At 68.0% G+C, this 54,522-nt stretch carries 61 protein-coding genes and 2 tRNA genes (2 of these 63 only partly in view); 32 read left to right on the top strand and 31 right to left on the bottom strand.

The genetic code is table 11. The features are described 5' to 3' along the window. Positions 1-162, bottom strand: the 5' end (the start) of a protein-coding gene (locus tag EDF40_RS16420) for an ABC transporter ATP-binding protein (protein ID WP_123293301.1). 939 nt of this gene lie to the left of the window's left edge; 162 of the gene's 1,101 nt are visible here — the first part of the coding sequence; it begins with the start codon at positions 160-162; its stop codon lies off the left edge, out of view. Positions 163-426: 264 nt separating this feature from the next. Here EDF40_RS16420 and EDF40_RS16415 point away from each other — a divergent pair, with 264 nt between their 5' ends. Beyond that, positions 427-1,377, top strand: coding sequence for a thioredoxin domain-containing protein (locus tag EDF40_RS16415; protein WP_123340897.1), 951 nt, complete (start codon positions 427-429; stop codon positions 1,375-1,377). A 3-nt stretch (positions 1,378-1,380) separates the two neighbouring features. Here the strand turns inward: EDF40_RS16415 and EDF40_RS16410 are convergent, their stop codons facing one another. Then, on the bottom strand, positions 1,381-2,274 hold the full coding sequence (locus EDF40_RS16410) for a neutral zinc metallopeptidase (protein ID WP_123340896.1): 894 nt from the start codon (positions 2,272-2,274) through the stop codon (positions 1,381-1,383). Between the two features lie 112 nt (positions 2,275-2,386). Between EDF40_RS16410 and EDF40_RS16405 the strand changes: the two genes are divergently transcribed. Then, a complete protein-coding gene (locus tag EDF40_RS16405) occupies positions 2,387-3,529 on the top strand; it encodes a glycerol dehydrogenase (RefSeq protein ID WP_123340895.1) in 1,143 nt (380 codons plus the stop codon). Between the two features lie 24 nt (positions 3,530-3,553). Here EDF40_RS16405 and EDF40_RS16400 read toward each other — a convergent pair whose 3' ends face one another. After that, complete coding sequence (locus tag EDF40_RS16400; RefSeq protein ID WP_123341002.1) at positions 3,554-4,252, bottom strand: NAD(P)H-hydrate epimerase; 699 nt, start codon at positions 4,250-4,252, stop codon at positions 3,554-3,556. A 34-nt stretch (positions 4,253-4,286) separates the two neighbouring features. Between EDF40_RS16400 and EDF40_RS16395 the strand changes: the two genes are divergently transcribed. Next, complete coding sequence (locus EDF40_RS16395; RefSeq protein WP_111085229.1) at positions 4,287-5,066, top strand: alpha/beta fold hydrolase; 780 nt, start codon at positions 4,287-4,289, stop codon at positions 5,064-5,066. A gap of 81 nt (positions 5,067-5,147) precedes the next feature. After that, entirely contained in the window at positions 5,148-6,179 is a 1,032-nt protein-coding gene (locus tag EDF40_RS16390; RefSeq protein WP_123340894.1) for an aldo/keto reductase, read from the top strand. Between the two features lie 199 nt (positions 6,180-6,378). On the opposite strand, the gene EDF40_RS16385 is transcribed toward EDF40_RS16390, so the two are convergent. Then, positions 6,379-6,454: transfer RNA gene (locus EDF40_RS16385), tRNA-Thr, on the bottom strand. Between the two features lie 37 nt (positions 6,455-6,491). Next, the gene (gene msrB, locus EDF40_RS16380) at positions 6,492-6,899 is read right to left on the bottom strand and encodes a peptide-methionine (R)-S-oxide reductase MsrB (protein WP_123340893.1); all 408 of its coding nucleotides are present in this window, start codon (positions 6,897-6,899) and stop codon (positions 6,492-6,494) included. 65 nt (positions 6,900-6,964) lie between these two features. On the opposite strand from msrB, the gene EDF40_RS16375 reads away from it, so the two are divergent. From EDF40_RS16375 to groL, 6 genes are all read left to right on the top strand, one after another. Further along, positions 6,965-7,438, top strand: a complete 474-nt coding sequence (locus EDF40_RS16375; protein WP_185003151.1) for a GNAT family N-acetyltransferase — start codon at positions 6,965-6,967, stop codon at positions 7,436-7,438. Continuing rightward, positions 7,438-8,517: a DUF2332 family protein gene (locus EDF40_RS16370; RefSeq protein WP_123340891.1), complete on the top strand. Its 1,080-nt coding sequence runs from the start codon at positions 7,438-7,440 to the stop codon at positions 8,515-8,517. The genes EDF40_RS16375 and EDF40_RS16370 overlap by 1 nt, the downstream gene beginning before the upstream one ends. Positions 8,518-8,614: 97 nt before the next feature. Next, positions 8,615-8,956 (top strand): DUF3263 domain-containing protein, encoded by a 342-nt coding sequence (locus EDF40_RS16365; RefSeq protein ID WP_123341001.1) that lies wholly within the window; start codon positions 8,615-8,617, stop codon positions 8,954-8,956. Further along, the gene (locus EDF40_RS16360) at positions 8,953-9,555 is read left to right on the top strand and encodes a LytR C-terminal domain-containing protein (RefSeq protein ID WP_123340890.1); all 603 of its coding nucleotides are present in this window, start codon (positions 8,953-8,955) and stop codon (positions 9,553-9,555) included. Before EDF40_RS16365 ends, EDF40_RS16360 begins: the two co-directional genes overlap by 4 nt. 181 nt (positions 9,556-9,736) lie before the next feature. Further along, positions 9,737-9,940, top strand: a complete 204-nt coding sequence (locus EDF40_RS16355) for a cold-shock protein (protein WP_111085222.1) — start codon at positions 9,737-9,739, stop codon at positions 9,938-9,940. A gap of 261 nt (positions 9,941-10,201) precedes the next feature. Then, positions 10,202-11,824: a chaperonin GroEL gene (groL, locus tag EDF40_RS16350; RefSeq protein WP_111085221.1), complete on the top strand. Its 1,623-nt coding sequence runs from the start codon at positions 10,202-10,204 to the stop codon at positions 11,822-11,824. 549 nt (positions 11,825-12,373) lie between these two features. Here the strand turns inward: groL and EDF40_RS16345 are convergent. The 5 genes from EDF40_RS16345 to EDF40_RS16325 form a co-directional block, all read right to left on the bottom strand. Further along, a complete protein-coding gene (locus EDF40_RS16345; RefSeq protein ID WP_123340889.1) occupies positions 12,374-14,080 on the bottom strand; it encodes a cell wall metabolism sensor histidine kinase WalK in 1,707 nt (568 codons plus the stop codon). A 65-nt stretch (positions 14,081-14,145) separates the two neighbouring features. Beyond that, positions 14,146-14,841: a response regulator transcription factor gene (locus tag EDF40_RS16340; protein ID WP_017888045.1), complete on the bottom strand. Its 696-nt coding sequence runs from the start codon at positions 14,839-14,841 to the stop codon at positions 14,146-14,148. A 51-nt stretch (positions 14,842-14,892) separates the two neighbouring features. Beyond that, on the bottom strand, positions 14,893-16,590 hold the full coding sequence (locus tag EDF40_RS16335; RefSeq protein WP_123340888.1) for a DNA repair helicase XPB: 1,698 nt from the start codon (positions 16,588-16,590) through the stop codon (positions 14,893-14,895). 48 nt (positions 16,591-16,638) lie between these two features. Beyond that, the gene (locus EDF40_RS16330) at positions 16,639-18,402 is read right to left on the bottom strand and encodes a helicase-associated domain-containing protein (protein WP_123340887.1); all 1,764 of its coding nucleotides are present in this window, start codon (positions 18,400-18,402) and stop codon (positions 16,639-16,641) included. A 28-nt stretch (positions 18,403-18,430) separates the two neighbouring features. Next, positions 18,431-18,676 carry a hypothetical protein gene (locus EDF40_RS16325; RefSeq protein WP_123340886.1) on the bottom strand — a complete coding sequence of 82 codons (246 nt, stop codon included), beginning with the start codon at positions 18,674-18,676 and terminating at the stop codon, positions 18,431-18,433. 109 nt (positions 18,677-18,785) lie between these two features. Here EDF40_RS16325 and EDF40_RS16320 point away from each other — a divergent pair, with 109 nt between their 5' ends. Then, entirely contained in the window at positions 18,786-19,163 is a 378-nt protein-coding gene (locus EDF40_RS16320; protein WP_111085215.1) for a cold-shock protein, read from the top strand. 4 nt (positions 19,164-19,167) lie between these two features. After that, positions 19,168-19,875, top strand: coding sequence for a DUF3027 domain-containing protein (locus EDF40_RS16315; protein WP_123340885.1), 708 nt, complete (start codon positions 19,168-19,170; stop codon positions 19,873-19,875). A gap of 96 nt (positions 19,876-19,971) precedes the next feature. On the opposite strand, the gene serC is transcribed toward EDF40_RS16315, so the two are convergent. Continuing rightward, positions 19,972-21,087 (bottom strand): phosphoserine transaminase, encoded by a 1,116-nt coding sequence (gene serC, locus EDF40_RS16310; RefSeq protein ID WP_123340884.1) that lies wholly within the window; start codon positions 21,085-21,087, stop codon positions 19,972-19,974. A 174-nt stretch (positions 21,088-21,261) separates the two neighbouring features. On the opposite strand from serC, the gene EDF40_RS16305 reads away from it, so the two are divergent. The 3 genes from EDF40_RS16305 (at position 21,262) to EDF40_RS16295 (ending at position 24,035) form a co-directional block, all read left to right on the top strand. Continuing rightward, positions 21,262-21,957 carry a metal-dependent transcriptional regulator gene (locus EDF40_RS16305; protein WP_111085212.1) on the top strand — a complete coding sequence of 232 codons (696 nt, stop codon included), beginning with the start codon at positions 21,262-21,264 and terminating at the stop codon, positions 21,955-21,957. Between the two features lie 177 nt (positions 21,958-22,134). Beyond that, positions 22,135-23,175 (top strand): C40 family peptidase, encoded by a 1,041-nt coding sequence (locus EDF40_RS19630; protein WP_123340883.1) that lies wholly within the window; start codon positions 22,135-22,137, stop codon positions 23,173-23,175. A 365-nt stretch (positions 23,176-23,540) separates the two neighbouring features. Then, a complete protein-coding gene (locus tag EDF40_RS16295; RefSeq protein ID WP_111085210.1) occupies positions 23,541-24,035 on the top strand; it encodes an HNH endonuclease in 495 nt (164 codons plus the stop codon). 137 nt (positions 24,036-24,172) lie between these two features. On the opposite strand, the gene EDF40_RS16290 is transcribed toward EDF40_RS16295, so the two are convergent. Next, positions 24,173-25,006: a CPBP family intramembrane glutamic endopeptidase gene (locus EDF40_RS16290; RefSeq protein WP_123340882.1), complete on the bottom strand. Its 834-nt coding sequence runs from the start codon at positions 25,004-25,006 to the stop codon at positions 24,173-24,175. A gap of 123 nt (positions 25,007-25,129) precedes the next feature. On the opposite strand from EDF40_RS16290, the gene EDF40_RS16285 reads away from it, so the two are divergent. From EDF40_RS16285 to EDF40_RS16265, 5 genes are all read left to right on the top strand, one after another. Continuing rightward, entirely contained in the window at positions 25,130-25,483 is a 354-nt protein-coding gene (locus tag EDF40_RS16285; protein ID WP_123340881.1) for a helix-turn-helix transcriptional regulator, read from the top strand. Further along, positions 25,480-26,154, top strand: a complete 675-nt coding sequence (locus tag EDF40_RS16280; RefSeq protein ID WP_123340880.1) for a cation diffusion facilitator family transporter — start codon at positions 25,480-25,482, stop codon at positions 26,152-26,154. Before EDF40_RS16285 ends, EDF40_RS16280 begins: the two co-directional genes overlap by 4 nt. Before the next feature lie 61 nt (positions 26,155-26,215). Further along, on the top strand, positions 26,216-27,319 hold the full coding sequence (locus tag EDF40_RS16275; RefSeq protein WP_123340879.1) for an epoxide hydrolase family protein: 1,104 nt from the start codon (positions 26,216-26,218) through the stop codon (positions 27,317-27,319). Between the two features lie 13 nt (positions 27,320-27,332). Next, a tRNA-Arg gene (locus tag EDF40_RS16270) sits at positions 27,333-27,404 on the top strand. A gap of 613 nt (positions 27,405-28,017) precedes the next feature. Then, positions 28,018-28,332: a hypothetical protein gene (locus EDF40_RS16265; protein WP_092091768.1), complete on the top strand. Its 315-nt coding sequence runs from the start codon at positions 28,018-28,020 to the stop codon at positions 28,330-28,332. Positions 28,333-28,817: 485 nt separating this feature from the next. Here EDF40_RS16265 and EDF40_RS16260 read toward each other — a convergent pair whose 3' ends face one another. Genes EDF40_RS16260 through EDF40_RS16250 form a run of 3 tightly spaced genes read right to left on the bottom strand, consistent with a single transcriptional unit; the run spans position 28,818 to position 31,632 of the window. After that, the gene (locus EDF40_RS16260; protein WP_123293741.1) at positions 28,818-29,630 is read right to left on the bottom strand and encodes an AAA family ATPase; all 813 of its coding nucleotides are present in this window, start codon (positions 29,628-29,630) and stop codon (positions 28,818-28,820) included. Next, positions 29,630-31,024: a Mu transposase C-terminal domain-containing protein gene (locus tag EDF40_RS16255; protein WP_123293740.1), complete on the bottom strand. Its 1,395-nt coding sequence runs from the start codon at positions 31,022-31,024 to the stop codon at positions 29,630-29,632. The genes EDF40_RS16260 and EDF40_RS16255 overlap by 1 nt, the downstream gene beginning before the upstream one ends. Positions 31,025-31,029: 5 nt before the next feature. After that, positions 31,030-31,632: a recombinase family protein gene (locus EDF40_RS16250; protein ID WP_123293853.1), complete on the bottom strand. Its 603-nt coding sequence runs from the start codon at positions 31,630-31,632 to the stop codon at positions 31,030-31,032. A 544-nt stretch (positions 31,633-32,176) separates the two neighbouring features. Between EDF40_RS16250 and EDF40_RS16245 the strand changes: the two genes are divergently transcribed. After that, the gene (locus tag EDF40_RS16245; protein WP_260213520.1) at positions 32,177-32,905 is read left to right on the top strand and encodes a potassium channel family protein; all 729 of its coding nucleotides are present in this window, start codon (positions 32,177-32,179) and stop codon (positions 32,903-32,905) included. Positions 32,906-32,939: 34 nt separating this feature from the next. Here EDF40_RS16245 and EDF40_RS16240 read toward each other — a convergent pair whose 3' ends face one another. The 5 genes from EDF40_RS16240 to EDF40_RS16220 are packed head-to-tail and all read right to left on the bottom strand — an operon-like array spanning position 32,940 to position 38,092. Further along, positions 32,940-34,301, bottom strand: a complete 1,362-nt coding sequence (locus EDF40_RS16240) for a dihydrolipoamide acetyltransferase family protein (RefSeq protein WP_123293738.1) — start codon at positions 34,299-34,301, stop codon at positions 32,940-32,942. After that, a complete protein-coding gene (locus EDF40_RS16235) occupies positions 34,298-35,314 on the bottom strand; it encodes an alpha-ketoacid dehydrogenase subunit beta (RefSeq protein ID WP_123293737.1) in 1,017 nt (338 codons plus the stop codon). The genes EDF40_RS16240 and EDF40_RS16235 overlap by 4 nt, the downstream gene beginning before the upstream one ends. Continuing rightward, positions 35,311-36,402 (bottom strand): thiamine pyrophosphate-dependent enzyme, encoded by a 1,092-nt coding sequence (locus EDF40_RS16230; protein ID WP_200849223.1) that lies wholly within the window; start codon positions 36,400-36,402, stop codon positions 35,311-35,313. Before EDF40_RS16230 ends, EDF40_RS16235 begins: the two co-directional genes overlap by 4 nt. Continuing rightward, complete coding sequence (locus tag EDF40_RS16225) at positions 36,399-36,995, bottom strand: uracil-DNA glycosylase family protein (RefSeq protein WP_159573342.1); 597 nt, start codon at positions 36,993-36,995, stop codon at positions 36,399-36,401. Before EDF40_RS16225 ends, EDF40_RS16230 begins: the two co-directional genes overlap by 4 nt. A gap of 32 nt (positions 36,996-37,027) precedes the next feature. Then, the gene (locus tag EDF40_RS16220; RefSeq protein WP_235035965.1) at positions 37,028-38,092 is read right to left on the bottom strand and encodes a TDT family transporter; all 1,065 of its coding nucleotides are present in this window, start codon (positions 38,090-38,092) and stop codon (positions 37,028-37,030) included. Positions 38,093-38,244: 152 nt separating this feature from the next. Here EDF40_RS16220 and EDF40_RS16215 point away from each other — a divergent pair, with 152 nt between their 5' ends. After that, positions 38,245-39,165 (top strand): LysR family transcriptional regulator, encoded by a 921-nt coding sequence (locus EDF40_RS16215; RefSeq protein WP_235035966.1) that lies wholly within the window; start codon positions 38,245-38,247, stop codon positions 39,163-39,165. Positions 39,166-39,212: 47 nt separating this feature from the next. On the opposite strand, the gene EDF40_RS16210 is transcribed toward EDF40_RS16215, so the two are convergent. The 11 genes from EDF40_RS16210 to EDF40_RS16165 form a co-directional block, all read right to left on the bottom strand. Then, a complete protein-coding gene (locus EDF40_RS16210) occupies positions 39,213-39,695 on the bottom strand; it encodes a hypothetical protein (protein WP_123293733.1) in 483 nt (160 codons plus the stop codon). Between the two features lie 38 nt (positions 39,696-39,733). Further along, positions 39,734-39,982 (bottom strand): hypothetical protein, encoded by a 249-nt coding sequence (locus EDF40_RS16205; RefSeq protein ID WP_123293732.1) that lies wholly within the window; start codon positions 39,980-39,982, stop codon positions 39,734-39,736. Between the two features lie 71 nt (positions 39,983-40,053). Further along, positions 40,054-41,811: a cytochrome c oxidase subunit I gene (ctaD, locus tag EDF40_RS16200; RefSeq protein ID WP_123293731.1), complete on the bottom strand. Its 1,758-nt coding sequence runs from the start codon at positions 41,809-41,811 to the stop codon at positions 40,054-40,056. 618 nt (positions 41,812-42,429) lie between these two features. Further along, entirely contained in the window at positions 42,430-43,404 is a 975-nt protein-coding gene (locus EDF40_RS16195; protein WP_123293730.1) for an ABC transporter permease, read from the bottom strand. Then, complete coding sequence (locus EDF40_RS18960) at positions 43,346-43,624, bottom strand: hypothetical protein (protein ID WP_131845087.1); 279 nt, start codon at positions 43,622-43,624, stop codon at positions 43,346-43,348. Before EDF40_RS18960 ends, EDF40_RS16195 begins: the two co-directional genes overlap by 59 nt. A gap of 6 nt (positions 43,625-43,630) precedes the next feature. Next, positions 43,631-44,974, bottom strand: a complete 1,344-nt coding sequence (eno, locus tag EDF40_RS16190) for a phosphopyruvate hydratase (protein WP_123340877.1) — start codon at positions 44,972-44,974, stop codon at positions 43,631-43,633. Positions 44,975-45,110: 136 nt separating this feature from the next. Further along, a complete protein-coding gene (locus tag EDF40_RS16185; protein WP_123293728.1) occupies positions 45,111-45,596 on the bottom strand; it encodes an inorganic diphosphatase in 486 nt (161 codons plus the stop codon). Positions 45,597-45,628: 32 nt separating this feature from the next. Continuing rightward, positions 45,629-46,000, bottom strand: a complete 372-nt coding sequence (locus EDF40_RS16180; protein ID WP_123293727.1) for a CrcB family protein — start codon at positions 45,998-46,000, stop codon at positions 45,629-45,631. Then, complete coding sequence (locus EDF40_RS16175) at positions 45,997-46,500, bottom strand: CrcB family protein (protein ID WP_235035968.1); 504 nt, start codon at positions 46,498-46,500, stop codon at positions 45,997-45,999. Before EDF40_RS16175 ends, EDF40_RS16180 begins: the two co-directional genes overlap by 4 nt. Further along, positions 46,497-47,243, bottom strand: coding sequence for a 2,3-diphosphoglycerate-dependent phosphoglycerate mutase (locus EDF40_RS16170; protein ID WP_123293726.1), 747 nt, complete (start codon positions 47,241-47,243; stop codon positions 46,497-46,499). The genes EDF40_RS16175 and EDF40_RS16170 overlap by 4 nt, the downstream gene beginning before the upstream one ends. Beyond that, positions 47,240-47,746, bottom strand: a complete 507-nt coding sequence (locus EDF40_RS16165) for a universal stress protein (protein WP_123293725.1) — start codon at positions 47,744-47,746, stop codon at positions 47,240-47,242. The genes EDF40_RS16170 and EDF40_RS16165 overlap by 4 nt, the downstream gene beginning before the upstream one ends. Before the next feature lie 351 nt (positions 47,747-48,097). On the opposite strand from EDF40_RS16165, the gene EDF40_RS16160 reads away from it, so the two are divergent. From EDF40_RS16160 to EDF40_RS16120, 10 genes are all read left to right on the top strand, one after another. Then, positions 48,098-48,541, top strand: a complete 444-nt coding sequence (locus tag EDF40_RS16160; RefSeq protein ID WP_123340876.1) for a hypothetical protein — start codon at positions 48,098-48,100, stop codon at positions 48,539-48,541. Positions 48,542-48,649: 108 nt separating this feature from the next. Continuing rightward, entirely contained in the window at positions 48,650-49,249 is a 600-nt protein-coding gene (locus EDF40_RS16155) for a DUF305 domain-containing protein (protein WP_123293723.1), read from the top strand. Between the two features lie 52 nt (positions 49,250-49,301). Next, positions 49,302-50,498, top strand: a complete 1,197-nt coding sequence (locus EDF40_RS16150; RefSeq protein ID WP_200849224.1) for a permease — start codon at positions 49,302-49,304, stop codon at positions 50,496-50,498. Positions 50,499-51,133: 635 nt separating this feature from the next. After that, positions 51,134-51,538, top strand: a complete 405-nt coding sequence (locus EDF40_RS16145) for a hypothetical protein (RefSeq protein WP_123340875.1) — start codon at positions 51,134-51,136, stop codon at positions 51,536-51,538. 110 nt (positions 51,539-51,648) lie between these two features. Next, entirely contained in the window at positions 51,649-51,807 is a 159-nt protein-coding gene (locus EDF40_RS19320) for a hypothetical protein (protein WP_175349931.1), read from the top strand. Continuing rightward, positions 51,807-52,487: a PepSY domain-containing protein gene (locus EDF40_RS18955; RefSeq protein WP_148053889.1), complete on the top strand. Its 681-nt coding sequence runs from the start codon at positions 51,807-51,809 to the stop codon at positions 52,485-52,487. The genes EDF40_RS19320 and EDF40_RS18955 overlap by 1 nt, the downstream gene beginning before the upstream one ends. Before the next feature lie 121 nt (positions 52,488-52,608). After that, a complete protein-coding gene (locus tag EDF40_RS16135; RefSeq protein ID WP_123340873.1) occupies positions 52,609-52,800 on the top strand; it encodes a hypothetical protein in 192 nt (63 codons plus the stop codon). A 53-nt stretch (positions 52,801-52,853) separates the two neighbouring features. Further along, the gene (locus tag EDF40_RS16130; protein ID WP_246328687.1) at positions 52,854-53,438 is read left to right on the top strand and encodes a TlpA disulfide reductase family protein; all 585 of its coding nucleotides are present in this window, start codon (positions 52,854-52,856) and stop codon (positions 53,436-53,438) included. 167 nt (positions 53,439-53,605) lie between these two features. Next, the gene (locus EDF40_RS16125; RefSeq protein ID WP_123340871.1) at positions 53,606-54,220 is read left to right on the top strand and encodes a cadmium resistance transporter; all 615 of its coding nucleotides are present in this window, start codon (positions 53,606-53,608) and stop codon (positions 54,218-54,220) included. Between the two features lie 20 nt (positions 54,221-54,240). Then, on the top strand, positions 54,241-54,522 hold the 5' portion of the coding sequence (locus EDF40_RS16120) for a signal peptidase II (protein ID WP_148053888.1). 210 nt of this gene lie beyond the right edge of the window; only the first 282 of its 492 coding nucleotides appear in the window; the start codon lies at positions 54,241-54,243; its stop codon lies off the right edge, out of view.

Here is a 54,522-nt window from a genome sequence, read left to right as displayed (position 1 = left end):
GAGGCCGGCCAGCATGCGGAGCGAGGTGGACTTGCCACAACCCGAGGGGCCGACGAGGACGAGGAACTCGCCGTCGGCGACGTCCAGGTCGAGGGAGTCGACCGCGGGACGGTTGCCTCCGGGGTAGAGACGGGTTGCCTTGTCATAGGTGACGGACGCCATGAGCGTTCGGTCCTTTCTTCACCGGCAGGTACGTGCCGGACGATCCGAGTGAAGCGGTCAGCCCGCGAGGGCCCCGGATGGTCGTCGTCGACCATCGAGGTTCATACAACACGAGTTCTCGCGGGTGCGCCAGTGTTTTCCACCTGGCCGGTCGGTTCCCAGAGCGTGGTTGGGTGGTTCCCAGAGCGGCCCACTACAATCGCCGGGTCCGTCCGCCGAGCGGGGGTAGGTCGTGCGGACGCCGATCAGGAGGACGACGCACCGATGACCAACCGCCCCGAGGGTGACGCCCGCGCCGCGCGGAACGAGCGCCGCGAAGCCGCCCGACAGCGAGCGCAGCGCCACAGGACACAGCAGAAGCGCCGCCAGCGCGGAACCCGGCTCGGACTCCAGATCGGACTCGGTGTCGTCCTGCTCGCAGCGGCCGCCGTCGTCACGCTCGTCCTGGTCGACTCCGTGAAGCCAGCAGGCCCCGGACCCTCGACGATGTCGCAGGGCGGCATCACCCTCGGCGAGGGGCTCAAGCCCGTGACCGCGTCGAGCAGTGCATCGCCGAGCGCCTCGACCACGGCCGGCGCGGGCACGGTGCGCATCACGCTGTACGTCGACTACCTCTGCCCGACCTGCGGCGAGTTCGAGCAGGCCAACGGCGACTACATCGAGAGCCTCGTCGACTCCGGGGCCGCCACCGTCGACATCCACCCCGTCGCGATCCTGTCGAACCGCTCGCAGGGCACGAAGTACTCGCTCCGCGCGGCGAACGCTGCGGCCTGCGTCGCCGAGCACTCGCCGGACCAGTTCTCCGCGGTCAACAAGGCGCTCTTCGCCGAGCAGCCGGAAGAAGGAACACCCGGGCTCACCGACGCGCAGCTCACCACGGTCGTCACCGGGGTCTCCGGCCTGCAGGACCGCCGGGCCGTCACGAGCTGCATCGCCGACCAGGACTACAGCAAGTGGGTCGACGAGCAGACGACCGCGGTGTCCGGCGGGGACATCCCCGGGTCGACACTGAGCGACTTCCCGGGCACGCCACTGGTGCTCGTCAACGGGCAGCGGTACGAGCTCACGTCGCCGATCACGAACGACGACTTCCGCACCTTCGTGGTCACCGCGGCCGGTGCCACCGAGGCGACGCCCACCCCGACCCCCACGCCGAGCGCGACGCCGTCCCGCACGCGGAGCGCGACACCGACGCCCACGCCGACGAAGGGCTGATCGCTACAGCGACGAACCGGGGACGCTGAACGTGTCGCAGCTCGTCGCGCCCTGCTGGTAGCCGCGGACGAACCACTTCTGCCGCTGCTCGCTCGACCCGTGCGTGAAGGAGTCCGGGTCGACCCGGCCGCTCGAGCGCTCCTGGATGCTGTCGTCGCCCACGGCGCTCGCGGCGGACAGGGCATCGGCGATCTCGGACCGACTGATGGGCTCGAAGAAGGTCTCGCCGCTCTCGTCCTCGGTGTTCGCCGCGTCGCCGACCCAGGCGCCGGCGTAGCAGTCGGCCTGCAGCTCGACGCGGACACTGCCGGACGACGCCCCGGTGCCCGAACGGTCCGTGCTCGCGAAGGCACCCTGCAGCTGCTGGATGTGGTGGCCCCACTCGTGCGCGACGACGTACATCTGCGCGAGCGGCCCGCCCGACGACCCGTACTTCGACTGCAGGTCGTCGTAGAACGCGGTGTCGAGGTAGATCGCGCGGTCCGGCGGGCAGTAGAAGGGCCCGGTAGCAGCGGACGCCTGACCGCACGACGTGTCGGTCGAGCCGTCGAACAGGAAGAAGTCCGGCGCCGTGTACGAGATCCCGAGCTTCCGGGCCTCGGCCGTCCAGTAGCCGTCGAGCGACTCCGCGGCGCCCTCCATCCGGCACTCGACCTTGAGGTTGGCGTCTCGCCCGGTGCGGCACTCCGGCGCGGCGTCCACGGTCTCGCCCTGCTGCTGGATCTGCGTCGTGCCGCTGCCGCCGTCGACGAACCCGCTGAGGTCGAAGCCCGTGAACTGCGCGATCAGGAAGACGACGATCGCCGTGACGCCGACTGCACCGCCGCCGACCGCGGCCGTCCGACCCCGGCGCTTCACCCTGCCGCCCTTGAGCTGCGAATCGTCGTTGAACGTCATGCCCCCGAATGTACGGCCCACGGGACTCGCACGCCGCACGCATGCCCCGCGCGTACCGTCTGGGACGTCGGCGACCCCGACATGTGTCGTACAACCGGAAGGAACCGCAACCATGGCCACTCCCATCAGCACCGTGATGAGCCCCGCCCGCTACGTGCAGGGCAAGGACGCGATCACCCGCGTCGGCGAGTTCGTCGCCCCCATCGGCAAGCGCCCCCTGATCGTCGCCGACGACGTCGTGTGGGGCATCGTCGAGGCCGCGGTGACGACGAGCTTCCAGGCGGCCGACCTGCGGGTCGAGCGGGTCGGCTTCGGTCGCTTCGCCACTCCGAAGGCGGTCGACGACCTCGTCGAGCAGATCCGGTCGACCGACGCGGACGTCGTCGTCGGGCTCGGTGGCGGTTCAGCGATCGACGCGGCCAAGGCCTCCGGACACCTGGCCGGCATCCGCTGGGCGAGTGTCCCGACGGCGGCGAGCACCGACGCCCCGACCTCGGCGCTCGCGGTGATCTACTCCGAGGAAGGGGAGTTCATCGAGTACCGGTTCTTCCCGCACAACCCCGACCTCGTGCTCATCGACACGAAGCTCGTCGCGAACGCTCCCGTCCAGTTCCTGGTCGCGGGCATCGGCGACGCCCTGGCCACCTGGGTCGAGGCCCGTGCCGCCAAGCGTGCGAACGCCGACACCATGGCCGGCGGGCTGCAGACCGAGACCGGCGTCGCGCTCGCCGAGCTGTCCTGGAAGCTGCTGCACGAGAACGCCCTGCAGGCCATCGAGGCGGTGAAGGCCAAGGTCGTGACGCCCGCCCTCGAGAAGGTCGTCGAGGCGAACACCCTGCTGTCGGGCCTCGGGTTCGAGTCCGGCGGACTGGCGGCAGCGCACGCGATCCACAACGGACTGACCGCTGCTCCGCAGGCGCACGGCCTGGCGCACGGGCAGAAGGTCAACATCGGCACGATCGCGCAGCTCGTGCTCGAGGGCGCACCGGCCGAGGAGATCGAGGACTTCGTCGTCTTCACCACGAAGGTCGGCCTGCCGAACACCCTGACCGAGATCGGCCTGACCGTCGACGACACGACGGAACTCCGCGCCGTGGCCGAGGCCGCGACCGTCGAGGGCGAGACCATCCACAACATGCCGTTCCCGGTCACGCCGGAGCTCGTGGTGGACGCGCTCATCGCCGTCGAGGGCATCGCGCGGAGCATCCGCGCCGAGCACGGCCTGCCGGAGCCGGTTCTGTACCAGCACCACTGAGGGACCCTGCGCTGCGGATCGGGGTCAGGTGCGGACCAGCGGCTCCATCGTCGCCAGGTCCGCACCGATCCCGACGTCCACCAGCTCGATCCGTCCCGCGAGGGTGGCGGCCGGCCCCGTCAGCAACCCGGCCTTCACCCCGCCGAACGTGACCGTGACGTCGGCGTGCAGGACGTGGTCGTCCGCGATCCCGCCGGTGTCGACGTCGATGCCGCTCGGCACGTCGACGGCGACGACGAACGGTGCGCGCTGGTCGCGGGCGAGTTCACGGATGGCGTCGACGACCTCGCGGGCGGGGGAGCGGAGGGCCGCAGGCCCCCGCACCCCGATCCCGAGGATCGCGTCGAGCACCAGGTCGGCGTCGATTGCCGCGTCCGTCACCGCAGCCTCCGGTCCGGCAGGATCCTCAAGGAGGCGCACCCCGCCTTCCAGCGCCGCTGCCAAGCCCGCCTCGTGCACGCGTGAGCCGACGCGCAGGACCGCCACGTGCCTCCCGGCCGCCGCCAGCCGCGCACCCGCGAACAGGGCGTCACCGCCGTTGTCGCCGCTGCCCACCAGCAGCAGGACGGACCCCGGTCCGTCGCCCGGCCGGACGGCCGGATCGTCGAGCAGGTCGCCGACGATGCGGGCCAGCCCGTCGGCCGCTCGTTGCATGAGGGGCTCACCCGCGTCGAGGTGCGGCCGCTCTGCCGCCCGGATCTGGTCACCGCCGTAGCCGTCCATGGCCACCACAGTGCCCCGGTACCCTGGAGGGGACATGTCACTCGTCCCCGAAGCGCCCCGTCCCCGCATCGTGATGTCGCCCGACGGCCTCCGGATCGCGACCTACGACTTCGGCGATCCCGACGCCCCCGCGGTCGTCGCGGTGCACGGGTTCGCTTCCGGTGCGGTGCTGAACTGGCACGCCTCCGGCTGGACCCGCGACCTCGTCCGCGCCGGGTACCGCGTGCTGGCGTTCGACCAGCGCGGCCACGGCGCGAGCGCGAAGCCGCGCGACCCCGGTGCGTACTCGATGGACCTGCTCGTGGCGGACGTCACCACCGTGATCGACACGTACCTGCTCGACGAGGTCGCGTTCCTCGGGTACTCGCTCGGCGCACGTGTCGGCTGGCACACCGCCGAACGGCTGCCGGACCGCATCACCCGCGCGGTCTTCGGCGGGATCCCCGACGCCGACCCGATGCGCCGCGTGCGGGTCGACCAGGCGAAGGCGTACCTGGCGGACGGCACACCGATCGAGGACCGCGTGACGAACGGCTACCTGACCATGGCGGGGAACGTCGAGGGGAACGACCTCGCGGCGCTCGTGGCGATGGTCGAGGGGATGCGGAACAGCATCGAGCCGACGCCCGACAACGCCCCCGCGCAGCCGATCCTGATGGCGGCCGGCAGCGAGGACGGCATCCGCGACAGCGCCGTGCGGTTGGCGCAGGCGGCCCCGGACGCGTCGTTCTTCGAGATCCCGGGGCGGAACCACTTCAACGCACCGACGTCGCGGGCGTTCCGCGAAGCCGCGCTGGCGTTCCTGCGTTCCTGACCGACGCACGCTGTCCTCGTCGCGCTGACGGGTACTCGCAGGTCCCCTCTGTCACCGGACACCGCGCGTACCGTCCCCGCCATGGACTACAGACTCCTCGGCAACAGCGGGACATCGGTGTCGACGCTGACCCTCGGCACCATGACGTTCGGCAGCGAAGCCGACGAACCCACCTCCCACACCATCATCGACACGTTCGTCGCGGCCGGCGGCACCCTGATCGACACGGCCGATGTCTACTCGGGCAACGAGTCCGAGCGGATCATCGGCCGCTGGCTCGCCGCACACCCCACCGAGGCGCAGCAGGTCGTGCTCGCCACCAAGGGCCGCTTCCCGCAGGGTGACGGCCCGAACGACGTCGGCCTGTCGCGCCGGCACCTCCGGGTCGCCCTCGACGCCTCGCTCGAGCGCCTCGGCGTGGACCACATCGACCTGTACCAGATGCACGCCTGGGACGCCCTGACGCCGATCGAGGAGACGCTCCGGTTCCTCGACGACGCGGTCTCCGCCGGCAAGATCGGCTCGTACGGGTTCTCCAACTACCTCGGGTACCAGATCACGAAGGCCGTGTACGAGGCGAAGGCGCACGGTTGGGCGCCGCCGGTCACCCTGCAGCCGCAGTACAACCTGCTCGTCCGCGACATCGAGCACGAGATCGTCCCCGCCAGCCTCGACGCCGGGATCGGCCTGCTGCCCTGGTCGCCCCTGGCCGGCGGCTGGCTGTCCGGCAAGTACCAGCGCGACGAGGCGCCCACCGGCTCCACCCGCCTCGGCGAGAACCCGGCACGCGGCATGGAGGCGTGGGAAGCACGGAACGGTGACGAGCGCACCTGGGCCGTCCTCGACGCGGTGTCCGCGGTCGCCGACGCGCACGGCGCCTCGCGGTCGCAGGTCGCCCTCGCCTGGCTGCTCGCCCGGCCGGCGGTGACGAGCGTGATCCTCGGCGCGCGGACGGTGTCCCAGCTCGAGGACAACCTCGGTGCAGCTGACCTCGTGCTGACCGACGCGGAGCTCACGCAGCTCACCGACGCCAGCGCCCCGCGCATCGACGACTACCCGTACGGCACCGCGGGCGTCGCCCAGCGAGAGCGCAAGATCACGGGCGGACGCTGAAGATCCGTGCACGTTCGTGCGGATTCGCGCTGATGTGGGGTCCGGGTATGGACGCACGGTTCGGTGAGGTGTCATCCTCGTCGCACGACCGGCTGGTTACCGCGTCCAGCGCCCGGAACACTCCCTGATCCGTGTTCCACACGCGCCGATGCCCCGGATGAGTGATCACCCGGGGCATCGTTCCGCCCGACGGCGGCTGTGGGGCCGGCAGCGGGACTTGAACCCGCAACCCCCGTATTACAAGTACGGTGCGCTACCAATTGCGCCATGCCGGCTGACGCCGCTCATCTTACCGGTGAGGGCGTCGGGGTCTCACTCGGCCGGCTTCTCCGCGAAGTTCAGCGAGATCGAGTTCATGCAGTACCGGTCGCCGGTGGGCGTGCCGAAGCCGTCGGGGAACACGTGGCCCAGGTGCGAACCGCAGTTCGCGCAACGGACCTCGGTGCGCACCATGCCGAGCGACTTGTCGTCGATCAGCTGCACGGCGTCGGGGTTCACCGATTCGTAGAACGACGGCCAGCCGCAGCCGGAGTCGAACTTCGTGCCGCTCTTGAACAGCTCCGCGCCGCAGGCCGCACAGGTGTAGACGCCGGCACGCTCCTCGTCGAGGAGTTCACCGGTCCACGGCCGTTCGGTCCCCGCCTGACGCAGGACGGCGTACTGGTCCGGGGAGAGATCCTCGCGCCACTGGGCGTCGGACTTGTCGACGTTGTATGCCATTGTTTCCTCCTGCTTCCGGTCGGGTTCTTCCGGGCACTCCCGACCACTTCAGTAAACTCGCGACGATGTCCGAGCATTCCGTGCGCCACGCCCGCTGGACCCGTCTGACGACGGACGAACTGTACGGCATCGTGGTGCTCCGGAACCGCGTCTTCGCACTCGAACAACGGGTGACGGCCGAGGACTTCGACGGCCGTGACCGCGAGCCCGAGACCGAGCACTGGTGGTTCGGTACGGACACCGAAGCGGTTGGGTACCTGCGCCTGATCCGACCGGCTGCGGACGAAGAACACCCGGCCGACGCACCGCCGCCGTCCTGGGCGATCGGCCGGGTCGCGACGCACCCCGACCACCGTGGGCAGGGCATCGCCGGCCGGCTCGTCGCCGCCGTGCTCGCGGCCCACGGGCACGAAACCGTCGTCCTGCACGCCCAGGAGTACGTCGCCGCGCTCTACGAACGCCACGGCTTCGTCCGGTTCGGGGCGCCCTACGACGAAGCCGGCATCCGGCACGTCGGCATGCACCGCCCGGGGCGCTGATGGACACCCTCGGCCGGTACGCCGCCTACGCCGACCGCATCGAGGCCGTGTCCCCGTCCTACGCCGCCTGGGCGCGGTCGCTCGACCCTGCGTTGGTCGCGCTCCTCGACGAGGTCGCGGAGCAGCAGCGGCAGCCGGAACTCCTCTTCGCGGTCGCGCGGCGGCTGGGTGCGGACCCGTCGGACCCCGGTGCGCTGCGCGCGATCGGTCGGGAGGCCCGCCCCGCCCTGGTCGCGGCCCTCGCCTCCGCCACGGTGCAGGCCAACGACCCGCGGCGGCTCGGTCCCGTCGTCCCGCTGTTCGCGGCGCTCGCCGAGCGGGCCTCGCGGCCGCTCGGTCTCGTCGACGCCGGCGCGGCGGCGTCGCTCTGCTCGATCCCGGACCGGGTGACGCTCGACCACCGGACGTCGGAGTCCCGGGTGCCGGCGGAACGCGCCCCGGTGCTGTCGTCGCGCCCCGACTCCTCGGGGCGCGACGACCACGGTGGGGTGCGCACCGAGCTCGTCCGGATGCACACGGCGGTCGGCGAACCCGCGGTCCGTCTCGTCGCGGACGTCTCCGGGGCCCTTCCGGCTCCGGCGAGCAGGCCGATCCGGATCGGCGCGCGGATCGCCCTCGACCCGAACCCGATCGACCTCGCCGCACCCGGCGCGTTCGACCGGTTGGTCGAGGCCGTCCCGCCCGAGGCGACGGACCGGATCGCCCTGATGCGCGAGGCGGCGCGCGCGACGCTCGCCGTGCCTCCCGTGCGGATCCGGGGCACGCTGCCGGGTGACCTCGACCGCGCACTGGACGCCCTGCCGGACGACGTGGAGCCGGTCGTGCTGACCACCGGCACCCTGGTCTACGTGCCGGGTGCCGAGCGCCAGCGGTTCGTGGACCGCGTCCGCGAACGCGGCGTGCACTGGATCGCGCTCGAACGCACCGGGATCCTGCGCGGTGTGGCGGCGACGCTGCCCGACGACGTCGACCCCGCAGATCCGGACGCCTTCGCCACGGCCTCGATCGACGGCACCGCGGTCGCCGTCTCGGACCCGTTCGGCACGCGCGTGCGCTGGTTCCGCGACCCGAACCTGTGACCGGTGTTCGCGACAGTCCAGCGCCGTGCCAGGGTCCGGATGCGCTCCGCCCCTACGATGTGCGAGACCCGTTCCCCGATACGTGATCGGAACCGCCGTGACCAGCCCCACCGACGAGCACCGCGCTGACGAGCACCGCGCTGACCAGCACCGCGCTGACCAGCTCAGCGAGCTCGCGCAGCGTGTGCTGTCGTTCGAGCACGACCGGGCACGGCACGACCGCACGAAGGAAGCGGAGATCCGGGTCGAGTTCGAGATGTCGGCGGCGCGCTACTACCAGGTGCTGAACCGCGTCATCGACTCGCCCGCGGCACTCGCGTACGACCCGCAGCTCGTCACCAGGCTGCAGCGGCTCCGACATGCGCGCACCAGCGCCCGGGCGACGCGCAGCTTCGTCGCGCCCGGTGCTGCTCCCGAAGGACGTGAAGAGGAACGATGAGCACCAGATTCCCCCGTGACCGGTTCGACGACGTCGCCGACGGCCCCCGGGTCGGCGCACACCGCGGTGCCCAGCGCCGTGGCCGTGGCTGGATCGCGTTCGCCTGGGCGGCACTCGCCACCGGTGTGCTCGTCGGCATCGGCGTGCTCGCCCTCGCGCTCCTGAACGGCAGCTACTCGTTCAGCGGGTCGGACTCGCCCTCGGGATCGGCATCGGCGACGTCGTCGGCGACCGCGAAGCCGTCCGCGTCGGCTGCTCCGTCCGCGTCGGCAGGAACCGGTGCCGGCGACGCCGGCGCTGCCGCTGCGACACCGGCCCAGCAGGGCACGACCACCGTCGTCGTCCTGAACGGCACGACCACCTCCGGCCTCGCTGCCCGGGCCAGCGCGGCGCTGACCGGTGCCGGCTGGGGAGTCGCCTCGACCGGGGACGCCGGCACGACCGGGTCGACCTCGACGGTCGTGTACTACCAGCAGGCCGCACAGGCGGCGGTCGCGCAGGGCATCGCGAAGCAGCTCGGGGTCACCGCCGTGCAGCAGTCGACGGCGTTCCCGAACGCCGACGTGAGCGTCGTGCTCGGAGCCGACTACACCGGCTGATCCGCATTCCGCGGGCGCTCCCCGCCCGCATTTGTGACGGTCGTGTTTCGGGCACGTTGATTTCTGACGGAATCGACGTGAAACAACGTCACACCTCTTGCCGGATCGGCGCGCTTCGAGCAGAGTCCCTTGCAGACGGCGAACACGTCGTTCGCACGGCAGTACCAGGGAGCAAGAGATCATGGCCAACGGAACCGTGAAGTGGTTCAACGCTGAAAAGGGCTTCGGCTTCATCACCGTCGATGGAGGAGGCCAGGACGTGTTCGTGCACTACTCGGCCATCGACATGTCGGGTTACAAGGTCCTCGAGGAGGGCCAGGCAGTGGTGTTCGACGTCGGCACCGGGTCGAAGGGCCCGCAGGCGGAGGCAGTCCGACCGGCCTGAACGCACGACACTCATCGCGAACGCGCCGTCCCGTCAGGGGCGGCGCGTTCGTCGTGCGCGGCCCGCGCTGCATGACGTGCGTGGCGGGCGGTCCGTGGCGGTGGTCGGGGTGCGCTGTTGGCGGAGCGTGTCCTGGGAAGACGTGACGAGCCTCCCGATCGTGTTGCACTCGCACCGGGCGAGTGCCAGAATCGGCGTTGGCACTCGCTCACGTTGAGTGCCAGCACGACCCCACGACGTCCGGGAGGGACGAGAACTCACATGGCTAAGATCATTGCTTTCGACGAGGAGGCCCGCCGTGGCCTCGAGCGCGGCCTGAACCAGCTGGCCGACGCCGTGAAGGTGACGCTCGGCCCGCGCGGCCGCAACGTCGTCCTCGAGAAGAAGTGGGGCGCCCCCACGATCACGAACGACGGTGTCTCCATCGCCAAGGAGATCGAGCTCGACGACCCGTACGAGAAGATCGGCGCGGAGCTCGTCAAGGAGGTCGCCAAGAAGACCGACGACGTCGCCGGTGACGGTACGACCACCGCGACCGTCCTCGCCCAGGCACTCGTCCGCGAGGGCCTCCGCAACGTCGCCGCAGGCGCCGACCCCGTGTCGCTCAAGCGCGGCATCGAGAAGGCCGTCTCCGCCGTCTCCGACCAGCTCCTCGCCAACGCGAAGGACATCGAGACCAAGGACCAGATCGCCGCGACCGCGTCGATCTCGGCCGCAGACCCGACCATCGGCGCACTCATCGCCGAGGCCATCGACAAGGTCGGCAAGGAAGGTGTCGTCACCGTCGAGGAGTCGAACACCTTCGGCACCGAGCTCGAGCTGACCGAGGGCATGCGCTTCGACAAGGGCTACCTGTCGCAGTACTTCGTCACCGACCCCGAGCGTCAGGAAGCCGTCTTCGAGGACGCCTACATCCTGATCGTCAACTCGAAGATCTCGAACATCAAGGACCTCCTGCCGGTCGTCGACAAGGTGATCCAGGCGGGCAAGCAGCTCCTGATCATCGCCGAGGACGTCGACGGCGAGGCCCTGGCCACGCTCGTCGTGAACAAGATCCGCGGCATCTTCAAGTCCGTCGCCGTCAAGGCCCCGGGCTTCGGTGACCGCCGCAAGGCCATGCTGCAGGACATCGCGATCCTGACCGGTGGCCAGGTCATCTCCGAAGAGGTCGGCCTCAAGCTCGAGAACGCGACGCTCGACCTGCTCGGTCGTGCCCGCAAGGTCGTCATCACCAAGGACGAGACCACGATCGTCGAGGGTGCCGGCGACGCCGAGCAGATCGCCGGCCGTGTCCGTCAGATCCGCGCCGAGATCGACGCGACCGACTCCGACTACGACCGCGAGAAGCTCCAGGAGCGCCTCGCGAAGCTCGCCGGTGGCGTCGCCGTCATCAAGGCGGGTGCCGCGACCGAGGTCGAGCTCAAGGAGCGCAAGCACCGCATCGAGGACGCCGTCCGCAACGCGAAGGCTGCCGTCGAAGAGGGCATCGTCGCCGGTGGTGGCGTCGCCCTCATCCAGGCCGGCAAGGTCGCGCTCGACGCACTCACCCTCGAGGGTGACGAGGCGACCGGTGCGAACATCGTCCGCGTCGCCATCGACGCACCGCTCAAGCAGATCGCGCTGAACGCCGGTCTCGAGCCGGGTGTCGTGGCCGCCAAGGTCCGCGAGCTCGAAGCAGGTTGGGGCCTCAACGCCGCGACCGGCGAGTACGTCGACCTCATCGCCGCGGGCATCATCGACCCGGCCAAGGTCACGCGCTCGGCGCTGCAGAACGCTGCGTCGATCGCTGGTCTGTTCCTGACGACCGAGGTCGTCGTCGCCGACAAGCCCGAGCGTGCCGCGGCCGCTCCGGCCGGCGACCCGACGGGTGGCATGGACTTCTGAGCAGTCCTTCCTGTTCGAAGGGCCCCGCACGCTGCGCGTGCGGGGCCCTTCCGCATGCGGGGGGGGGGGCGCCTGGCGCGGGCCTCGTCCCCGCCCCCGAGGTTCCGAAATCTCGGCATGTCGGTGCCCGGTTCGCCAGGCTCTGGAACCTCGGCGGTCAACGTGCGGCATGTTGTGGAACCTCACCGACCCAGTCGGGTCGGACTGGAGGCCCGTCCAGCGTCGTTCTCCGCACAACCGTCCGAGCGTGGCCGGCCCCGGCGTCTCGAGCGCGATGCTCCGGTCGGGGCGAGGGCATCGCGCGGCTCTGGTCGAGGAATGCCCTCGCTGATCGTTGGGACGCGGCTCCGTACGGGCGGCTATCCGGTCGACCTGCCCCGTCGAGGTTCCACGACTCGCCGTGTGCGGGACGCCGAGGTTCCGAACCCGAGCGCGATGTGGCGCGAGATGCCGAGATTTTGGAACCTCGGGCGAGACGGGCGGGCGCGCGGACGGGCGCGCGGACGGACGCGCGCGCGGACGGACGCGCCCGCGCGCCCCGCGCCCGCGTCAGGCGGCGTAGTCGCGCGGCAGCAGTGGCAGCCAGACGCGGAAGGTCGCGCCGCCGCCCTCGGTGTCGAAGACCTCGACCGAGCCGTGGTGCGCCGCGACGATGCCCGACACGATGGCGAGCCCGAGGCCCGAGCCGCCGGTGTCCCGCGCGCGCGAGGTGTCGGCACGCCAGAACCGCTGGAAGATCTTGTCGCGCAGCTGCGCCGGGATCCCCTCACCGTGGTCGATGACGTCGATGTGGGCCATGCCGCGGTCGTCGTCCACCCCGATGCCGATCTCGATCGGGTCGTCGTGCTCGGTGAACCGCATGGCGTTGCCCATCAGGTTCGTGACGATCTGGCGGATCTTGTTCTCCTCCGCCAGCACGATCGGGGGACGCTTGGGCATGACGACCGTCGGCAGTGGCGTCGTCTCGTCGGTGGGGGCGGCACCGGCCTCGATGTCCATCGCCCGGGTCCGCCGAGCACGCAGCCGCGCGATCGTCTGCCGCGAGAACGCGATGGGACCCGTGGTGTTCGCCGACGTGGGCGATGCCGGGGGGACCTCGCCCGTATCGGACGACGACCCCGACGAGAGCGAGGACGACGACGCGGGCGGCCGCACGGCCTGCGGCACGCTCTCGCCCGTCATGGCGTCCTCGACCAGGACCTGGATCTCGCGGTCGGGGTTGGACGCCATGGTGTCGAGCGCCGAGTCGCGGGCGATCGCGACGAGGTCGACCGGGCCGAGCTCGAGCGGCTTGGACTCGTCGATGCGGGCGAGCTGGAGCAGGTCCTGCACGAGCAGACCCATCCGCTTCGCCTCTTTCTCGATGCGCTCCATCGCCTGGGCGACGTCTTCTTCCTTGCGCAGGGCGCCCATCCGGTAGAGCTCGGCGTACCCGCGCAGGGACACGAGCGGGGTGCGGAGTTCGTGCGAGGCGTCGCCGACGAACCGGCGCATCTGGTCGATGGTGCGCTGGCGGTCCTCGAACGCGGTGTCGATGCGCTCGAGCATGACGTTGAGGGAGCGGTTCAGGCGCCCGACCTCGGTGTTCGGGGTGTCGGCCTCGAGGCGCTGGTTGAAGTCCCCGGCAGCGAAGCGTGCAGCGGTGTCCTCGACGTCGCGCAACGGGTCGAACGTGGCGGTGACGAGCAGCCGCGTGAGCATGGCGCCGAGCAGGATCACCGAGATGCCGAAGCCCAGGAAGATGACGGTGAACCGGGCGATGGTCTGGTCGGTGTCGGCGCTCGACACCGCGACGAGTACGAAACCGGTCTCGGTGGAGCCGCTCGTCTGGTTCTGCAGTGACGCCGGGATGACCTGGGCACGCCACTCGTGGTTGTGCTGGCTGTCGTAGAGCGAGAAGCGCGCGCCGTTCTGCGCCGCTGCGGAGAAGTCCAGTTCGCGGATGTCCGGACGGCTCGACGCCTTCGTCTGGCAGATCTGGTCGCCGTCGGCGTCGTACGCGGCCACGTAGGCGCTCTGCGACAGCACGACCGACAGCTTGCAGTACTGCTCGCCGTCGCTGATGTTCTGGCCCTCGAGCTGCTCCGTGGTGCCCTTGACGTTGTTGTCGAGCTGCGCCATCAGGTACGTCGACAGGACGGTCATCGTGCCGAGCCCGGCGACGAGCAGGCCGAGCGCCACCAGGAGCACCGTGATCCCGGTGATCTTGGTGCGCAGGGAGATCCCGTCCCACCAGCGGCTCATTCGCGTGTGCATGCTGCCCCAACGATAGACAGCGGCCGCCCGGTGAAACCGGACGACCGCCGTGAAGAACGGAGGTGCTACGAGGCCTTGGACGCCTTGAGCATGTACCCGAAGCCGCGCTTGGTCTGGATGATCGGCTCGGCCGAGTACTGGTCGAGCTTGCGACGCAGGTACGAGATGTAGCTCTCGACGATGCCGGCGTCGCCGTTGAAGTCGTACTCCCAGACGTGGTCGAGGATCTGCGCCTTCGACAGCACGCGGTTCGGGTTGAGCATCAAGTAGCGGAGCAGCTTGAACTCGGTGGGGGAGAGCTCGATCTGCGCGTCGCCGATCGTGACCTCGTGCGTGTCCTGGTCCATGGTGAGCTCGCCGGCGCGGATGATCGCGTCTTCCTCGTCGTTCATGGTGCGACGGAGGATGGCCTTGATGCGGGCGACGATCTCGTCGAGCGAGAACGGCTTGGTGACGTAGTCGTCGCCGCCGACGGTGAGGCCGGTGATCTTGTCCTCGGTGTCGTCCTTCGCGGTGAGGAACAGGATCGGCGAGGTGTAGCCCGACGACCGCAGGCGCTTGGTGACGCCGAAGCCGTTCATGTCGGGGAGCATCACGTCGAGGATGATCAGGTCGGGTTCTTCCTCGAGCACGGCCGAGATCGCCTGTGCGCCGTTGCCGACGGCACGGACGGCGAACCCGGCGAAGCGCAACGAGGTCGTCAGGAGGTCGCGGATGTTCGGCTCGTCGTCGACGATCAGGATCTTGGGGCCATCGCTCATGGTCCTATCTTCTGACCGTTCCCTAATGGTTTCCTGAGAGCGGTGCGTACGTCAGCCCACGGGCGCCTGGACCTGGTCGGCATCCAGGATCGTGTAGGAGTACCCCTGCTCCGCGAGGAACCGCTGCCGGTTCTGTGCGAAGTCCTGGTCGACGGTGTCCCTGGCGACGAGCGTGTAGAACGACGCCGGCAGGCCGTCCTTGTTCGGGCGGAGCAGTCGACCGAGGCGCTGCGCTTCTTCTTGCCGTGACCCGAACGACCCGGAGACCTGGATCGCGACGGTGGCGTCCGGCAGGTCGATCGAGAAGTTCGCGACCTTCGACACCACGAGCACGTCCACCTCGCCGGCACGGAACGCGTCGTACAGCCGTTCGCGTTCGTCGACGGGCGTCGCACCCGTGATCTCGGCGGCGTCGAGGGATGAGGCCAGTGCATCGAGCTGGTCGATGTACTGCCCGATCACCAGGATCTGCTCGCCGCGGTGCTTCTCGATGAGCTCGCGGACGACCGGGGTCTTCGCGGGCGAGGTGGCGGCGAGCCGGTAGCGCTCGTCGTCGCTCGAGGCCGCGTACTCCAGGCGCTCCTGGTGCGTCAGGTCGATGCGCACCTCGTAGCACTCGGCCGGGGAGATGTAGCCCTGCGCCTCGATCTCCTTCCACGGAGCGTCGTAGCGCTTCGGGCCGATGAGCGAGAACACGTCGCCCTCGCGGCCGTCCTCGCGCACGAGCGTCGCGGTCAGGCCCAGGCGTCGGCGGGCCTGCAGGTCGGCGGTCAGCTTGAAGACCGGGGCCGGCAGCAGGTGGACCTCGTCGTAGACGATGAGACCCCAGTCGAGGGCGTCGAGCAGCGACAGGTGCGTGTACTCGCCCTTCCGACGGGCGGTCAGGATCTGGTAGGTCGCGATCGTGACCGGCCGGATCTCCTTGACGCTGCCCGAGTACTCGCCGATGTCCTCGGCCTTCAGGGTCGTGCGCTTCAGGAGTTCGCTGCGCCACTGCCGCGCGGACACGGTGTTCGTCACGAGGATGAGCGTGGTCGCCTTGACGGTCGCCATCGCCCCGGCACCGACCAGGGTCTTGCCGGCGCCGCAGGGCAGCACGACGACTCCGGACCCCTGCGCGAAGAAGGTGTCGACGGCCTGCTCCTGGTACGGGCGCATGTGCCACTCGGCCGTGTCGAGGTCGATCGGGTGCGGCTGCCCGGGGGTGTAGCCCGCCAGGTCCTCGGCCGGCCAGCCGAGCTTCACGAGTTCCTGCTTGATCTGCCCGCGTGCCCACGGTTGCAGCTCGACCTCGGAGGGTGTCCGCATGTCGCCGAGCAGTGGCTTGATCCGCTTCGACCGGATGACCTCGGCCAGTACGGACGGGTCCTCGGCGGTCAGGAGCAGGACGGGCAGGCGCTCGAGTTCCTCGGTGGGGGAGTTCGCGATGACCGGGGCATCCTCGCGTTCCTCACGCCGGATGACGAGTCGGCCGTAGCGGGACACCGTGTCGCGGATGTCCACGGTGACGCTCTGCGGGACCGGGAACTTGGCGAAGCGCTCGAGGGTGGCGATCATCGCCTCGGCGTCGTGTCCGGCGGCCCGTGCGTTCCACAGGCCGAGGCGGGTGATGCGGTAGGTGTGCACGTGCTCGGGGGCGCGTTCGAGTTCGGCGAAGGCCGCGAGCTCGTGGCGTGCGTCCTCGGCGTCGGGGTGTGCGACCTCGAGGAGCACGGTGCGGTCGCTCTGCACGATCAGCGGTCCGTTCATGACCTGCCAGCCTAGCCGTCGTCACCTGCGTTCGGGTGACCGTGCACCTCAGGCGTCGCTCTCGACCGCCACGACGAGCGACAGCGGCAGCGTGCGCTCGACGTCGACGCTGGTGTCGCGCCCTCGGACGCGTCCGGCGGCGACCGAGGTCGGGATGATCGAGAACGGCCGTTCGGAGCCGTCCGGCATCCGCACCGTCAGCCGGATCGGCGTGCGACCGCGCACGGCCAGGTCGATCTGCCGCCCGAGCCACTCCTGCTCGGGTTCCGCATCGCCACGCTGGGTGGTCAGGCGGAGCCGTTCCACGAGTGCGTGCGCCGCCTGCTCCGGCGAGCGTCCGGTGGGGCTGCGCCGACCGGGAGGCCCGTGGTGCGTCTCGGGGCGGGCGCCGGTCGCGAGCACGGCCGGGTAGCGCTGGTCCTCGAGCGCGGTGTGCACGACGTGCGCCGGGTAGCGGGTGGTGAGCGTCGTCAGGTCGCTGCGCTCCCACGCCATCTGCCGGAGTTCGGCGTCCACACCGATCAGGTCGAGCTGGTCCGCGGTGCCGCGCACCACGGTGCCGACCCCGCCCTCGCCGCGGTCGACGACGATGCTGCCGTCGCGTCCGGCGACCTGGTCGACCAGGTAGGCGAGGGGCTGCGGGACGCCGGTCGACGACAGCCGGGTGAGCAGCGCCAGGACGTCGTCACGGGAGTGCCCGGCACGGAACGCCGTGCGCAGGGTGTCCTCGGAGATGCGGTACCGGGCGGCCAGACCGGGTGCCTCGAGCACGGCGACCGTGCGCAGGGCGGCGTCGTCGACCGGCGCGAGGGGGCCGGGGGCGATCACCGTCAGGTCGTGCTGCAGGTACACCTGGCCGACGGTGCCGGGCAGGTCGTCCGCTGCGGGCCTGGCGTCACCGTCCAGCAGTGCTCGGCCGGTGCTCGTGACGATGCCGTCGACCGCGAGTCCGAGCGACGCGGCGGTGCCGGCGGCGTCGAGCAGCACGGCGTCGAGCCAGCGGGAGCCCGCCGGGTACGCCCAACGGCCGAGGGCCACGAGGTCGCGCAGGTCGTCGTCGGCGAGTGCGAGGACCTCGTGCACCGCAGGGCCGAGCGTGTCCGCCCAGGCCGACACGAGCGTCGCCCAGCGGTCCGGCCAGTCGGCGACGAGCCAGTCCTGTCCGGCGTCGGTGACCGTCCAGCGGCCGGAGCCCGGGTCGGCGAACCCGACCCGGTCGAGCAGTGCGAGGCGGCCGGGCACGACGTCGGCGTCGGTGCCGATGCGCTCGGCCAGGGTCTTGGCGAGCGGCGTGCCGATGCCGCCCTTGACGAGTTCGCGGACGGTGCCGGCGTCCACCGCACGCAGCAGCTCGGCGAGCACGGTCATGCTCGAGAACGCCTGCTCCGCACCCGTGGTGCGCGCGCGGTCCTGGCCGGCCACGTCGTCGGCGTGGGCGGCGCGGTCGGGGCGATCCGGGCCTCCCGTCGATCGCAGTGCCACGAGGTCGGGGTGGGCGGCCACGCGTGCGGCGACCGCGTCGTCGACGGCGCCGTCCTCGTCGGCCAGGCCGAGCGTGATCGCCGGCCCGAGGCGGTCGGCGTTCCCGCCGTCGCGGAGCGCCAGGATCGTGGCGCGGGGCAGGTGCTCGACGGCGGCGTCGACGGCGTCGTCGGTGCGGAGCGCCTCGGCCAGGTCGAAGAAGTCGGTGATCCGTTGCGGACCGGTCTCGCCGAGGGCGGCCGGGGGCAGGCTCCGCGCAGCGACGAGTCGTTCGAGGGAGTCGTCCGGCAACGCCCGGAGTCGGGCGGCCAGGTCGGCGGTGGTCGTCATCGTCCGGTGCCAGCGTCCGGGGCGGACGTCAGCGAGCCGTCCGGTTGGCTCGTGCGCGGCGCGTCCAGGTGATGGCGAGGAGCGTGAAGACCAGGACCATGCCGATCGGGAACCCGACGAGCGGGATCGCCATGATCACCGGCCACGGCATGGAGCCCTGCGCGCTCGGGACCGTCAGCCACATGACGATCATCGCCGCCATGCAGAGGAACGCAGCGATGAAGATGCCACCGACCATGAACGCCAGAGCGCGTTCGGTACGATTGAACGTCACCGGGGGTTCTGCGGAATCCTGCGGGTTCCCGGTTGATCGGGTCGGATTGGCCATCGACCCAGGATATCCGACGCACCACGGCCGTACCACGACCTCGAGGAGTCCACCCATGCCGACCGGCAAGGTCAAGTTCTACGACGACGACAAGGGCTTCGGCTTCATCACCGGAGACGACGGCGACCAGGTGTTCCTGCACGCGTCCTCGCTGCCCGACGGCGTCGTGACCGTGAAGGCGGGATCCCGGCTCGAGTACGGCGTCGTGCAGGGGAAGAAGGGGTCGCAGGCACTGTCCGTGCGGCTCCTCGACCCGCAGCCGTCGTTGTCCCGGATGACCCGTCGCTCCGCAGACGACATGGCCGTGATCGTCGAGGACCTGGTGAAGGAACTCGACCGGATCAGCGGAGACCTCCGCCACGGCCGCTACCCGAAGAACGGCGATCGACTCGCCGCCATCCTGCGGCACGTCGCAGACCAGTTGGAGGCGTGACGCCATGACAGACAGCGACGCAGTACCCGTTGACGCAGTACCCGTTGACTACACCGACCTGGCGCGGACCGCGCTGCTCGAGGTGACCCCCGAGTCGAGCATCGGCGCGCCCGTCGGCACCGTGGACGAGGGCGACGGCGTCGTCTCCGTCCTGTTCGCGAACCGCATGCCGGGCTACCCCGGCTGGCGCTGGACCGTCAGCGTCGCGAAGGTCGGCGACGAGGACCCCACCGTGCTCGAGGTCGAGCTGATGCCCGGCGACGGCTCGCTCGTCGCACCGGAGTGGGTGCCGTGGTCCGAGCGACTGGCCGAGTACCGGGCGGCGCAGGACCACGAATCGGACGAGGAGTCCGACGACGACGAGCACGACGACGACTTCGATGACGAGTCGGATGAGGACGACGACGACGAGGACGCCGACTACGACGACTCGGACGACGACGAAGCCGACGACGAGTCGGATGACGACGAGGACGACGACGACGCCGAGTTCGAAGCGGACGAGGACGATCTCGACGAACCGGACGACGACGACATCGATGGTGTGGACGTCGACGCGCTCGCCGACACCGCTGACGAGGACGTCGACGACGCGCCGCAGCCCCCTCGCCGTCGTCGCGCGCAGCGCGTGCAGCCCGTCGACCCGGACGCCGACCTCGACGGCGCCCAGCTCGATGCCGGTGAGGTCGACCCGGACTTCCACCGCTCCTGACACGCACCCGAACAACGACGAAGCACCACGGGATCCCGTGGTGCTTCGTCGTTTCCGTGGTGTTCGTCGCCGGCGCTGGCCCGCGCGACGGACGGGTCAGCGCAGGGCGTCGACCGTGAAGTCGATCGCCTGCACGAGCTTCGCGACGTCGTCCGGGTCGATCGCGGTGAACGTCGCGACGCGCAGCTGGTTGCGCCCGAGCTTCCGGTACGGCTCGGTGTCGACGATGCCGTTCGCGCGCAGGGTCGCGGCGACGGCCTTGGCGTCGATCGAGTCGTCGAGGTCGATCGTGGCGACGACCTGCGAGCGGGCTGCGGGGTCGGTCACGAACGGCGTCGCGTAGTCGACCGACTCGGCCCAGTCGTACAGCGTCGACGACGAGGTCTTGGTGCGGGTGTCCGCCCAGGCCAGGCCGCCCGACTCGTTGATCCACCGGACCTGGTCGTCGAGCAGCAGCAGCGTCGAGATCGCCGGGGTGTTCAGCGTCTGGTTCAGGCGCGAGTTGTCGACGGCGTTCTTGAGCGACAGGAACTCGGGGATGTACCGACCGCTCGCTGCGATGCGCTCGACGCGCTCGATCGCGGCGGGGGAGAACAGCGCGAGCCACAGGCCGCCGTCGGAGGCGAAGTTCTTCTGCGGGGCGAAGTAGTAGACGTCGGTGGCGTCCACGTCGAACGCGGCACCACCGGCGGCGCTCGTGGCGTCGACGACCGTCAGTGCTCCGGCGTCACCGGCGGCGCGGACGACCGGAGCCATGACGCCGGTCGAGGTCTCGTTGTGCGGGTAGGCGTAGACGTCGACGCCGTCGACGGGCTCGAGCGCGGCGAGCGATCCGCCGGGGGCCTCGACGACGTGCGGTGCCTCGAGCCAGGGGGCGCCGGCGGCCTTGGCGAACTTCGACCCGAACTCGCCGAAGGACAGGTTCTCTGCGCGGCGCTCGATGAGGCCGAACGCGGCGGCGTCCCAGAACGCGGTCGAGCCGCCGTTGCCGAGGACGACCTCGTAGCCCTCGGGGACCTGGAACAGGTCGGCGAGCCCGGAGCGGACGCTGCCGACCAGGTCCTTCACGGGCTTCTGCCGGTGGGACGTGCCGAGGATCGTGGCCCCGCGCGTCACGAGGGACTCGAGCTGCGCGCCGCGGATCTTGGACGGTCCGCAGCCGAAGCGGCCGTCGGTGGGGAGGAGTTCGGCGGGGATGACGATGTCTGCCATGCACCGATCCTACCGAGCGCGATCCCAGTGCTGGTGCGCCTGTACCGGCCGGACGGGGAGGCCTGGAGTGCTGTGGCCACGGCCCTCTTCTTGCCCGGTGCAAGTGTCGGTCGGAGTTCGTCGGTCCGAACAAGTAGGGTGGTGGCCGCTGGGCCCAGACATGAGAGGCGGACCGTGACCGATCTCGTCGACACCACGGAGATGTACCTTCGCACCATCCTCGACTTGGAGGAGGAGGCGATCGTTCCGCTGCGCGCTCGCATCTCGGAGCGCCTCGGCCACTCGGGCCCGACGGTCTCGCAGACCATCGCCCGCATGGAGCGCGACGGCCTGGTCGTCGTCTCCGGCGACCGCCACCTCGAGCTCACCGACGAAGGGCGCTCCCGAGCCACCCATGTCATGCGCAAGCACCGTCTGGCGGAGCGCCTGCTGGCCGACGTCATCGGACTCGACTGGGCGTTCGTCCACGACGAGGCCTGCCGGTGGGAACACGTCATGAGCGAGCAGGTCGAGGTCCGCCTGCTCGAGATGCTCGGCAACCCGACCGAGTCGCCCTACGGCAACCCGATCCCCGGCCTGGCCGAGATCGGCGGCCCCGCGGCCGCCGGGTTCCTCGACGGCGTGCAGAACATCGTCGCCGCGACCGAGGGCACCGACGCCGTCGCGACCGGTGTGATCCGTCGTCTGGGCGAGCCCGTGCAGTTCGAGCCCGAGCTCCTGCACCAGCTCCGCACGGCCGGCGTCATGCCCGGTCGTCTGGCGAGCGTGCAGCGCGCCGGGGCCTACGTCGCCGTCCGCGTCGAGGGCGAGGACTCGGGCATCGAGCTCCCCGTCGAGGTCGCGCAGCACGTCTACATCGAACGGGACTGATTTTGCGGCCCTGATCAGGGCTTCTTTACCGTTTCGTTACAAACGGCCCGTTTCATCTCGACAAGGTAACGACGGCCCCGTACAATCGTCGAGTCCCCGCGCTGCGCCTGAGCCGGAGACCCGTGGCAGGACGTCTCGAACCCGTCTCCTGCCTCGATCGGAGACGATGACGAACGGATGGGGTTGCACGTCGCCGGACACCCACGGCAGCGTGATGACGAGACGCCGGAGACCACACCCTTGACGCAGACCGGTTCCGCCGCGGACGACCAGACGCCCGCCAACCCGACGAACACCGAGAACGCCACCGACGCACCGCTCACCCGACGGTCCGTCCGCCAGGCCGACGCGCGCCCGACCCGCAAGGTCGTCCCGGTCCGCTCCGCCCCGCTGCCCGGTGGCCGTCGTGCCGCACAGGCCGCAGCCACCGCGACCGCTGCCAAGGCGAGCTCGTCGTCGCGCAAGCGCAAGTTCCTCGCCCCCATCGTCCTGACGGTCGCCGCCGGCATGTTCGGCACCGTGGCAGTCGCGCCGGCCTTCGCCGCGCAGCCCTCCACCGGCACCGAGGCGGCGAACGCGCAGCGCCAGGTCCGTGCGACGGAGAGCCAGGAGTTCTCGGTGTCCGACGCCGTCGCGCTGGCCGGCACGAGCCGCGACGGCTACGGCGCCACGTCGACCGCGACGCTCGACGCACGCGCAGCGGCCAAGCAGGCTGCAGCCGACCAGGCCGAAGCGACCGAGGCAGCTGAGCAGGCCGAGCAGGCAGCATCGGCCACGCAGGCAGCGCGTGCCCAGACCGCAGAGCAGTACGCCTCGTACACCGGCCCGTCCGCCGCCGACTACGTGGCGAGCTCCAGCGCCGCGGACACCCCGTTCTCGCTGCCGGCCGTGGTCGCCACCGCCAAGCAGTACATCGGCACCCCGTACGTCTTCGGTGGCGCCGACCCGTCCGGCTTCGACTGCTCGGGCTACGTCATGTTCGTCTACGCCCAGTACGGCATCAACCTCGCGCACTCGGTGCCGCTGCAGGACCAGGCCGGCACCACGATCCCCGAGTCCGAGGCGCAGCCCGGCGACGTCGTCATCTTCAACAACGAGGCGCACGACGGCTTCTACATGGGCAACGGCATGATCATGGACGCCCCGAAGCCCGGTGGCTCGGTGTCGATCCGTCCGATCTGGACCAGCGACTACCACATCGTCCGCTTCGGCATCTGAGGCATCAGACCCGACCGCGGGGCATCGAACCCGTGAACATCGCCGAAACCGGCCCGTGCACCCTCGTGCCGGGCCGGTTTCTGACGTAGCCTGGCGCTGCACCGGTCCGCAAGGCCCCGAGCAGGGAGACCCCATGTCGTTGTTCCGCACGACCCGCACCATGGGTCGGCGCGCGCGCATCGACATACGGTCGACCACCGCCTGCGTGCACGAGCACGCCCCTGCATGACCAGAGCACTGCCCTTCCGGGTGGTGCTCTTCGTGGTTCAGGGGACGTGTGCGCGAGCGACGGTCACCTGCGAAGGACCCCGGTCCGACGCACCCGCAGCGCCTGGAAGCCGTCCAGGCACGTCGGAAGGGAACCAATGCGCACTCTCGTCCTCAACGCCGGTTACGAGCCCCTCGCGGTGATCTCGTTCCGACGAGCCCTCGTGCTGGTCATGAACCAGAAGGCCTCCGTCGTCGCCGCCGACCTCGAACACCCGGTGACCGGGTCGACCTCGAGCTTCGATCGGCCGTCCGTCATCATCCTCACCCGGTACGTGCGCATCCCGCACTCGAGACTCGTGCCGGTGTCGCGCCGCGGAGTCCTGCGCCGTGACGCCAACCGGTGCGCGTACTGCGACCGGCACGCGACGACGATCGACCACGTGCAGCCGAAGTCGCGCGGTGGGCAGGACTCGTGGGAGAACCTCGTGGCCTGCTGCCTGGCGTGCAACAACGAGAAGGGTGACCGCACCCCGCAGGAGATGGGGTGGCGGCTGCGTTTCCGTCCGAAGATCCCGCACGGTTCGTCGTGGGTCGTGCGGGGTATCGAGCGTCCGCAGGCGGAGTGGGACGAGTACCTCGTGGCCGCGTAGCGGCTGCGCTGCAGGCGCCGAGTGAGCAGAAGGCGACGGGTCGCGAGTGGCGACCCGTCGCCCTGTGCTCACTCGATGACGGACGGGAGGCACGTGGCGGGCCCGCCACGTGCCTCCAGGCCGTCAGGTGGGTGCGTTCAGAGCGCGCGCTTGCGGCCCGGCAGGAGGAAGACCGCAACGATGCCGAAGGCGATGTAGACGAAGTTGAACAGCGACGCGAAGGTGACCAGCGCGTGCGATCCGCCGGTCACGACGGCGTGCGCATCGTTGAGCCCGCCCGCCGCCATCAGGGTGGTGGGGTCGGTGAGGGCGTGCAGGAGCATCGGGACGATCAGCCACCGGCTCACCCGGAGCGCGAGGAACATCATCGCGCCGAAGCCCATCGCGTAACCGACCGTCGCGAACACGAGCAGCGGGTTGCCGCCGCCGAGCAGGTTCTGCAGGTGGATCAACCCGAAGACGACCGACGACAGCACGTAGACCGCACGCTCGCTGTACCCGTGGTGTTCGAGCAGCTCGACCGTGAGACCACGGGTGAGGAGTTCTTCGGCGAACCCGACGCAGAGGCCGAAGAACAGGATCGCGAGGACGAGCGTGGGGGTGAAGCGGGACCAGTCGGTGCCGGCGAGCTTCATCACCGGCGGGACGACGGTGATGACGACCGCGATCCACATCCACCGCGGGGCGCGTGCAGTGCGCCGGCGGAACAGGTGCGGCAGCCACCCGAGTGAGCGCGCGAACAGCAGCAGGAGCAGGCCCATCAGGCCGATCGGCAGGATCGAGGCCAAGAGCACGCTCGTGGGGTCGCCGTACAGGTCGTCGAGGTCGATGAACGGCCGCACGAACAGGCCGATCAGCTGACTGATGCCGAGGTACACGAGCAGGTAGACGGCGGCGAGCAGGACCGAACGCCACCACCCGCCGCGTGCCCAGAAGCGTTGCCACGCGTTCGCGGTCGTCTGATCCGTCATGTGGTTCCCCTGTGGTGGTGTGTGGCGCCTGGCAGGTGGCAGATGGTCCCAGCCTGCCGTATTCCCGGTCCGCCTGCCGGGGTGGGGCACTCGATACGTCAGCGTCTGCTGTATGGTCAGCGCATGCTGACCATGGCCCCGCGGCTCGACGTCATGCACCGGCTCGGCCGGGCGATGGCGGATCGGACGCGCTCCCGGATCCTGCTCGAGATGCTCGAAGCGCCGGTCTACCCGGGCCGGCTCGCGGCCGAACTGGGGCTCACCCGCTCGAACGTCTCGAACCACCTCGCCTGCCTGCGCGGATGCGGGATCGTCGTCGCGGTGCCCGAGGGGCGCTCCACCCGCTACGAGATCGCCGACCCGCACCTCGGGGCTGCGATCCGCTCGCTCCTCGAGGTCGTGCTCGCCGTCGACGACGGCGACGCGTGCACCGACGAGGACTGCGACGTCCCGCTCTGCTGCGGACCCGGCGCATGACCGACGCGACCGTCCGGGCGGTTCCTGATCGCCGACGGGTGCTGCGGCGACGGATCCGGTGGATCGTCGCCGCGACGATCACGTACAACGTCATCGAGGCGGTCATCGCGATCGCAGCCGGTTCGGTGGCGTCGTCGACCGCCCTGGTCGGCGTCGGACTCGACTCCGTCGTCGAGGTCCTGTCCGCCGCTGCCGTCGCGTGGCAGTTCGCCGGGCCGGACCCCGAGGCGCGGGAGCGCGTCGCGCTCAAGGTCATCGCGGTGTCGTTCTTCGCACTGGCGCTGTACGTCAGCGTCGACGCGGTGCTGACCCTGACCGGGCTGCGCGAGCCGGAGCACAGCACCGTCGGGATCGTGCTGGCGGCGGTCAGCCTGGCTGTGATGCCGTTCCTCAGCCTGCTCGAACGGCGCACCGGCAAGGAACTCGGTTCGGCGTCGGCGATCGCGGACTCCAAGCAGACCCTGGTGTGCAGCTACCTGTCCGCCGCGGTGCTGGTCGGGTTGCTCCTCAACACGCTGTTCGGGTGGTCGTGGGCTGATCCGGTGGCCGGCCTGGTGGTCGTCGTGTTCGCGGTGCGTGAGGGGCTCGAGGCCTGGCGGGGCGATGCCTGCAAGCAGCCCGTCGCCGCCCTGACCGGCGAGCGCGCGGCCGACGCCTGCGACTGCTGCTGACGCGGGCTCGGGTGCGGTGACCCCCGTCCACGTGTCGGTCCCGCTGAGTAGCGTCGCGGGCATGGGTGAGACACCGCAGATCGACGACGCGACCATCGAGGACCTCCGCGCGCGACTACGGGCCACGCGCTGGCCGGACGCACCCGCCGGCACCGGATGGTCGCTCGGGGCGGACGTCGACGAGCTCCGGTCACTCATCGAGTACTGGGCCGACGGCTTCGACTTCGACGCGCACCGAGCGGCGCTCGCCGCACTACCCAGCCGACGGCTGACGATCGACGGCACCCGGATCCACGTGCTGCACGCCCGAGCGGGCACGCCCGACGCGCTGCCGCTCCTGCTCGCGCACGGCTGGCCGGACTCCGGATGGCGGTACCGCAAGGTCCTGCCGATGCTCGTCGAGGCCGGGTTCGACGTGATCGTGCCGGACATGCCCGGCTACGGGTTCTCCGACGCCCCGCCGCAGCCCATCGACGCCCGCGCGGTCGCCGGCATGTGGGCCGAGCTGATGACCGAGCTCGGCTACGAACGCTTCGCGGTCGCCGGCGGGGACATCGGCACCCACGTCGCCCGGTACCTCGCGCTCGACCACGCCGACCGGGTCGTCGCCGTGCACCGCATCGACGGCGGGCTCGCCTGGCCCGGCATCGACCTGGACACGTTGTCGCCGGAGGAACGCGGGTTCGTCGCAGCGACCGCCCGGTGGCGCGACACCGAGGGCGCCTACGCGATGATGCACCGCACCAAGCCGCAGACCGCCGCGGTCGGCCTAAACGACTCACCCGCCGGGCTCGCCGCGTGGATCGTCGAGAAGCTGCGGTCGTGGAGCGACTGCGACGGCGACCTGTGGTCCGTCTACACGCAGGACGAGGTACTCGCGCTGCTGACCGAGTACTGGGCGACCGGCACGATCGGCTCGGCGATGCGGATGTACCACGCGAACGCCGCGATCCCGCCGGAGCAGTCGGCCCGGCGGGTCGAAGTGCCGTCCGGCTTCTCGCTGTTCCCCGGCGACCTGGTGGAGCCGCCACGGGCGTGGCTCGAGCGGACGACGAACCTGGTGTCGTACCGGATGATGCCGCGCGGAGGACACTTCGCGCCGTTCGAGCAACCGGCGCTGTACGTCGACGAGCTCACGACCTTCCTGGAGCCGTTCCGCCGCTAGAGTGGACGGGCCAGCCTCTGTAGCTCAATGGAAGAGCAGTTCCGTCCTAAGGAAACGGTTGGGGGTTCGAGTCCCTCCAGGGGCACTTTGTAGGGCAGTTCTCCACAACTGTCGAGCGACAAGGGTTTTTGTCAGTAGTTCACGCGTTCCGTCAGGGAGATGACCTGCGCTGTTGCAAGACAGCTGGCGGGCGGACAGCCCTGGCCGCGTCCTGTAGAGCGTCCGGTGCTCGTCGCCTCGCGCTCCGTTGGCGTTCGGTCGGCGGCGGCTTCTCGAGCGACGGTGCGGAGGATTCGCTGGCGTGGCGCTGCTGTAGTGCGTCGATGTGGACGGACACCATCACGGTGGCGTTCCACGGCATGTTCTCGAGGTCTGTCGGGCTTCTCGACAAGCCCCGTTGTTGTCGTCCGCCAGCTAACTTGTCCGACTGCCACTTAACGTGTCTGAAATACGGACGTGGACACGATGTTTGGCAGTACGGACGGGCTACCTCGACGGCGGGTCAGCAAGACCTTCGTTCGCCGCTCGGAGTTCGTGTGCCTGCGTGCAGTGCCAAAGGTCTCGGACGACCAAGGTGCGACAGAGGTACGCCTCAGACCAGGGCGACTCGAGTCGGGCGCCTGCGATCGGGGTGACGTCGACGTCGGGGGTCGCGGCTAGTTTGTCCGCACTGCTAGTCAGCCCTGAGGGAGATCCAGATGACGCTCTACTACTTTGACTCGCACGGTCGCTGGATCGCCTTCCGGACGAGCGAGTCCGACATTCATTTGTGGAGCCCTGAAGCAGAGTGGCTCGGCTGGCTGGCGTGGGACAACGACGACGTCTGCGGAGTCGCGGCGATGAACTACCTCGGCACGCTCGTTGGAGACCGACTTCTGAAGAGGACGACTCCACCGTCGTACTACACCCCTTACACCCCCTACACGCCGTACACGCCGTACACGCCCTACTCGCCTTACTCAAAGGCGGAAATGAGCATCCCGTCTGGGTATACGGACGTTGATCTCGGCTGACTCGCCCCCGAGGTCCCCTACCGGCCGCGCTTCGCGTTCGGGAGTGCGAGGGGCCAACAACCAGGTGCCGGCGCAGAGCGGAAAGGTGCCGAGTGCGGTGTTCAAGATCACCTCGAGCACGTCAGATTCGGTCGGTGCGGCAAGCGGCACCGACGGCCGGGCCTTCGCTCACGTTAGGAGAGGTTCAAGCCGTCACGAGGCCAGTGCTCCCGGGGGTAATGATGCGGCGCTCACCGTGCTGACGATATCTCCCGGTGTGGGTAGCTTCGCTTGTCCCGTAGCTGACCTGCCACCGCCGGATCGCCCGGCGACGTGTCCTGATCAGTGCGGACGCACGCGCCTATCGGAAGACGTGACCCGTGTGAAGGATGTAGCGAAACTCGACCAAATAGGGGTCGGAGCGGACGCAGATTTCGGAACTGAGTTTCGCTACGATGTGAGCGGCAGCGCCTCATGGCCCGGTTCGGGCATCGTTCTTTGGCTTGTTAGCTGACGCCAATGACAAGAGTGCTGCGGGCGGCTTCGATGACGTCGTTGGTGATGACGTCGAGTTCGTTGATGCGGAGCACGCGTTGGATCTGCGGGAGGAGTCGTTCAAGGAGGCGGAAGTTACCGCGGGTGATCCGTTCGATGGCGGCGACGGCTTGGGCGTCGGTGAAGTCGTCAGGGTCGAGGGTGTGGCCGAGCTTTCGCCACTGGCGTTCGAGGACGAACAGCAGCTCGTCGTGGCCGAGTGGGCGGTACTGGTGTGCGAAGCCGAGACGGCTGTAGAGCTGCGGGTAGTGCGCGAATTGCTTCTCGATGCCGGGCATCCCGATCAAGATCAGCGCTGTGCCTGTGCGGTCGTACTGATCGCGGAGCCACTCGATCGCGGTGGCGGTAAGCCGTTCCGCTTCGTCGACGATGACGAGCTCGAGCTGGGACGGTGGTTGACCGTGGCGGTAGCTGACGGTGTGACCGATGAGTCGGAGGTGTTCCTCGACGAGGATGTTCGTGTGGCGTAGGTCGTAGTCGAGCTGGTCGCGAAGGGACCGCAGGGAAGCAGCGACCTGCGGCGTGTAGAAGACGGTGCGCGCTCGGTGGGCAGCGGCGTAGACCTTGAGGTCGCTTTCGGATCGAGGACCCCATTGCTTGATGAAGGGTCCGATGAGGTCCCAGTGTGCGTAGCGGCGGGCCGAGAGCGTCTTGCCGACGCCGGCGGCGCCGAAACAGATTCCGATGGTCTGTTGCTTGCGAACGGCGTCGGCGAACTCCGTGAATCGACGGTGTTCCTTGGTGACGACGAACTGGTTGGGCATCACTGGTCCTCCTCGTAGGTACGGAGCCTCCGTCGGCGCTGCTGAGATACGGGCTCGGACGGTGGCTCCTGCGCTGGCGGATGTTCGACGACAGCGATGCGTTCTTGGATCTGTCCGCGGAGCGCTCGGCGGTGCGCGTTTCTCGCGGCCTGGATCTGTTTGAGGGAGACGGTTTCGCTCTGGTGTTCCGGGTTGACTGCGGTGCAGAGGTAGATGTTGCGGTGGAACACGCGGATCTCGGTGATGTCTCGTGGGTCGTAGCGGATCGTCACTGTCGCCCCGACGAACGGTGCCAGTGTTGGTGACGTGTAGCGAAGGCCCTGGAAGCGGATGCCGTCGCGTTGCACGATCCGGGACGCCGGCACGGTCAGGAGAAATCCGTCGAGCTGTTCGAGGGAGTCGGGCATGCGGGCCAGCCAGCCGCCAGCGATCCATGCGTCCACCGGGGACTGTTTCGTTTCCCGGTGAATGCGAGTGTTGTAGCGGCCGATGAACGCCACGACAGCCGCATCGAGGCCAGCGAGGTCGAGGACTGGTGACGGAGCGGGCGTCTTCGTCGTCAGGTGGCCGGGCAGGCCGGTGAGCAGTTCCGTGTTGACGGTGCCAAAGAACCGCTCAATCTTTCCGCGGCCTTGCGGTCGACCGACTGCGGAGTGCACGATCCGAAGGTGCAGTGATCCGGCGGTTGCACTGAGTCGGTGGCTGGTGAAGTCGGACCCGTGGTCGACGTAGAGCACGTTGGGGATGCCGCAGATGGGCCAATCGGGTTGGACCTTGTGCCAGATCGCCTGCCGGAGAGCGAGCGCGGTGTTCGCCGCCGATGGCGCACCGAGGAACACCAGATACCCGCACACCGCTCGGGAGTAGTCGTCGAGGATGACGGTCAGCCAAGGACGAGCCGGCCTCCCGTCCGGGCCGACAATCAGGATGTCGAGCATCGTGTGATCGGCCTGCCAGACCGCGTTCGGCTGGTCCGCTCGACGCCGGAGGAGCAGCTCGTGTTTATCCCGGTACGATGCAGGCCCGTCGAGCGCCAGGGTCACCATCCCTGGGTCGAGAGCGCGCACGATGTTCTGCACGGTCGAGTACGACGGTGCATCGGCGTCGCGGCCAGCGCAGCGCTCGACCAGGCGCCGGTGGATGGTGGCGATCGAAGGTCGTGGCCGGGTCAGGGCCAGTGCCTCAACCAGAGCCACGAGATCCGGCGATGTGCGCCTGACCCCACGATCCAGGCGAACACTGTCGGAGAGCGCGTCGTAGCCGCCTGTTCGGTAGCGGGCGAGCCACCGCGTCAGGGTCCGACGCGGCACACCCGTTGTGCGGACGAGCTCGGCAAGCGGAATCGCGTCATCGACATGCAGTCGAAGGATTCGCCACCGCTCGTCCGCGTCCACGGTCGCTACATCGACGGGGAGGGCTTGGTGCGTCGAGCGGTCATGACCTCGGTGTGCTTCGCGAGCGTGCGGTAAATGGTCGTCCTGCTGACTCCGAGGACGTCTCCGATCTGCGCGACGGTCATGTCCTGCTGCTCGTACAACCGGCGCGCCGTTCGGACTTGGTCAGAGGACAGCCGCGGTGGACGCCCGCCGGTGCGGCCACGGGCGCGAGCCGCAGCAAGGCCGGCATTGGTGCGCTCCTTGATGAGGTCCCGTTCGAACTCCGCCAGGGCCGCGAACACGTGGAAGACGAGGCGGCCGCCGGGCGAGGTGGTGTCAATGGTCTCCTGCAGCGACCGGAATCCGACACCACGGTCCGCGAGGCCGTGCAGCTGGTCGATGAGGTGCCGGATCGAGCGCCCGAGTCGGTCGAGACGCCAGACGACGAGTGTGTCGCCGGGGCGGATCTGGTCGAGGAGCTTGTCGAGTTCTGGTCGGTGCTCGAGTGACCCAGACATGGTGTCGACGAATACGCGGAAGCAGCCGGCAGCGTTCAGCGCATCGACCTGCAATGACGCGTCCTGGTCGGTGGTGGATACACGCGCGTACCCGAGGAGGTGCCCCATGAAGAGAACGTAGCGAAACTCGACCAGGAGGGGTAGAGGCGACACGTAGATTCCGGGACTGAGTTCCGCTACAAGACACGCCGTCTCGCATATTGCCGGAGCGTCGGTTCGGACAGTTGTAGCGGAATGGTTCGTTATCGGCACATAGCTAGATCCGGGCTTTGCAGGGAGCCGCTGCGGGTGGTGCTCTCAACGATGGCGTCCGTTTGCCGGTGACGGGTGTGGCGTTGCCAGGACGGGGATGACGCGGGCGCAAGCGTGGAGGGTGAGGTGTCGCATGACGCTGTCGATGGCCATACCGCCGCTGGCGACCACGGCGCGGAGTTCGGGGAGCATCTCGAGCAGTCCGGCAAGTGAGCGACGGCCGCGCCCGATGTCGTCGGGTCGGACGGGAATCGGTGGTTCCCGCGAGGTGAGGGTTAGGCGCAGGATCTGGCGTCCCAGGAGTCCGGTTTCGGGCGGCCCGCTCGGAGCGGGGGTCGACGTGGTCGCGGGGAGGTCTTCGGTAGGTGCTGGCTGAGGCGAGGGGCAATATCGTGCACATGTGAGGTGGACACAGCAGCGGTGGGAACGGGTAATGCGGTGGCCGCTTGCGATCGCGGCGGGAGCGTTTCTTGCTGCGTATGCGGTGGAGGTGCTCGCCGATCAGCACGGCCGCAGCGCGTTCGTGTCGGATGTTGTGATCAACGTCACGTGGGCGATGTTCGTGGTGGACTACCTCGTGACGCTCCTGTTGGCGCGTCATCGTGGTCGGTGGTTCGTGCACCATCTGGTGGACCTGGCCGCTCTTGCGTTGCCGTTCCTGAGGCCTTTACGGCTGTTGCGGCTCGCGCAGCTGTTCCGAGTCCTGCAGCGGAGCACCGGGGCTGCCGTTCGCGGGCGAGTGATCGTGTACGTGATTGTGACGACAGCTTTGCTGATGTTCGTGTCCGCGTTAGCGATCCTCGATGTGGAACGGCATGCCGACGGCGCGACGATTGTGTCATTCGGGGATGCGCTGTGGTGGGCGTTGGTCACGATCACGACCGTTGGGTACGGTGATCTGACCCCGGTGACCGAGACAGGTCGGTTGATCGCCGCGGGAGTGATGATCAGTGGCATCGCGCTGCTGGGTGTAGTTACCGCGACAATCGCGAGCTGGATCATTGATCAGGTCGGTCGACGTGACGACGAAGCACAGATCGCGACCCGGCGTGAACTACGTGAACTGTCTGCCGAGATCCGGTCGCTGCCGGAGGAGCTGCAGCAACGTCGACCGCCGTCGGGTGAATGATTCCCTGCCACGGTGTCCAGATTGTTCCGTGGCGTCATAGTAAGAGTGAGATCGGGTCTTCAAGGAGGCTGGTGAGCGTCTGTAGGTATTGAGCGGCGAGGGCGCCGTCGATGACGCGATGGTCTGCGGAGAGCGTGAGGCGGATCCTGTGGCGGACGACGAGGTTGCCGTCGTGTACGGCAGCGTCCGCCGTCGCTGCTCCAACGGCGAGGATTGCGCTTTCGGGCGGGTTGATGATGGCGGTGAAGGACTCCGCGCCGAACATGCCGAGGTTACTGACGGTGAACGTGCCGCCGGTCATGTCGGCGGGTTGCAGTTTCCGATCCGCCGCACGGGCGCTGAAGGATCGGCTGGCGGCGCTGATGCTGCTGACGCTTCTGGTGTCGGCATGTGTCATGACCGGGACAACGAGGCCGGCCGGCGCGGCCATCGCGATCCCGATGTTCACTGCAGTGTGCTGCGTGATCGCAGGATCCGGGTCGTCTTGGTAGGAGACGTTGATGGCCGGGTGCGCGGCCAGGGCGAGGGCTGCGGCCTTGACGATGAAGTCGTTGAGGCTGACTTTCGCGGTGTCTTGTCTGATCCGTGATGCGTTCACCATGGTGCGCAGATCAATGAGGGCGTCAGCGTCGGCGACGGCGGTGACGGTGAAGTGCGGGATGGTGCGGGCGCTCTCGGTGAGTCGGCGAGCGATCACCTTCCGCGTCCCGGTCATCGGCGTCGTCACGTCCGCGTCGGTGTCTTGCTGATGGTGTGTGGAGGCGCTGCCAGGCACGGGGAGCGTTGCCGTCGACGGGACATCGTGCTCTAAAGCTGCAGCACTCTGGTCCGCGTCGATGATGGCTTCGACATCAGCCCTGACAAGGCGGCCGCCGGGGCCCGATCCGTGAACGGTGGCGATGTCGACGTGGTGTTCGCGAGCGAGTTTGCGTGCCAGTGGGGACGCGAACGCGATGTGCTCTGCCGGCGCGGGTATGCCTTCGGAGCGTTCACGCTGTTGCGGCTCCACGGGGGGATCTTCCGATGTGCGTGCGGGGTGGTCGTGCTCGGATGATGTGTCGAACGCGGGAGCGGGGACGAACGTTGGAGTGGTCGGCGATGTGTGCTCATCGGCGGGCGAGTCCGCGCGTTGGCCATCCGCCGGGCTGAGCGCGGGGCCGGAACCGTCGTCGAGCGTCGCGATGGGAGTCCCTATCGCAACGTTCTCTCCTTCGGGAACGAGGATCTCCGTCAAGGTGCCAGCGTCGTAGGCTTCGTATTCCATGGTGGCTTTGTCGGTTTCGATCTCGACGAGGATGTCGCCGACTTCGACGATGTCGCCGGGGTGCTTGTGCCAGGCGGAGATGGCGCCTTCTTCCATCGTGTCCGACAGCCGCGGCATGGTGATCTGGATCATCGGGACGTTCCGTTCCGGTCGGAGGCGCGCCAGCCGACCGCGTGGAGGGTTTCGTGGACGGCGGTAATCGCGTCCTCGAGCGCGGGAAGGGCCACCGTTTCGAGGGGCTTGGCGTATGGCAGGGGAACTTCGGCCATCGCGACGCGGCGGACTGGTGCGTCGAGGTCGTCGAAGGCGCCGTCGGAGATCGACGCGGCAAGCTCCGCGCCGATGCCGTAAGTGAGCCAGTCGTCTTCAAGGACGACCGCGGCGTGGGTCTTCCGCACGGAACGGATCACGGTCTCGCGATCGAGTGGGCGGAGGCTTCGCAGGTCGATGACTTCGGCGTCGATGCCGTCCTCGGCGAGCCGTGTTGCTGCTTGCCGCGCCAGGTGCGCGGTGCGTGAGTAGCCGATGAGCGTGACGTCAGACCCGACGCGGCTGACAGCGGCGCGACCAATTTCGACGTCGTCGACGTCATCGGGTACGTCGTCCTTGATGTTGTAGAGGGCGAGGTTCTCGAGGAACAGCACCGGGTCGTCGTCCCGGATCGACGCACGCAGGAGCGTACGTGCGTCCGCTGGGGTGGACGGTGCGACGACTTTCATACCGGGTACGAACGCGTAGTACAGCTCCACGTTCTGCGAGTGCGTTGCACCGAGCTGTTGACCGCCGCCACCTGGTGTGCGGATCACTAGCGGTACGCGGCTCTGCCCGCCGAACATGCCGTAGATCTTCGCGGCGTGGTTGACGATCTGATCGAGTGCGAGGAGGGAGAAGTTGATGGTCATGATCTCCACCACCGGTCGCAGTCCGAGCATCGCGGCACCGATCGCGGCACCGGTGAACCCTTCTTCCGCGATTGGGGTGTCGCGGACACGGCGTGGCCCGAACTCCTCGAGCAGCCCCTGAGTGATTTTGTACGACCCTTCGAATATCCCGATCTCTTCGCCGAGCAGGAGCACGTTCTCGTCCGCGAGGAGTTCCTCGCGGAGCGTCATCCGGAGCGCGTCCCGGTAGCTCATCACAGTCATCGGGTCTGCTCCTGACTTGTCGTGGCGGGATAGTTCGTGTCAGTGGGCGGTGGGAACAGCGGCTGTGCAGGGAGCCGGCGCGTGTCGTTCGGGACCGGTGTGGCGTAGGTGTAGTCGAACAGGGTGCTGGGGTCCGGGTGGGCGCTGTTCGCGGCGTAGTCCGCTGCCGCGGTGGCTGCAGCGATGGCGGCGGCGTCCATGGCGGCGGCGGCATCGTCGTCGATGATCTCTGCGGCGATCAGCGCCGCCCGGTAGGCGGCGACCGGGTCGTGCTCGCGGAGCGCTTCCGTTTCGCTGTCGGTGCGGTACTTCGCCGGGTCCACCACCGAATGGCCTTTCAAGCGTTCGGTGGTGAGTTCCAGCAGGAACGGCTCATTTCGACGCGCTGACGCGAGTGCGCGGGTCATCGCTTGCTGCACGGTGACCGGGTGCAGCCCGTCGGCGCGTTCGGCGGCCATCCGGTAGGAGGCAGCGCGCTTGTACAGTTTCGGTTCCGCGGAGGCGTGTTCGACGGTCGTGCCCATCCCGAGCTGGTTGTTGATGATGACGTACACGATCGGCAGATGCCACAGCGCGGCGAGGTTCAACGACTCGTGGAACGCGCCGATGTTCGTCGTCCCGTCTCCGAGCGTGCACACCACGACCTCGTCGCCGCCGCGGTAGTCGATCGCGAGGGCTGCCCCGGTGGCGAGCGGGATTTGCCCGCCGACGATCCCATAGCCGCCGAGGAGCCTCGCGGTGAGGTCGAACATGTGCATGGAGCCGCCCCAACCACTGGAAACCCCGTCGACGCGGCCGTACAACTCCGCCATCACCCGGTTCGGGTCGATTCCGCGGCCGATCGCGTACCCGTGCTCCCGGTAGTTGGTGAACAGGTAATCCATCGGCTGCATCGCGGTCGTGATCCCGGCGACCGCAGCCTCCTCGCCGAGATTCAGGTGGCAGTATCCACCGATCAGGGCTTGCGTGTAGGCGCGGGCGGCGCGTTCCTCGAACCGCCGCACTCGGAGCATCAAGGACAGCAGCTCAGCTTGTTGCTCTTCGGGGATGTTGTCGGGCTCTTGCGTCGGCGTTGTGCGGGAGGTCATAACGGTCTGCTGCTCCTTTGCGCAATTGCCCATCCGACCCGTAACGCATTCACGGCGCGGAGGTGTTGTTCGGCCCGGTGCCGACCGTTGGCCGGTGAGGGGTGTGGCGCGGCGATCACCGGTAGCACAGTCGGGGCGTCTGTCATGGTGAGGTACCGCATGACGCCGTCCAGCGCCGTGGCTCCGAAGGTGACGATCGCGGCCAGTTGCGGAAGCGAGGCAAGGAGCGTCGACAGCGCGGGGATGCTTTCCACCAGATCTGCTCGCGTGGGTCTTCTCGCGAGTTCCCACGGCACGATATTCCACCGCAGGTACGCCGTACGCGGCAGCCCAGATTCCGCACGCGCGCGCCTGAACGCAGCCACTGTCGGGCCGGGATTGTCCTCGCTGCAGATCGCACCCGCGCCGACCGCGATCGTGGCGGGACCGGGCGATTCCATCAGCACCAGGACCTGGGATTCGACCCCACCGGAGTGAGCGTCGAAGCCCGGCACGAATCGCCTGGTCCCATCCGGTGCGAGCCGCCACATCTCCGCCAACCCGTTCAGCGACCGAACATCCGCCGGTGCGAACGTCCGACCGGTGTCGCGCACAGCGGCGGCAGCATCACGTGGTGATCGCCGCATCAAGCTGGCTTCGGGGGCGCGAGGAGGGTGCCGCGGATGACGGAGCCGTGGAAGGTGCGGACGGCAACAGTGATCCACGCGGCGACGAGGCCGGCGTAGTACAGGACGGCGAGGCCAGCGACGACGGTGAGTCCGGAGTGCAGGGCCAGGCCGTTCAGGCCGGTGACGCAGGTGCCGACGGGGAACGTGAACGACCACCAGGTCAGGCTGAACGGGAGGTGCTGCTTCGCGGTGCGGATGGTGATGGCGAGGGCGATGACGGTCCACAGCAGCGCGAAGCCGAGCATCGCGAACCCGTACACCAGCGCCACGACCAGCAGGGCATGCGCGGTACTCGCATCGACAACGGTGGGGGCGTTCGAGGCGAGGAGGTTCACGGCGGTGATCGACTGCCCGACCGGCCCGAGGACGATCCACAGAGTCGGGACCATGCCGGCGGCGCCGACCTTGTGCTGCGCGAGACGGTTCCAGATCAGGGTGATCACGACCAGGGACGTGATGAGGCTGAGGCCGAAGAAGCCGTAGCAGGCCCACAGCAGCGTCTCCCGTGCCTGTCCGGCGGGGGCGTAGGACAGGAGGAGCGCTCCGGTGGAGGCGGACACCATCGGCGGGACGATCGGCATCAGCCAACCGCCGAACGCGGAGTCGGGTTTGTTCTCGTGGCGGGTGAACGCCAGGTACGGCACGAGCACTGCCGTGAGCAGTCCTCCGATGGTGCCGATGGTCCAGAGGACCCAGTCGATGGTGACGGCGGCGGGGAGGCCGATCCAGTCCTTGCCGAGCAGGATCGTGCCTGCACCGACGGTGAGAAACGCCATTGGCGGGGCGCCGTAGAAGTGCGAGATGACCGGGTGCAGGTGGTGCTTCGCCGCGGTGTCCCGGTAGCGCACCCAATGCAGGACCGTCGCGATGGTGAGGGCGATGAGCAGGATCGCAGCGATTGCCCACACCACCGTCGCGCCGGTGCGCAGCCCTGGGAACTGCAGCGGGAGTGATGCAGCGGCGACGGCGACGATGCCGGTGCCCATGATGGATGCGAACCAGTTCGGAGTCAGGTTCGACACGATATGCCCTGGCCGATCGAGCTCTCGGAACACCGTGCGCCGCTTTGGGGCACCGTGCCGCTTGGTCGTGCTGGGTGCCGGTGCGGTCTGGGTGGTCATGCAGGCAGTCTGACCCCGACCTCGGGCGGGGTGGAACCACGAACTGTTTCGGGGTGGCACAATCATGGTTTGTGAAACGTCGTGTGACGGACCGGAAGCTGGATCTCGACACGTTGGACGTGCTGCAGCGTGTCTCGGAGTCGGGCTCGTTGTCGATGGCTGCGAGCCAGTTGGGCATCACTCAACAGGCGGTGTCAGCGCGGATTGCGGCGGCGGAGCGGATGGTCGGGGTGCAGCTGGTGGTGCGTTCCTCGTCGGGTTCGTGGCTCACCGATGCTGGGGCGACGGTGATGGAGCTTGCCGCACCGGTGTTGGATGCGGCAGCACGATTGGAGGCAGGTGTGCATGCACTGCGGCTGCCATCGGGCACGATCACGGTTGCCGCGTCGCAAACGATCGCGGAGTTGATGTTGCCGGAGTGGTTGTTGCGCTCCCGTCGTGCGGCGCCGGAGATCAGTGTGCGCATGTTGGCGGGGAACAGCACCGACGTGATCGGGTACGTCCGCACCGGCGCCGCTGACATCGGGTTCGTTGAGGGGCCACACACGCCGGTGGATCTTCATGCGATGCCGGTTGCGGACGATGAGCTCACGGTGGTCGTTGCGGCAGAGCATCCATGGGCGTCAGCGGCGTCTGTGACGGCGGCGGATGTCGCCGCGACACCGCTGCTGGTGCGCGAGCAGGGATCGGGCACGCGCGCTGTCGTGGAAGGGTGGTTGCGTGACCAGGGGTTGACGATGGTGGAACCGGCGGCGCAGCTTGATACCACCGCGGTGATTCGCGCGAACGTTCGCTCAGGCGTGGCGCCGGCGGTGATGAGTGTCCGTTCGGTACGTGCGGATGTCGACGCTGGGGTCCTCGTGCGGGTCCCGGTCGATGGCCCATCACCGCTTCGGCGGTTTACCGCGATCTGGTCGACGCCGCCATCAGCCGCGACCGCGGCGTTCCTGCACACCGCAACCCACCCGGTGTAGTCGTCTGCTGGCGAACCGGAGCTGGCGGCCACGGCTTCGCGGGGTTGTCATATTGCGCACGCGTCGTTCCATTCACGGAATGGTGTGTTGGGGTTGGAAACGTCGATGATGGCGTTCGCTGCGGATCGCGGTTCGTCTCGTTGCGTGAACGCCTGCGCGGCTCCGACATCACGGATGGGCGCGCGGACAATGCCGGTACTGGCCCAGATCGTCCAGTCCCAGAGCCCTCGAGCGGGCACTTGCAACAGTCCCCATCCGGTCACGATGAGCACGTCCGCTCCTACCGGGTCGCTGCGGAAGGGAATCGCCACATCCGCTCGTGCTCCCATCGCGGTGATGACCGAAGTGATCGTCTCGTGTTGCACGGCGTAGCCAGCTGCAGTGACCGCGTCACCGAGCGCCGTCGCAACCGCGTGCACGGCGTCGACGGAATCACCATCGACCGCGATGATCGATCGCCGGCCGGCGTACTGCGTGCTCCACTGATGCACCACGTCGCGGTACACGCTGGCGATGGTGTGGGGGGTCATTGGTGCTCCCTTATGTGGCGGCGGGTGTCGGGGACGGATCAAACGGCATGCAGCAGCGGAACGAACAGTGCTGCGGCAGCGATCAAGACGACGAGGGAGACGCCGGTGAGCAGCAGCCGCTTCTGCCGGCGGGGTTGCCCATCTGGTGCGTCGCCCCACACGCTCGCCCGGACGGTGATCTGGTGCGCATCGCCGACCAGACGGCGGATCGTCGGATCGGACAGGTCCAACAGTCCGTTGCGGGCATTGGCCGAGATCTGCGCAGCTTCCCGCATGCTCATCGACATCCGCGACACGCTCCGATCACGTTCCGCGTCGTTGGCACTGAATCGTCTGCGAGACCGACTCGTCCGTTGCATCAGAACGTCTGCCCGTTCTCGTCGCCAACCTGCTTGACAGAATTGCCATGCACCACGGGGCCATCCGGAGCATCTGTGAATGGGCCGCGCCCGATCGGGATGCCAGCCTCAGGGTGATTCAGGTCGAACGCCGGGGACTCCGACCGGATCCTGGGGATCGAGGTGAAGTTGTGTCGCGGTACCGGACACTGGGTTGCCCACTCGAGGGAGCGACCGTACCCCCATGGGTCATTGACCTGCACCTTGGGTGCCTTCCGAGCCGTGATGTAGATATTGAACAGGAATGGCAGGAATGAGATCCCGAGCAGTATCGACCCGATCGTGGAGACCTGGTTCAGCCAGGTGAACCCGTCCTGCGGCAAGTAGGTCGCGTAACGGCGGGGCATGCCGATCACGCCGAGCCAGTGCTGCACGAGGAACGTGGTGTGGAACCCGAGGAACAGTAACCAGAAGTGGATCTTGCCGAGCCGTTCGTTGAGCATCTTCCCGGTCCACTTCGGCCACCAGAAGTAGAAACCGCCGAACATTGCAAACACGACGGTGCCGAACACGACGTAGTGGAAGTGGGCGACGACGAAGTAGCTGTCGGAGAGGTGGAAGTCCAACGGCGGAGACGACAGGATCACGCCGGTAAGGCCACCAAAGGTGAAGGTAATGAGAAACCCGACAGCCCAGAGCATCGGTGTTTCGAATGTCACCGAGCCGCGCCACATGGTGCCGATCCAGTTGAAGATCTTCACCCCGGTCGGGACTGCGATCAGCATCGTCATCAGTGAGAAGAACGGCAGCAGGACGCTGCCGGTGACGTACATGTGGTGTGCCCACACGGTCACCGACAAGGCTCCGATAGAGATGGTGGCGTAAATCAGTGTCTTGTAGCCGAAAATCGGCTTTCGGCTGAACACGGGCATGATCTCGGAGATGATGCCGAAGAACGGCAACGCGATGATGTACACCTCGGGGTGCCCGAAGAACCAGAACATGTGCTGCCACAGCAGCGCTCCACCGTTGGCGGGATTGAAGATCTGCGCGTCGAAGACACGGTCGAGGCCGAGGCCGAAGAGGGCAGCGGCCAATACCGGGAACGCGATCAGTACCAGCAGCGCAGTTACCAGGACGGTCCAGGAGAAGATCGACATGCGGAACATCGTCATGCCGGGGGCACGCATGCAGATGATGGTGGTGATGAAGTTGACCGACCCGAGGATTGATGCGAATCCGACGAGGATGAGCCCGAACACCCACAGGGTGCCACCGAGGCCTGGCGTGAAGGTCGTGTCCGACAGTGGCGCGTACGCGGTCCACCCGAACGATGCTGCACCCTGCGGAGTCAGGAAACCGCCCACAGTGATGAGGCCGCCGAACAGGTAGATCCAGTACGAAAAGGCGTTCAGTCGGGGAAACGCGACATCCGGCGCGCCGAGGTGCAGCGGCATGATCGCGTTCGCAAAACCCGAGAACAACGGTGTCGCGAACAGCAGCAGCATGATCGTGCCGTGCATGGTGAACAGTTGGTTGTACTGCTCCTTTGTCGCCACGATTTGGAGGCCCGGTTCGAACAGTTGCGCGCGGATCACGAGGGCCATGACGCCGGCGAGGAGGAAGAACATGAATGAGGTCATCATGTATAGGTAGCCGATGACTTTGTGGTCGGTGGAGGTGATCCACCGGACAATGATGTTTCCTTTTGCGCCGGTCCGGGGCGCATCGAACACGGGCACCCCGGTGTCGGTGGTGCGCGGGGTTGTGGCGGTCATGAGCTGCCTTTCGACATGCAGTGCAGAGACTGGTTGGGCGAATTCTGCCGGCTCGCTGGGGTCACACGAATAGGACGGCAGCGATCAGGCACGCACTGGGGCTGGCATGAGCCCAGCAGCGCTAGCAGGCTGGCGGTGACGCACCCGGGTCGTGGCATGTGACTGCACCACCTGCTCAGCTTCGGTGACGACGTCGGCGACTGCCTGGTCGTGCATGTCGAATGCATCCGTCGCGACGTAACACCGGCTGCGAGCCGTTCCGTTGAGCGGTCCACCCGAACGTTGATTGGGGCGCATCAGCATGGCTCTCCTGTTCGTGGAAGCGTTCCTGCCGATCTTCCTCGCCGCTCGGGCGGTCGGCAACGGAGATTCGGTTGTGACCACACAACGGCGTGTTGTGTGCGGCGGCGGTTGCGACGCGCAGCGGGCGACTTCCATGCCACCGAGCATCATCGGCACGGTGCACTGGTCGGCACGGTGCACTGGTCCGTGTCGTGGTGTCAGCTCGGCGGAACCGGGCCGGGGTTCACTCGAGCGAACCTGCGTCGGGAGGAAGGGGCGGCGGCGGACTGAGTTTCCTCTGTGCCGGCTGCCGGTGCCGCGCGGGATTTCCGGGTGTCAGCGTGGTCGCGTGGGGCGGGTTGCAACGGGAGCGAGCCAGGCGGTGAGTGCGGTGGCCACGATGCTGCCAGCGCCGATGATGACGGCGAGGACGACGATCTGGAATCGTCCGGCCTCGATGGGCGAAACCCCACCGAAGACCGCGCCGACGAACGCTCCGGGAAGCGTGACCAGCCCGGTCGTTTTCGTCTGGTCCACTGTTGGCACCAATGCTGCGCCGATCGCTCGGCGGACCTGGTCGACGGTGGCCTGCCGTGGCTGCGCTCCAAGGGCGAGCCACCCTTCGACTTCGTCCCATCGGTCATCGACGAGTTCGACGAATCGCCTTCCGGATAAGGTCGAGATCGTCATTGTGTTCCCGATCACGATGCCTCCGATCGCGAGAACGTATCGCGGGGTGAGCGCGATGGCCCCGGTTCCGAAGACGAGTACGCCGGCGACCATGATTCCTGCAGCCATGCACGTCGCGACTGGGACAATGCGAGCGCGGAGCGTGCCGAGCCGTCGAGCTGAGGTAATGGCCGCGACCGTGAACATCACCAAGAGCGCGATGGTGATCAGCGCCGGCGAGCGGATGATCCCTGTCAGCAGCACGCTGATCGCAGCCAACTGCAACACCCCCCGCCCAACTGCGAATGCTGGAGCCCACGGTGAGGGTGCGCGCACTGCCAGCAACACCGCCGCCGTAACACCGACGAGAGTGACCACGCCGACGAGAGTGCGGACGGCTTCATCGGAATTGATCAACTCGCTCCTTCCACCGGCGGCCGCCACGCGCTCAGGTTGCAGGCGTACCCAGATCGGGAAGAAAAGAAGGTGTGTCCGGCCAAGGCGCGCGTCCCCTTGCCCTCGGGCAGGACCGCCCGCCTGAGCATCGTTGATTCGGTCCGCCGGATCGCCGGGAGCATGCCGACTATTGGTCACCGCCCTGTCTGCCAAAGTCGACGAGAAAGATGAAGATGCGTTGCCCATCACGCATCTCGTGCGTCATCTCCCGGATCGTACCGATCTGACCATCGCGCGTGAGCGCCTGCTGCAGCGCCGGGACCTGCACAAGATGGTTCACGTCTACGTCGAACCACTCCACATGGTGCGCGTCAACATCGGATGCCATCCAGTCATCTGCTGGTGCGCTTCGGTCCCACCCGTACTGATGCGTCTCCACTGGAGACCATTTCACGATGCGCTGCATTGTCGCTCACCGCTGCCCGATCAAGCCGTAGGGCAGTCCCGGGTGCTGCTCGGCGATTTCGGTGAGCCGGTTGTACTTTGCGACCCGTTCCCCGCGGGCGGGTGCGCCCGACTTGATCTGCCCAGTACCGGTTCCGACGACGAGGTCGGCGATGAACGTGTCCGTGGTCTCCCCGGAACGGTGGGAGACCATGCTGGCCATCCCGATGCTGGTGGCGGTGGCGATCGCACCGAGGGTCTGGGAGACCGTACCGATCTGGTTCGGCTTGATCAGTGCCGCGTTCGTCAGGTGTTGCTCGCCGCCGTCGCGGATGCGCTGGGGGTCGGTGACGTAGAGGTCGTCGCCGACGGTCTGGATCCGGTCACCGAGCGCCGCTTGCATGCGGCGGAACCCCTCATGGTCGTCCTCAGCGAACCCGTCTTCGATGCTGCGGATCGGGTACGTGTCGATGAGCTGCCGGTAGTAGTCGACCAGCCCGTCCCGGTCGAGGCTGTCGTCGAGCATCCGGTACGAGCCGTCTCCGAGGGAGAACTCGTTCGCGGCCGGATCGAGGGCGATCGCCACCTGGTCGACGCCCGGCTCGTAGCCTGCGGCGCGGATCGCGGTGACCAGCAGGTCGAGCGCTTCCTCGGGTGCAGCGATCGATGGTGCGAAGCCGCCCTCGTCGCCGAGGCCGAGGCTACCGAACCGGTCCCGTACCAGGCCCGCGAGGGCGTGGTAGACGTCCGCGCCGATGCGGACAGCGTCGGCCATCGTTGAGGCGTTGACGGGGGCGATCATGAACTCCTGGAAGTCCAGCTTGTTCGCTGCGTGCGCGCCGCCGTTGAGGACGTTGAAGTGCGGGACCGGCATCCGCGGCGTCGAGCCGGTGATCTCGGCGATCCACTGCCAGAGTGGGAGGTCCGCGGCGTGTGCGAGGGCCCGGGAGGCGGCGATGGAGGTTGCGACGACGCTGTTCGCGCCGAGCCGGCGGTACCCGGTGGTGCCGTCGAGTTCGGCGAGGGCGGCGTCGACCTGTCCGATCGCGGACCAGGACCGGCCGGTGAGCAGGCCCGCGATGTCGGTGTTGATCAGGTGGAGCGCCTGGGTGATGTCGCGGCCACCGAACGCTGTTCCGCCGTCGCGGAGCTCGACGGCTTCGTGGGCGCCGGTGGATGCGCCCGCGGGGGCGTCGCCGGTGACGGTGCGGCCGTCGTCGAGTTCGAGCAGGACGCGGACGGTCGGGTAGCCGCGGGAGTCGAGGATGCGGGTGCCGTGGACGGCGTCGATGGTGACGGGGTGGTCGCGGTGGGTGACGTACTCGCCCTGGTGGGCTCCGTGGTGGTGGATGCCGCTGATGTAGTCGTTCATGGTGACGCTCCTTCTGGTCGGGTCATGCGTCGTGGTCGTGCGGATGGAAGGGAAAGCCGCGGGGAGGCGGAGGGGACGACCTGCTGGCGATCACTCAGCGCCAGTGCCTCCCCGCGGCGGTCAAGGGGCCCGTGGATCACGGGTGTCGGGTGTGGGCTTCCTGTGCGGTGCGGATGACGGCTTCGGCAGCAGGACGGTTGGCCCACCCGTTGGTGGTGACGTGCTTGCCGTGTTCGATCTCCTTGTAGTGGGAGAAGAAGTGCTCGATCTCGATGAGGGTGTGCTCCGGGACGTCGCTGATGTCCTGCAGGTCTTCGAACCGGTCGTCGCCGGCGGGGACGGCGAGGATCTTGTCGTCGCCGCCGTTCTCGTCGACCATGCGGAGCATCCCGATCGGCCGGACCGTGATGACGACGCCCGGGAACGTCGGTCGGGGCAGCAGCACGAGCGCGTCGAGGGGGTCGCCGTCATCGCCGAGCGTGTCATCGATGGAGCCGTAGTCCTGGGGGAACACCATGCTGGTGAACACGGCCCGGTCGAGCCGGATCCGGCCGGTGGTGTGGTCGACTTCGTACTTGTTGCCGCTGCCGCGGGGAACTTCGATCGTGACGTCGAACAGCATGGGAAGGCCCGTTCCAGGATGTGGGGTGGCGGTCACAGCAGACCGCCAAGGAGGATGCCGGCGATGGCTGCCGCGACCGAGAGGACGAGCATCCCGAGACCGTTGACGGCTGCGGCGGTGATCCGGCCGCTGCGGGCGAGGCGGACCGTTTCGAAGTTGGCGGTACTGAACGTGGTGTAGCCGCCCATCACCCCGGTGCCGAGCACCGCCACGGGGGCTGCGCCGAGGTGACTGGCGGCGCCGACGATGAGCCCGAGCAGCAGCGACCCGGTGATGTTGATCGTCAACGTGCCGACGGGGAGCCGGAACTCCCGGCCGGTGTTGATCAGCCCGTCGAGGAGGAACCGGCCGGCAGCGCCCACGCCGCCACCGGCCGCGACCGCGAGGAGGATGCCGGCGTTCATGCGGACACCGTCCGGGGGCGGAACCAGCCGGCGACCACCAGTCCGACCGCGGTCGCGATCGCACCGGCTATGACGGTCAGTAGCGCGTACCCGGTGCCGGCGAGACCGTGGCCGGTGAGGAACAGTGCGGCGGTGGACTCAGCGAGGGTGCTGTAGGTGGTGAAGCCGCCGAGCACTCCCGTGCCGAGCAGCAGACGCAGGACACGGCGGCGGCCCGCGTCGGGACCGCGATGCGCCAACGCTTCCAGGAGCACCCCGAGCAGCAGCGCTCCGCTGATGTTGATCCAGAAGATCGACCAGCTCACCCCGCCGTCTGCTGGGAGCAGCGCACTGATCACGTCGCGCAGGAGTGTGCCGACCGTGCCACCGACCGCGACGAGGCCGACGTACCGCCACCGCAGGTGCACGGGCCGCATGGCCGTTGCGGGGTCGGAGACGTCCACATCCGGGTCGGAGGGGAGCTGATCATCGGGCATCGGGGTGTCCGTTCGGGTGGTCATGTTCCGCCTTCTGCCGCGACCAGCGCCGCGGCGTGGTGCGCTGCTACCGGATCCAGGAACGCCCCACCACGCGGGACGAGAGCACCCGTCGGCGTAAGCTCATACTGCAGCGGCTGCCCCGTGGGCAGGTTCAGTGCGTGCAGTTCCGGCTCCGTGAGGTCGTCGATGCACGCGCACATGGCGCGGAGCGAGTTGCCGTGCGCGACGACGAGGACGCTCCGACCCGACCGCACCATCGGTAGAAGTCGGTCCTGCAGCACGGGTCGGACCCGATCGATGACATCGGAGAGGGCCTCGGTGCGTCGGAGGGCAGCGTCTGACAGGTCGCGCAGCGCGGAACTTGACCGCAGCGCCGTCCACACTTGCAGGGACATCGCCGGTGGTGCGCCGTTCCGGGACCTGCGGATTCGGGTGTATTCGTCGTCGCCGAGCGTTCGGCGGGCATCGGTCTTGGTCATCCCGGTGAGTGCGCCGTAGTTGCGTTCGTTGAGCTGCCAGACCTTCTCCGTCGGGATGGCGATGCCGAGGGTGTCGAGGACCAGTTCCGCAGTGTGCACGGTGCGTTGCAGCGTCGACGTGAGCACCTGGTCCGGCAAGATGCCTGCTGCCTGCAGGAGCCGCCCCGCGGTCACGGCTTGCTGGACACCCTCGACGGTCAACGGTTCGTCGCGGAGGCCGGTGAAGGTGCCGGCCCGGTTCGCGGTGCTTTCCCCGTGGCGCAGCAGCACCAGCCGGCCCGTCACGACGCATCCCACGGCAGGGCGCTCTCGAACCCGACCGGAGCGTGTGGGACGACCACGACGGGACGGTGCTGCTGGTGCGTCAGGCGGGCGGCGACGGAACCGTTCAAGAACTCCGCAACCCGGCGTCGGCCCGTCTGCGACCCGACGACGATCATTACCGCGTCACGTTGCTCCGCCACCGCCGCCAACGCCCGGCTTGGATCTCCAACCCGAGTGAGGATCTCCACCCGGACCGACCGTGCTGCAGCGAGATCGTGGATGACGGCGACGTCGCGGTCGGGCAGCTGCTGCGGTTCGGTGTCCGCCGTGTCCGGATCGATCGGTTCGATGATCTCCGAACCGTCCCGACGAGTTCCTGCGTTCAGCAGCGCCGGATCCACCGCAACACACACTACCGACGCACCGAAATGCTTCGCGATCAGCGTGGCAACGCCGACAACGCTCTCTACCTGCCCGGACTGTACGCCGGCAACGATCGTGCGGGCGGAGTCTGCCTCGACCATGTCTTCTCCCTATCTCGGGCACGCTGACGCGCGCCGTGCTGAGATAGGGACTGTTGTCGACAGGTGTCGAGGTTGGGTCCGGCAAGCCCCACTACCGGGTCCGAAGACACCACCAGTATGCACCCACCACCACGCACCACGACAGGAAAGTCCCTCCGGCTTCTGCGGAAGGGGTACGGCCTCTGAACGGTACGGCCACGCGACGCATACCCCTGTGCTGATCAATCACCCAGCCGCCACAGACAGCACATACCCCCAGGGGGTACAGTGCCATTAAATCTACCTTGCACTGTGACGTGCTCAACGCTGCAGCTCGACACTCCGACACTCACCGACCTGATCGAAAGACTGATGCTCACCACCACCGCCTCCCCGCGTCGCCGGCTGCTGTTGCAGGCCGTAGCGACGTTGGCGCTGCTGCTGCTGGTCGGGTTCACGGTCCTGATGCACACGATGGCCGGCCACGAGCACCCGATGGCAGCTCCCGCCGCCACCACCGAGCACGTCCATGCCGTCGCAAACCGCCACGGGGAGCATGCCGCTCCCGCGGCCGCGGTGCTGACGGTCCTCACCGACGCCGGCTGTGACAGCGGCCTGTGCGCGCTGATGTGCTCGCTGATGGGGATGGCGTGCGCGCTGACGATCGCCCTGTTCGCATGGGCGCTAGTGCGCGCACGGACCGGCGGCGTCCTCGCGCTGCTGTCGCGACTGCTTGCGCTGGCTGACCGGCTGCCGCGCCACATCGCAGCACCGAAACCACCGTCACTGACGGCACTGCAGATCATCCGCATCTGATCCTCCCCCTGCGGGACCACACCGCCGCAGGGCGGCTCCCGCATGCCCAGAACCGGGAGGCATCCGCCTGCCCGGACCAATTGACGCATACACGGGAACGGACCTTCCATGCACACCACCACGACCACGCGCATCCTCGCGATCGCCGCCTCGCTCACCCTCGGCCTGACCCTCGCGAGCTGCTCCACCAACAACAGCAGCTCCGACGCGGGCTCGTCCGCCTCGTCGAGATCGGCCGCGTCGGCGCACAACGACCAGGACGTGATGTTCGCGCAGATGATGCTGCCGCACCACGAGCAGGCCGTCGAGATGAGCGACGTGCTCCTCGCCAAGGGCGACGGTGTTGACCCCAACGTCGCCACCCTGGCGAAGCAGATCAAGGCCGAGCAGGGTCCGGAGATCACTCAGCTCACCAGCTGGCTGCAGGGCTGGGGTGAGCCCACGGAGTCGGAGCACCCTGGGTCGGGGCACTCCATGTCCGGGATGATGTCCGATTCCGACATGACCGACCTTGACCAGGCATCCGCGAAGGACGCCGGGAAGCTGTTCCTGCAGCAGATGGTCCAGCACCACGAGGGCGCCGTCGATATGGCCAGGAGCGAAGTCGACAAGGGCAAGAACACCGACGCGGTCGCGATGGCGAAGTCAATCGTGTCGAGCCAGACCGAGCAGATCACGCAGATGAAGGACATGCTCGCGTCCAAGTGACCGGTTCTTCCCCGTTCGTGACCACCCTGTCGCGGCAGAATATGCCCGCGACGTGAAGAAGCAGGTGTATATGTTCGTGATCAACGCAGTCGGTGACGCCCTAGTAGCAGCCGGCTCGATGGGGTGGGAGATCCTCTGGCCCCTCATCCTCGGCTTCACCCTCTCCGGCATCATCCAAGCCGTCGTCCGCACCGACCAGATCACCAAGCTCATGCGCGACGACTCCCCCCGAGCGATCAGCGTCGCAACCGGCCTGGGCGCACTGTCCTCGTCCTGCTCCTACGCCGCCGTCGCCCTCGCACGGGCGCTCTTCCGCAAGGGCGCGAGCCTGTCGTCGGCCATGGCGTTCGAGGTCGCCTCCACGAACCTCGTCGTCGAGCTCGGCCTGATCCTCGCGTTCGTCATGGGCTGGCAGTTCACCGCAGCGGAGTTCGTCGGCGGACCGCTGATGATCATCCTCATCGCCCTCGGGTTCCGGCTCTGGATGCGCGGGAAGATCGTCGACGCCGCCCGCGAACAGGCCGACAAGGGCCTCGCCGGCGCGATGGAGGGCCACGCAGCCATGGACATGTCCGTGCAGGGCGACCAGGGCTTCTGGCGGCGACTGTTCTCGAGGCCCGGGCTCACGAGCGTGTCGCAGTACTTCGTCATGGACTGGGCATCCGTCATCCGCGACATCGTCATCGGCCTACTCATCGCCGGCGCCTTCGACGCCTGGGTCCCGAAGGCGTGGCTGCAAGCACTGTTCCTCGAGGGACACCCGACGCTCGCGTTCCTGATCGACCCGCTCATCGGACCGATCCTGGCGATGGTGAGCTTCGTCTGCTCCGTCGGCAACGTCCCCCTCGCAGCGGTCCTCTGGAACGGTGGGATCAGCTTCGGCGGTGTGATCAGCTTCATCTTCGCCGACCTGATCATCATCCCGATCATCATCATCTACCGGAAGTACTACGGCTGGAAAGCAGCCCTCCGCATCACCGGGATCTTCTACGGCGCCATGGTCCTCGCCGGCTACGCCGTCGAACTGCTCTTCACCCCGCTGCACCTTATCCCCACGAACCGGCACCTCACCATCGTGACGACCTCGATCAGCTGGAACTACACCACCTGGCTCAACATCGTGTTCCTGCTCGTCGCGGCGTTCCTGCTCGTCGTCTTCACCCGCAGCGGCTCATGGCCCATGCTCCGCATGATGAGTGACCACCCCGATACCCACGACCAGGCAAACGCCAAGCACAGCCAGCCCTGACCCGACCGGCCACGCCGACAGGGCAAGCTAGGCCACACAGCATTGTCGGAATCACGCCACAAAGCGTTCCCAGCCACAGCTACGAGACAGGCGGTTCTGAACGGCAGCTCACCGTGCGGATCGCCGGTTTTAGCGGAATCGGAGGTTTGTGGTACGCGTGGAAGACAGAGCTCTCCTTCCCGAATGAGGAGTACCAACGGGCAGCGAAGTGCGGCCTGCGGTCTGCCCGACCACCGCAATCAAGGTGGTAGGCATCGTTGTCAACGGACTGACGCCTGAATCGTTGTTTCAGTGCAAGCTCGATGAACGTGGATGAGCTGCCCGTGTTCCTGATCGAGGCAATCAGTGACGCACCCGTGGCCGATGGCTCGAAGGGTTGGGAGATCCTTTGGCCCTGGTGCTCGGATTCACACTCCCGGGATCATCCGCACTCCGACGCAAGAGACGGCCGAGGAGCCTCGGACTCACCACCGGCCTTATACCCGTGGCGGGCATCTTGCCCACCAGGTGGGGCGGTTGTTCTCTCAGCCCGGCTCCTGCACGATAGGAATTCACCCCCGCCGACCGTAGTACGGATCCAAAAGCTCACCACCGCGAACACCACCCGCCGCCGCCTGCTCCTGCAGGCCACGGCGGTGTTGGCGTTGCTGCTGCTGGTCGGGTTCACGGTCCTGATGCAGAGCATGGCCGGTACCGCGTCGAGCGCTGAGCATTCGATGGCCGTGCCGATGAGCACCACAGCGCAGCAACATCTCAGTGTTGCCGACCATGCTGTTCGCTCCGCTACCCAGGACAGCCCGACGACGGCGTTGCTGAGTGATACCGGTTGCGGCGGCGGGCTGTGTGGGCTTATGCGCTCCCTACTGGGCATGGAATGCGTGTTAACGATCGCCCTGTTCGCGTGGGCGCTTCTGCGACCCCGGGCGGGCGGGATCCTGTACATCCTCGCGCCGCTGCTCGCACTTGCTGATCGCGTCGCTCGACGCGTCGCCGTCTCGGAGCCGCCCTCACTATCCGAGCTACAGATCATCCGTATCTGATTCGTCCCTGCGGGAGTCCTCCTCCTGGGGGGATCTTCCGCACGCCCGGAAACTCGGGCAGGCACCACCTGGCCTGTCCGGACCACTGACGCACTCATGGGAACGGATCAATGCATACCATCACTACGCGCGCCCTTACGGCCAGCGCTGCCCTCAAGGTCAACCTGCCCTCAGAGGGATTCATCATCGGCAACATCGCCAGCGCTTCGGACGGCGTCTCGTCTTCGACGTTGATCAACTCTGCCCAGAACGATCAGGGTGGTAAGTGATGGCCGCCAAGAGCGACCGACGCGAACGCGCCGGGACAAAGGCCGCTGACCGTGCCTCGATCCAGCGGAGAGCCCGTGGTCGGCGGCGGGTACTGCTGGCCGCGGCCGTGGTTGTCGTGGTTGCCGTCGGGACTGCGCTTGTGGCGTCCACCATCACTCGAGGCGACCACGTCAGCGCGACACCGGAACGGGCGACGACTGCGGCGCCACCCTGGCCCGCCCCCAGCGACCCATCGGCGCGGGCACAGGCTGCCGGGCTCAAGGTCGCGGGCATGGAGGGCACCGCGCTCCACATCCACCCGCACCTCTCCATCAGCGTCGACGGCAAACCGGTGACAGTGCCGGCGAACATCGGCATCGATGTCCAGCGCGGTGGCATGTCCGCCCTGCACACCCACGACACCTCGGGCATTCTCCACGTCGAGTCCGCGAAGATAGAACCGTTCATGCTTGGGCAACTGTTCACCGAGTGGGGCGTCGCACTCCACGACCGCCAGGTGGGTGGCTACGTCGATGGCGAGCGTAACGACCGCGTCACCGTGTTCGTCGATGGCAAGCGAACATCGACACCGCTGCCAACGATTCGGCTGCAGGACCACCAAGACATCGCGATCGTCATCACTACCGCAGGTACCACTCCAACTGCACCAGCTCCCTTCGACTGGTCCGCCGCGGGATGAGGCATCGGGCGGTGTGACCCGAAGTGCGATCGCTGCCCGGATGAGCACGTCGTCCGGGCGGCGATCGCCAGACGGGCACCCTGCCACGAGCGGCATCGGGCCCTGGCGATATGATCGGTTGGTGCCGATGATTCAAGAACTGGACACGGCGGTATCGCTGCTCCACTCATTCACCAACTCCAACCGCCTGCTGATCTTGCGGCACCCGTGCCTGAGCGAGGTGTGTGGTCGTGACGGTGAGCTCGTGCAACTCACCGCCTACTCCGATCTGGAACAGGCCATCACCACCGCGCTTGAGCGGCAGGGAAGCTGATGGCGAGCCAACTCGGACGCACACAGCGCGCCCACTCAATGTGGCGTCGAGGAATGCTGATCAGCGCAGCCGCGCTCCTCACGGCGTTGGCCGTCGCCGGCTGTTCAGATAGCAGCAACGGCGACCTCGCCGGACAGTACAAGTCCGGCACGACCCAGAACTACGTCTCCGGCGATGGCGCCATCACACAAGTACCGCCCGGCGGTCGAACTGACCCCATCAGCTTCGATGTGACCGCGAGCGATGGCACCCGTTTCAACTCCGACGCCCTTGCCGGCACCGTCGTTGTTATCAACTTCTGGTACGCCAGCTGCCCGCCATGCCGGGCCGAAGCGAAGCACCTCAACACCGTCAATGAACGGTTCCAAGGCCAAGACGTGCAGTTCATCGGCGTCAACGTTCGTGACCAACGCTCCACCGCGGAAGCCTTCGAGCGTCGCTTCAACGTCAGCTACCCGTCCGTCATTGACGCGAACGAGGGGCGGATGCAGCTCGCCCTCTCCGGCGAGGTGGCACCCAACGCTGTCCCCACCACCATCGTTCTCGACACGAAGGGCCGCGTCGCCGCTCGAGTGCTCGGCGCCATCGAGGGGCCGGGAACGCTCTCGGCACTCGTCAGCGACGAACTCGGCAGGTGAACGATCTGCGTCAGTATTGACGCGGAACAGAGCCTTGACGTTTCGTGACGCGCGGGGACGGGCTTCGACGTGGTTTTCATCGGTCAACGCCGATATGATCGGCGTATGGCGATTACCTGTGACACGAAGGCAACCGCGTTGCGGCCGCCGCGTGCTGAGTCGAACCGATGATCGGCACGATTGCGGCGGCCGTGGGTCTCTTTGCTGCCACCAACATCGATGACGTCGTGGTCCTGACGGTCCTGTTCCTCGCATCGACGCGTGGAACGTTGCCGGGGTGGAAGGTCGTCGTCGGTCAGTACGCCGGCTTCATCGCCCTCGTCGCGATCAGTGTCCTCGCTGCCGCGGGACTCACCATCGTTCCGGACAAGTGGGTGGGACTGCTGGGGCTCATCCCCCTGGGTATTGGTCTGGTGGGGTTGGTCCGTGCTCTGCGACGACGCGGTGATGACGACGACGATGACGACGACTCGGCAGTGCGCGCCGGCGGGGTCCTCGGGGTCGCGGGGATCACCATCGCCAACGGCGCCGACAACATCTCCCTCTACACGCCGGTGTTCCGGACGTCCCCGATCCCAGACACCGTGGTCACGATTGCGGTGTTCCTTGTGCTCGTCGCGGTGTGGTGCCTCGTCGCTCGCTTCGTGGGAACGAACAAGACCGTCACGGAAGCCCTCGAGAAGATCGAGCACTGGCTCGTGCCCGCCGTGTTCACGGGCCTAGGCCTCTACATCCTGATCGAGTCCGGTGTGATCGTGCGACTCATCGACGTGCTCTCGTGAGAGCGGGTATCCGAGTGGTCATGGTGCTGCTGATCGCCGGGGCCGCGCTCGCCATCGACCAGCTCACGAAAGCGTGGGCACTGTCCGGCCTCGGCCCGTCGCGCACAATTGAGCTGGCTCCGGGTGCGACCCTCCAGCTCGTGTTCAACCCCGGCGTCGCTTTCAGCCTCGGCAGCGAGATGGGGCCGCCGCTCGCACTCGGCATCATCGCCCTGACGTTGTGCCTAGCAACGTGGGCAGTCGTGCGCGCCGTGCGCGGCGCCGACATGCTCGCCACTGGGCTGATGAGCGTCGCCGTCGGC

This window comes from Curtobacterium sp. PhB170, from assembly GCF_003752345.1.
GTDB lineage: Bacteria > Actinomycetota > Actinomycetes > Actinomycetales > Microbacteriaceae > Curtobacterium.
Note: the sequence above shows the minus strand (reverse complement) of the source record. Positions and strands in the feature narration are given on the sequence as shown.

What these genes read in the sequence shown, in the direction of transcription:
- EDF40_RS16415 (WP_123340897.1), top strand. Translation starts at nt 427, where the DNA reads ATGACCAACCGCCCCGAGGGTGACGCCCGCGCCGCGCGGAACGAGCGC.
- EDF40_RS16410 (WP_123340896.1), bottom strand. Translation starts at nt 2,274, where the DNA reads ATGACGTTCAACGACGATTCGCAGCTCAAGGGCGGCAGGGTGAAGCGC.
- EDF40_RS16405 (WP_123340895.1), top strand. Translation starts at nt 2,387, where the DNA reads ATGGCCACTCCCATCAGCACCGTGATGAGCCCCGCCCGCTACGTGCAG.
- EDF40_RS16400 (WP_123341002.1), bottom strand. Translation starts at nt 4,252, where the DNA reads ATGGACGGCTACGGCGGTGACCAGATCCGGGCGGCAGAGCGGCCGCAC.
- EDF40_RS16395 (WP_111085229.1), top strand. Translation starts at nt 4,287, where the DNA reads ATGTCACTCGTCCCCGAAGCGCCCCGTCCCCGCATCGTGATGTCGCCC.
- EDF40_RS16390 (WP_123340894.1), top strand. Translation starts at nt 5,148, where the DNA reads ATGGACTACAGACTCCTCGGCAACAGCGGGACATCGGTGTCGACGCTG.
- msrB (WP_123340893.1), bottom strand. Translation starts at nt 6,899, where the DNA reads ATGGCATACAACGTCGACAAGTCCGACGCCCAGTGGCGCGAGGATCTC.
- EDF40_RS16375 (WP_185003151.1), top strand. Translation starts at nt 6,965, where the DNA reads ATGTCCGAGCATTCCGTGCGCCACGCCCGCTGGACCCGTCTGACGACG.
- EDF40_RS16370 (WP_123340891.1), top strand. Translation starts at nt 7,438, where the DNA reads ATGGACACCCTCGGCCGGTACGCCGCCTACGCCGACCGCATCGAGGCC.
- EDF40_RS16360 (WP_123340890.1), top strand. Translation starts at nt 8,953, where the DNA reads ATGAGCACCAGATTCCCCCGTGACCGGTTCGACGACGTCGCCGACGGC.
- EDF40_RS16355 (WP_111085222.1), top strand. Translation starts at nt 9,737, where the DNA reads ATGGCCAACGGAACCGTGAAGTGGTTCAACGCTGAAAAGGGCTTCGGC.
- groL (WP_111085221.1), top strand. Translation starts at nt 10,202, where the DNA reads ATGGCTAAGATCATTGCTTTCGACGAGGAGGCCCGCCGTGGCCTCGAG.
- EDF40_RS16345 (WP_123340889.1), bottom strand. Translation starts at nt 14,080, where the DNA reads ATGCACACGCGAATGAGCCGCTGGTGGGACGGGATCTCCCTGCGCACC.
- EDF40_RS16340 (WP_017888045.1), bottom strand. Translation starts at nt 14,841, where the DNA reads ATGAGCGATGGCCCCAAGATCCTGATCGTCGACGACGAGCCGAACATC.
- EDF40_RS16335 (WP_123340888.1), bottom strand. Translation starts at nt 16,590, where the DNA reads ATGAACGGACCGCTGATCGTGCAGAGCGACCGCACCGTGCTCCTCGAG.
- EDF40_RS16330 (WP_123340887.1), bottom strand. Translation starts at nt 18,402, where the DNA reads ATGACGACCACCGCCGACCTGGCCGCCCGACTCCGGGCGTTGCCGGAC.
- EDF40_RS16320 (WP_111085215.1), top strand. Translation starts at nt 18,786, where the DNA reads ATGCCGACCGGCAAGGTCAAGTTCTACGACGACGACAAGGGCTTCGGC.
- EDF40_RS16315 (WP_123340885.1), top strand. Translation starts at nt 19,168, where the DNA reads ATGACAGACAGCGACGCAGTACCCGTTGACGCAGTACCCGTTGACTAC.
- serC (WP_123340884.1), bottom strand. Translation starts at nt 21,087, where the DNA reads ATGGCAGACATCGTCATCCCCGCCGAACTCCTCCCCACCGACGGCCGC.
- EDF40_RS19630 (WP_123340883.1), top strand. Translation starts at nt 22,135, where the DNA reads ATGGGGTTGCACGTCGCCGGACACCCACGGCAGCGTGATGACGAGACG.
- EDF40_RS16295 (WP_111085210.1), top strand. Translation starts at nt 23,541, where the DNA reads ATGCGCACTCTCGTCCTCAACGCCGGTTACGAGCCCCTCGCGGTGATC.
- EDF40_RS16290 (WP_123340882.1), bottom strand. Translation starts at nt 25,006, where the DNA reads ATGACGGATCAGACGACCGCGAACGCGTGGCAACGCTTCTGGGCACGC.
- EDF40_RS16285 (WP_123340881.1), top strand. Translation starts at nt 25,130, where the DNA reads ATGCTGACCATGGCCCCGCGGCTCGACGTCATGCACCGGCTCGGCCGG.
- EDF40_RS16280 (WP_123340880.1), top strand. Translation starts at nt 25,480, where the DNA reads ATGACCGACGCGACCGTCCGGGCGGTTCCTGATCGCCGACGGGTGCTG.
- EDF40_RS16275 (WP_123340879.1), top strand. Translation starts at nt 26,216, where the DNA reads ATGGGTGAGACACCGCAGATCGACGACGCGACCATCGAGGACCTCCGC.
- EDF40_RS16265 (WP_092091768.1), top strand. Translation starts at nt 28,018, where the DNA reads ATGACGCTCTACTACTTTGACTCGCACGGTCGCTGGATCGCCTTCCGG.
- EDF40_RS16260 (WP_123293741.1), bottom strand. Translation starts at nt 29,630, where the DNA reads ATGCCCAACCAGTTCGTCGTCACCAAGGAACACCGTCGATTCACGGAG.
- EDF40_RS16250 (WP_123293853.1), bottom strand. Translation starts at nt 31,632, where the DNA reads ATGGGGCACCTCCTCGGGTACGCGCGTGTATCCACCACCGACCAGGAC.
- EDF40_RS16240 (WP_123293738.1), bottom strand. Translation starts at nt 34,301, where the DNA reads ATGATCCAGATCACCATGCCGCGGCTGTCGGACACGATGGAAGAAGGC.
- EDF40_RS16235 (WP_123293737.1), bottom strand. Translation starts at nt 35,314, where the DNA reads ATGACTGTGATGAGCTACCGGGACGCGCTCCGGATGACGCTCCGCGAG.
- EDF40_RS16230 (WP_200849223.1), bottom strand. Translation starts at nt 36,402, where the DNA reads ATGACCTCCCGCACAACGCCGACGCAAGAGCCCGACAACATCCCCGAA.
- EDF40_RS16210 (WP_123293733.1), bottom strand. Translation starts at nt 39,695, where the DNA reads ATGACCCCCCACACCATCGCCAGCGTGTACCGCGACGTGGTGCATCAG.
- EDF40_RS16205 (WP_123293732.1), bottom strand. Translation starts at nt 39,982, where the DNA reads ATGTCGATGAGCATGCGGGAAGCTGCGCAGATCTCGGCCAATGCCCGC.
- ctaD (WP_123293731.1), bottom strand. Translation starts at nt 41,811, where the DNA reads ATGACCGCCACAACCCCGCGCACCACCGACACCGGGGTGCCCGTGTTC.
- EDF40_RS16195 (WP_123293730.1), bottom strand. Translation starts at nt 43,404, where the DNA reads ATGGGCAACGCATCTTCATCTTTCTCGTCGACTTTGGCAGACAGGGCG.
- EDF40_RS18960 (WP_131845087.1), bottom strand. Translation starts at nt 43,624, where the DNA reads ATGCAGCGCATCGTGAAATGGTCTCCAGTGGAGACGCATCAGTACGGG.
- eno (WP_123340877.1), bottom strand. Translation starts at nt 44,974, where the DNA reads ATGAACGACTACATCAGCGGCATCCACCACCACGGAGCCCACCAGGGC.
- EDF40_RS16185 (WP_123293728.1), bottom strand. Translation starts at nt 45,596, where the DNA reads ATGCTGTTCGACGTCACGATCGAAGTTCCCCGCGGCAGCGGCAACAAG.
- EDF40_RS16180 (WP_123293727.1), bottom strand. Translation starts at nt 46,000, where the DNA reads ATGAACGCCGGCATCCTCCTCGCGGTCGCGGCCGGTGGCGGCGTGGGC.
- EDF40_RS16175 (WP_235035968.1), bottom strand. Translation starts at nt 46,500, where the DNA reads ATGACCACCCGAACGGACACCCCGATGCCCGATGATCAGCTCCCCTCC.
- EDF40_RS16165 (WP_123293725.1), bottom strand. Translation starts at nt 47,746, where the DNA reads ATGGTCGAGGCAGACTCCGCCCGCACGATCGTTGCCGGCGTACAGTCC.
- EDF40_RS16160 (WP_123340876.1), top strand. Translation starts at nt 48,098, where the DNA reads ATGCTCACCACCACCGCCTCCCCGCGTCGCCGGCTGCTGTTGCAGGCC.
- EDF40_RS16155 (WP_123293723.1), top strand. Translation starts at nt 48,650, where the DNA reads ATGCACACCACCACGACCACGCGCATCCTCGCGATCGCCGCCTCGCTC.
- EDF40_RS19320 (WP_175349931.1), top strand. Translation starts at nt 51,649, where the DNA reads ATGCATACCATCACTACGCGCGCCCTTACGGCCAGCGCTGCCCTCAAG.
- EDF40_RS18955 (WP_148053889.1), top strand. Translation starts at nt 51,807, where the DNA reads ATGGCCGCCAAGAGCGACCGACGCGAACGCGCCGGGACAAAGGCCGCT.
- EDF40_RS16130 (WP_246328687.1), top strand. Translation starts at nt 52,854, where the DNA reads ATGCTGATCAGCGCAGCCGCGCTCCTCACGGCGTTGGCCGTCGCCGGC.
- EDF40_RS16125 (WP_123340871.1), top strand. Translation starts at nt 53,606, where the DNA reads ATGATCGGCACGATTGCGGCGGCCGTGGGTCTCTTTGCTGCCACCAAC.